The following is a 56,791-nucleotide window of genomic DNA, read 5'->3' on the forward strand; positions in this document are numbered from 1 at the left end:
AGACGCCGACCGCCCAGGTTGACCGACCGATCCCGGATCTCGAAATCCACCACAACTCCCCAACTGGGGTGTTGCGACGACCACTAGAACCCAAGAAGTCCCACCGGGGCCGTCGTGCCGTTCTCGCCTGAGCCTGGCTAGGGCTCTTCGCGCTGCTTGCGCAGCTTGGTGAGCGCCTCTTCGAGGATCGCCTCACCGTCCGCGTCGGAGCGCCGCTCCTTCACGTACGCCAGGTGCGTCTTGTACGGCTCGTTGCGCGGCGGAGCAGGAGGTGCCTGCTCGTCGCGCCCGGCCGGCAGACCGCACCGGGGGCAGTCCCAGTTCTCCGGGATCTCGGCTTCGACCGCGAACGACGGCCGAGACTCGTGCGCGTTCGCGCACCAGTACGACACCCGACGTCGGGGCGCGGACTCGCCGCGCTCCGATTCGCCCATCGGGCCTGCGCCGACGCGGGTACCGCGAATCGCGTTACCACCAGCCATCGACCCTCACACCCCCACCACGTGGTTTCCCTGTGTCCGCGTCGGCCGACGTCGTCGGCGTCCACCGACCTGTGTCAGTTGACCTTCATCAGCAGCCCGATGCCCACGATGGCGATGACCCAGACCGCGCCGACGAACAACGTCAGGCGGTCGAGGTTCTTCTCCACCACGCTGGAACCGGACAGGCTCGACTGCATGCCGCCGCCGAACAACGAGGACAGACCGCCACCACGCCCGCGGTGCAGCAGCACGAGCAGGATCAGCAGCAGGCTGGAGACGAGCAGCAGGATCTGCAGGAACAGGATCATTTCTTCCTCGCTGTCAGGCAGGTGACGCCACAGAGTACCCGGTCGACTGCCGACCGTGGACCACCGCGGGTGGAGAGTGTGTCAATCACATCAGGGTAGAGGGCCGCCCGCGGCGAGTGCACACAGCTTCGCGAACTCGTCCGCATCCAGGCTCGCACCACCGACAAGGGCGCCGTCGACGTCCTTCTGAGCGATCAACTCCGCGATGTTGCCGGACTTGACCGAGCCGCCGTAAAGCACTCGAACGGCCGAAGCGACGTCCTCGCCGTAGAGCTCGGCGAGCTTGACCCGAATGGCGGCGCACACCTCCTGCGCGTCGGCCGACGAGGCGACCTTGCCGGTGCCGATCGCCCACACCGGCTCGTAGGCGACGACGACGTCGCGCACCTGCTCGGCGGTGAGGCCCTTCAGGCCCGCGACGAGCTGCTCGGTGCAGTGCTCGACGTGCCCGCCGGCCTCGCGGACGTCCAGCTGCTCGCCGAGGCAGAAGATGGGCGTGACGCCGTGCTTGAGCGCCGCCTTGACCTTCTTGTTGACGACTCCGTCGTCCTCGTTGTGGTACTCGCGCCGCTCGGAGTGACCCACGGTGACGTAGGAGCAGCCGAGCTTGGCCAGCATCGGGCCGGACACGTCACCGGTGTAGGCGCCCGAGTCGTGCGGCGACAGGTCCTGCGCGCCGTACTTGAGCAGCAGCTTGTCGCCGTCGACGAGGGTCTGGATCGACCGGATGTCGACGAACGGGGGCAGCACCGCGACCTCGACCTTGGCGAAGTACTTCTCCGGGAGCGAGAAGGCGATCTTCTGCACCAGGGCGATGGCCTCGAGGTGGTTGAGGTTCATCTTCCAGTTGCCCGCGATGAGGGGCTGACGCTGAGCCATCACGCCTCCAACACAGACACGCCGGGCAGTTCCTTGCCCTCCAGGTACTCCAGGGACGCCCCACCACCGGTGGAGATGTGCGAGAACCCGTCCTCGGGCAGGCCGAGCGCGCGCACGGCCGCGGCGGAGTCGCCGCCGCCGACCACGGTGAACGCGTCGCTCTTGACCAGCGCCTCGGCCACCGCGCGGGTGCCGCCGGAGAAGGCCTCGAACTCGAACACGCCCATCGGGCCGTTCCAGAACACGGTCTGCGCGTCGGCGAGCTTCGAGGCGAACAGCTCGCGGGTCGCCGGGCCGATGTCCAGGCCCTGCCGGTCGGCGGGGATGGCGTCGGTGGCGACGACCTCGAACTGCGCGTCGGGCGCGAAGTCGACGGCGGCCAGCACGTCGACCGGGAGCACGAGCTCCACGCCGCGCTTCTCGGCCTCGGCGAGGAAGCCGCGGACCTGGTCGAGCTGGTCTTCCTGCAGCAGCGAGCCGCCGACCTCGTGGCCCTGGGCCTTGAGGAAGGTGTAGGCCATGCCGCCGCCCACGAGGAGCCGGTCGACCTTGGTGAGCAGGTTCGCGATGACGCCGAGCTTGTCGGAGACCTTCGCGCCGCCGAGCACCACGACGTAGGGGCGCTGGAGGTCGTCGGTGAGCTTGCGCAGCACCTCGACCTCGGCCAGCACGAGGCCGCCCGCGTAGTGCGGGAGCTTCTTGGCCACGTCGTAGACCGACGCCTGCTTGCGGTGCACGACGCCGAAGCCGTCGGAGACGAACGCGTCGGCCTTGGCGGCCAGCTCGTCGGCGAGGGCGGCGCGCTCGGCGTCGTCCTTGCTGGTCTCGCGGGCGTCGAAGCGGATGTTCTCCAGCAGCACGACGGTGCCGTCACCGGCGGCCTCGGTGCCGATCTCGACCGGCAGGCCGAGCAGCTCACCGAGCCGGACGGCGACGGGCGCGAGGGAGAACTTGGGGTCGGGCTCGCCCTTGGGGCGGCCCAGGTGCGCGGCGACCAGCACGCGGGCGCCCGCGTCCACGAGCGCCTTGAGGGTGGGCACCGACGCGCGGACGCGGCCGTCGTCGGTGATCCGGTCGCCGTCGAGGGGGACGTTCAGGTCGGCGCGCACGAGGACGCGCCGACCCGAGACACCCTCGCTGAGCAGATCGTCGAGAGTCTTCACAGCGAGTGATCCGTCTCTTCGCTCAGAGCTTGCTGGCGACGAGGTTGACCAGGTCGGCGAGGCGGTTGGAGTAGCCCCACTCGTTGTCGTACCAGCCGACGACCTTGACCTGGTTGCCGATGACCTTGGTCAGCGGCGCGTCGTAGATGCACGACGCCGGGTCGGTGACGATGTCGGCCGACACGATCGGGTCGGTGTTGTAGCGCAGGTAGCCCTTGAGCGCACCCTCCGCGGCGGCCTTGTAGGCGGCGTTGACCTCGTCCACGGTGACGTCGCGGCCGACGGTGACGGTCAGGTCGGTGGCCGAGCCGGTGGGCACGGGCACGCGCAGGGCGTAGCCGTCGAGCTTGCCCTTCAGCTCCGGCAGGACCAGGCCGATCGCCTTCGCGGCACCGGTGCTGGTGGGCACGATGTTCAGCGCGGCGGCACGGGCGCGGCGCAGGTCCTTGTGCGGCGCGTCCTGCAGGTTCTGGTCCTGGGTGTAGGCGTGGATCGTGGTCATGAGGCCACGCTCGATGGTGAAGCTGTCGTGCAGCACCTTGGCCAGCGGGGCCAGGCAGTTGGTGGTGCACGAGGCGTTGGAGATGACGGTCTGCGAACCGTCGTACTGGTCGTCGTTCGCGCCCAGCACCACGGTGAGGTCCTCACCCTTGGCCGGTGCGGAGATGATGACCTTCTTCGCGCCGCCCTCGTCCACGTGCTTGCGCGCGGCCGAGGCGTCGGTGAAGAAGCCGGTCGACTCCACGACGACGTCGACGCCGAGGTCCTTCCAGGGCAGCTTGCCGGGGTCGCGCTCGGCCAGGGCCTTGATGACCTTGCCGTCGACCGCGATGCCCTCGTCGGTCACGGTCACCTCACCGTCGAGGCGGCCGAGGATGGAGTCGTACTTGAGCAGGTGGGCCATGGTGTTGACGTCACCGAGGTCGTTGAAGGCGACGATCTCGATGTCGTGCCCGCTGGCCTGAACGGCGCGCCAGAAGTTGCGACCGATGCGGCCGAAACCATTGACACCTACGCGAACCGTCACGGTGAGTCTCCTCGGTACTCGACTGGCGTTGTCCGCCAGGGGCGTGCAGTCATGGGCTGACCAGGCAGCCGAGAGCCAGCCTAGCCTCCGGCCTGCGTCCCTGGTCACGTGGACCACCAGGATCTCTTTATCGAACAAGAAAATCCAGCTCGACCGGCTTGTTACCTTTGGGTAACTCGGTCACGGGGGCTTCGTGACCCCGGAGTGCGGTCGTCGCCGCGCTTCGGCGTCGGGCCCGGCGGCTTCCAGCCTATGACTCTCGGTGCTCGCCCGCAGGACGCGCGCTGCGTGACGGAGGGTGGCCGTTCCGAATGTCGACGGTGCGGTAACGCTGCTCTGAACGGGCTACAGCCACGGTTACACGAACGGGTTAAGCTGCGCCGCTTTTTCCGTTCGACTCGTGGCGGTGGGTAGTGGCGCTGGTGACCGACGAACCGCCTCTCGAGGCCGCCCGCGCCGCCGGTCGTCCCGCGGTCAGGGCCGACATCCAGGGCCTGCGGGCGTTGGCCGTCGGCCTGGTGATCTGCTACCACCTGCGCCCCGAGTGGCTGCCCGGCGGTTTCGTCGGCGTCGACGTCTTCTTCGTGCTCTCGGGCTTCCTGATCATCGGCACGCTCACCGGCGAGGTCCGCCGCACCGGGCGGGTCGGGCTGCTCGACTTCTACGCGCGGCGGATCCGCAGGCTCCTGCCCGCCGCCACCGCCGTGCTGCTGGCCGTCGCGGTGGCGGTGTTCGCCGTGCTGCCCGAGTCGCGGTGGCCGACCGTGCTGCGTGAGGTCCTCTTCTCCGCCATCAACGCGCAGAACTGGCTGCTGGCCGTGCTGTCGAACGACTACGGGCACGCGGGCGTCGGGGCCTCACCGGTGCAGCACTTCTGGTCGCTGGCCGTCGAGGAGCAGTTCTACCTGGTCATCCCGCTGGTGCTGCTGGTCGCGGCCACCCTGGCGGCACGGCGGGGTGGAGGGCCGGTGCGGTACGCCGCGGTCTCGGTCGGCGTGATCACGGTCGCGTCGTTCGCGTTCTCGGTCTGGTTCACGCCGGTCGACCCCGGCGCGGCGTACTTCGTGACGCCGACCCGGATGTGGGAGCTCGGGATCGGCGGCCTGGCCGCGATGGTGCTGCACCGGCTGCGGCTCGGCGCGGCGGCACGTCTGCTGCTGGGCTGGGGCGGTGTGGCCGCGGTGCTGGTGAGCGCGTTCCGGTTCACCACGGACCTGGCGTTCCCCGGCTGGATCGCGGCACTGCCCACGGTCGGCGCGGCGGCGGTGCTGGTCGCCCGGGACGACTCGCTGGCCCGCGTCCTCGGCCTGCGCCCGCTGACCTACGTCGGCGACATCTCCTACAGCCTGTACCTGTGGCACTGGCCGGTGATCGTGTTCGTGCTCGAGGTGACCGGGCGTCAGGTCTTGGACGGGTACCAGGCCGGGTTCGCCGCGGCGCTGAGCCTCGTGCTGGCCGCGTTGTCGAAGCACTTCGTCGAGGACCCGTTCCGGCGGCGCAAGCACAACCGCAGGCGCGTGACGTACGGGATCGGCGCGGCCATGGTCGCGGTGACCGTGGCGGTCGCTTCGGGCGGGTGGGCGTCGGCCGAGTCGACGCTGGCGGCGTTGCGCGGCAGGTCGGTGATCGACGCCGACCACCCCGGCGCGCTGGCGCTGGACCCGAGCCGTCCGGTGCCCGCGCAGGCCGGCATCCCGCTCGCACCCGACCCCGCCGTGGCGGGGGAGGACGGGCCGCTCGGCGACCTGCCGGGCGATTGCAACGTCTACGACATGACCGCGGAGCCCGCGGCGTGCACGTACGGGGCACCCGAGGCGACCAAGACCGCGGTCATCGTCGGCGATTCGCACGCCGCCCAGTTCAGCAGCGCCCTGGCCGAGTTCGTGCGGCACGAGGGCGCCGGCCGGTGGCGGGTGAAGGTCATCGTGCGCAACGGCTGCCCGTTCACCGCGGTGCCGCCGTCGGAGGCGGGCACGCCGCTGACCGTCTGCTCGGACGAGAACCTGAAGAAGCTCGACCTGATCCGCGACCTCAAGCCCGACCTGGTCGTCACCGCCGCCATGTCGCCCGAGTCCTACCGCGCGGACCTGGACTGGACCTGGGAGTCGCCCGACCGCGCGGTCGAGGGTTACCGGACCATGCTCACCGCGCTGTCGGACGCCGCCATCCCGGTCGCCGTGATCCGCGAACTGCCCCGGCTGGCACGGCCGGTCGTGCCCTGCCTGGAACGCCGCCCCGACGACCCGGCCGACTGCGACACGCCCTGGGCGCGGGCCGTCGGCTCGGCGACCGACCCGCTGGCCGACGCCGCGACCGGGCTGCCCGGCGTGCGGGTGGTCGACCTGACCGACTGGATCTGCCGCGCCGACACGTGCCCCGCCGTGGTCGGCAACGTGGTCGTCTACCGCGACAACCACCTCACCGACACCTACGTGAGGTCCCTGGCCGACCCGCTCGTCGCCGCCCTGGGACTCCGCTAGCGGGGCAGCCCTCCGGTCAGACCTCGGCTTCGAGCATGTCCGCCGTCACGGCGGACTCGGTGTCCGGCATGCCCAGTTCCTTCGCCCGCTTGTCCGCCATCGCCAGGAGTCTGCGGATGCGGCCCGCGACGGCGTCCTTCGTCATCTGCGGGTCGGAGAGCTGGCCCAGCTCCTCCAGCGAGGCCTGCCGGTGGGCCAGCCGCAGGGCTCCCGCGGCGGCCAGGTGGTCCGGCGCCTCGGCGCCCAGGATCTCCAGCGCCCGCTGCACGCGGGCGGCGGCGGCGACGGCGGCGCGGGCCGAGCGCCGCAGGTTGGCGTCGTCGAAGTTCGCCAGGCGGTTCGCCGTCGCACGCACCTCGCGGCGCATCCGGCGCTCCTCCCAGGCCAGCACGCTGTCGTGCGCGCCGAGCCTGGTCAGCATCGCGCCGATGGCGTCGCCATCCCTTATCACCACGCGCTCCGCGCCGCGCACCTCGCGCGACTTCGAGCCGATGCCCATCCGCCGCGCCGCGCCGACCAGCGCCAGCGCCGCCTCCGGCCCCGGGCAGGTCACCTCCATCGACGACGACCGGCCCGGCTCGGTCAGCGAGCCGTGCGCCAGGAACGCGCCGCGCCACGCCGCCTCCGCGTCGCACACACCGCCCGACACCACCGGCGCGGGCAGGCCGCGCACCGGGCGTCCGCGCGGGTCGAGCAGCCCCGTCTGCCTGGCCAGGCCCTCGCCGTCCTTCACCACGCGCACCACGAACCGGGTGCCCTTGCGCAGCCCGCTGGACGTGATGGTGAACACGTCCGACTGGTGCCCGTACAGCTCGTGGATCTCGCGGCGCAGCCGGCGCGCCGTCGAACCCAGGTCCAGCTCCGCCTCGACGACCACCCGGCCGCCCACGATGTGCAGGCCGCCCGCGAACCGCAGCAACGAGGCGACCTCCGCGCGGCGGCAGCAGGTCTTGGAGACGGCCAGCCTGCTCAGCTCGTCCTTCACCGCCGACGTCATCGCCACGGCGCCTCGCCTCCCCTGCTCGTCCGGTCTTCCTGGAGGGTTGTACTCGACGCCCCTCCGGTCTCGTCACCAGGGCCGGCCAACGCCCGGGTGATGCTCGACGCCAGCGCGGTCGGGTCGTGCCGGTCGGGCGCGCCGGCCACGGCGATGGGCGCGAGGTGCGCCGCAGCGCCGAGAGCTGCGGCGGCCCTGCGCAGCCGGTCGGGAACGGGCACCGCGTCGACGTCCGCGATCACCGCGTCCACCCGCAGGGCGGGCGCGTGCGCGCACAGCACGTCCAGGTGCAGCTCCGGCGAGAAACCGTCGGTTTCCCCCGGTTGGGGGACGAGGTTGAGCACGACCACCTTGCGCGCCGACGTGCGCACGAGGGCGTCGTGCAGCTCGGGCACGAGCAGGTGCGGCAGCACGCTGGTGAACCACGAGCCGGGCCCGAGCAGCACGACGTCGGCCGCGAGCACCGCCTCCACCGCCTGCCGGCAGCCGCGCGGCGCCTCGCCCGGTCCGCCCGGCCCGTTGAGCCGGATCCGCTGCACGCGTCCCGGCGTGGTGGCGATCGCGACCTGGCCGCGGATGCGGCGCACCACGTCGTCGTCATCGTCCAGCCCGGTCACGTCGGCCTCGATCGACAACGGCTCGGTGCACATCGGCAGCACGCGACCGCGCACGCCGAGCAGCCGCCCGGCCTCCTCCAGCACCGCCACCGGGTCGCCGAGCTGCTCCAGCAGGCCCGCCAGCACGAGGTTGCCCACCGCGTGCCCGGCGAGCGCGCCGGTGCCGCCGAACCGGTGCTGGAACAACGTCGCCCACAACGCGCTCGACTCGTCCGCGCCGGCCAGCGCCACCATCGCCTTGCGCAGGTCGCCGGGCGGCAGCAGGCCCAGCTCGCGGCGCAGCCGCCCCGAGGAGCCACCGTCGTCCGCGACCGTCACCACGGCCGTCACGTCGTCGGTCACCCGGCGCAGGGCGGTGAGCGTGGCGTGCAGCCCGTGCCCACCGCCCAGCGCTACCGCTGCGAAGCTCACTCGCGTCCCAGGTCCCGGTGCACGACCTTGACGGCCATGCCGTCCTCGCTGGCCAGCCGGCCCGCGAGCTCCTCGGAGATGGCCACGCTGCGGTGCTTGCCGCCGGTGCAGCCGACCGCCAGCGTCAGGTACCGCTTGCCCTCGCGCCGGTAGCCGGCGCCGATGAGGCGCAGCAGCTCGTGGTAGCGGTCCAGGAACTCCTCCGCGCCTTCCTGCGTGAGCACGTAGTTGCGCACGTCGCCGTCCAGGCCGGTCTGCTCGCGCAGCTCCGGGATCCAGAACGGGTTCGGCAGGAACCGCACGTCCATCACCAGGTCGGCGTCCATCGGCAGGCCGTACTTGTAGCCGAACGACAGCACCGTGACGCGGGTGCGGGTCGCCGACTCCGTGCCGAACGTGTCCTCGATCTTGGCCCGCAACTGGTGCACCGACAGCGCCGAGGTGTCCAGCACCAGGTCGGCTTCCTCGCGCAGCGGCGTGAGCAGGATCCGCTCGGCCTCGATGCCGTCGGCGAGGCGGCCGTCGGCCTGCAGCGGGTGGCCGCGCCGCACCGACTCGAACCGGCGGATCAGCACGTCGTCGGTGGCCTCCAGGAACAGCACCTTCGGCTTGTAGCCGCGCGCGTCCAGGTCCTTGATCACCGCCGCCAAATCCTCGGTGAACGCGCGGCTGCGCACGTCCATGACCACCGCGACCCGGGTGATCGCCCCCCTGGCCTGGGCGCCCAGCTCCACCATGGTCGCGATCAGCTCGGGCGGCAGGTTGTCCACCACGAACCAGCCCAGGTCCTCCAGGCACTTCGCGGCCGTGCTGCGGCCCGCCCCCGACAGGCCCGTCACCACCGCGACTTCGATGCCGGACTTCTCGCCGGCCGGTGCGCTCACGTTCGCTCCCCTTCGGTGCCCGCCGTGCTCAACGTCGCGTGCACGGCCTCCGCGGTGCGCCGGCCCACTCCGGGCACCACGCTGATCTCCTCGATGCTCGCCTCGCGCAACTTCTTCAGCGAGCCGAAGTGCTTCAGCAGCGCGGCCTTGCGCGTCTGCCCCAGTCCCGGCACGTCGTCCAGCGCCGAGGTCGTCATCCGCTTCGACCGCTTCTGCCGGTGGTAGGCGATGGCGAACCGGTGCGCCTCGTCGCGCACCCGTTGCAGCAGGTACAGGGCCTCGCTGGTGCGGGGCAGGATCACCGGGTCCGGCTCGCCGGGCACCCACACCTCCTCCAGCCGCTTCGCCAGGCCGACCACCGCGACGTCGGTGATGCCCAGCTCCGCCAAGACGTCGGAGGCTACCTGCGCCTGCGGCGCGCCGCCGTCCACCACCAGCAGGTTCGGCGCGTAGGCGAACCTGCGCGGCTTGCCGGTCTCCGGGTCGATGCCGGGCGTCGGGCCGCCGTTGTCCTTGTTGTCGCGCAGGTACGCCTGGAAGCGCCGCCGCACCACCTCGGCGATCGAGCCGACGTCGCCCTGCTCGGCGCCCTCCCGCACGGCGAACCGGCGGTACTCGGACTTGCGCGCCAGGCCGTCCTCGAACACCACCAGCGACGCCACCACGTCCGTGCCCTGCACGTGGCTGACGTCGGTGCACTCGATCCGCAGCGGCGCCGTGTCCAGGCCCAGCGCCTCCTGCAGCTCCTGCAGGGCCGCCGACCGGGCCGTCAGGTCGCCGGCGCGGCGCAGCTTGTGCTGCTGGAACGCCTCCTTGGCGTTGCGCTCCACCGTCTCCATGAGCGCCCGCTTGTCACCGCGCTGCGGCACCCGCAACGACACCTTGCCGCCGCGCAGGCCCGACAGCCACTTCTCGACCGCCTCGGCGTCGTCGGGCAGCTCCGGCACGAGCACCTCGCGCGGCACCGGCGCCGACTCGACGCCGCTGACCCGGGCCGACTCGACCTGCTCGCCGTAGAACTGGGTGACGAACTGGTCCACCAGGCCCGTCACGCCGGTCTCGTCGACCTTGTCGACCACCCAGCCGCGCTGGCCGCGCACCCGGCCGCCGCGCACGTGGAACACCTGGACCGAGACCTCCAGGTCGTCCTGCGCGAACGCGACCACGTCGGCGTCCGTGCCGTCGCCGAGGACGACGGCCTGCTTCTCCAAGGCGCGCTTGAGGGCCGCCTGGTCGTCGCGCAGGCGGGCGGCCTTCTCGAACTCCAGCTCCTCGGCGGCGGCCGTCATCTCGCGTTCCAGGCGGCGCACCATCGAGTCGGTCTTGCCGGCGAGGAAGTCGCAGAAGTCCTCGACGATGTCGCGGTGCTCGTCCGCGTCGACCCGGCCCACGCACGGCGCCGAGCACTTGTCGATGTAGCCGAGCAGGCAGGGGCGGCCGATCTGGCCGTGGCGCTTGAACACGCCCGCCGAGCAGGTGCGCGCCGGGAAGACGCGCAGCAGCAGGTCGAGCGTCTCGCGGATCGCCCAGGCGTGTGCGTACGGGCCGAAGTAGCGCACGCCCTTGCGGCGCGGGCCGCGGTAGACGTGCAGGCGGGGGAACTCCTCGTTCAACGTCACGGCCAGCACCGGGTACGACTTGTCGTCGCGGTAGCGGACGTTGAAGCGCGGGTCGAACTCCTTGATCCAGTTGTACTCCAGCTGCAGCGCCTCGACCTCGGTGCCGACGACGGTCCACTCGACGCTCGCGGCGGTGGTCACCATCTGGCGGGTGCGCGGGTGCAGGCCGGCGACGTCGGCGAAGTAGGAGTTCAGGCGTTGGCGCAGGCTCTTGGCCTTGCCGACGTACACCACGCGGCCGCCGGCGTCGCGGAACTTGTACACGCCGGGGGCTTCGGGGATGGTGCCTGTCGCAGGGCGATAGGTCGACGGATCGGCCACCGGACAAGCGTACGTGGGGGCACCGACAGCCCGGCGGAGACCGGCTCTGTGCTGGATTGCGCCGCCTCCGGCGTCGCGGGCGAGGTCGCCGGGGAAGTCGGCCGTTCGCGCCCTGATTCCCGGCGATCGAAAAGCGTGATCGCCGGGAATGAGGACGCGAACGACCGACGCGACCTCGCGCGGAGGTGGTGAACGTTCGACGCGACCCTCGCGAGAGGTTCAGGCGGGGACGATCTGGCCCGCCTCGACCTTCACCGGGACCTCCCTCAGGCCCGTGGTGGCCGGGCCCTTCGTCACCTGGCCGTCCGCGGCGTTGAACGTGCTGCCGTGGTTCGGGCAGGTGATGACGCCGCCCTCGGGCGGCGACACCGCGGTCCCCTGGTGCGGGCAGGTGGCGTCGTAGGCCTTGACCGTGTCGCCGGTGCGGACGAGCACGAGCGGCTTGCTGTCCGCCGGGTTGCCCGCGATCGTGCCGCCGCCGTCGGGCACGTCGGCCAGCGCCGCGATGATCGGCGGCCCGGACGGGGTGGTGCCGCCACCGCCGGGCGTCGTGCCGCCGCCGGTCGCGGTGGTGCCGCCGGGGGTGGAACCGCTGCTGCACGCGGCCAGGCCGCCCGGCACCGCCAGCGCGACCAGCACGCCGCACAGCACCGAGCGACGGGACAGCCCTGTCTTCTCCGTTGAACTCAAAGCAGGTCCTTTGCTACGTGGTGGGTGGTCGTTCGGCCACACAGGCAATACGACACCACGTGAAGCGGGGTTCAACACCCCAGCCCTTGGGACGGCTTCTTCAGGAAAGCAACACGTCCGGCCCGGACACCGCCACCGCGACCTCCGCCAACCCCCGCGGTGACGGGCCGGACAGCACCGCCCCGGTCGTCGGGTCGAACGCGGAGCGGTGCGTGGGACAGCTGATCGTGCCGCCGGCGGGCGGGTTCACCGTCGTGCCCTGGTGCGGGCAGGCCGGGTTGAACGCCCGCACCTCCGACTCCGAGGGCCTGACCAGCAGCAACTGGCCGTCGCCGCCGACGTCGACCAGCGCGCCGGAGCCGACCGGGACGTCGGCGAGCCCGGCCACGCGGTCACCCGCGCGGGCCGAGCCGACACCGGGCCGACGCGTCGGCGCGCCCGAGCCGCAGGAGGTCAGGGGCACGCCGGCGGTCAGGGCGAGCAGTCCGCACAGCAGCGTCCGTCGGTCCACCCGCCCATCTTCGCCTACCGGTCCTTCGCCACCGCCGTCCGGGCCAGCGCCAGCACCGCCGTGAACGGCGGGAACCAGTGCCGCGAGTGCGACGGCGGGTTCGCCCACCTCAGCGACCCGTACCGGGTCATCGTCGGCGGCAGCGCGATCCGCTGCGGCGAGCGGACGAACTGGACCTCGGCGGGCGCCTTCAGGTGCGTGGGCAGCAGGGCGACCAGCTCGGCGAGGAAGATCCAGTGCTCCCGCGGGCCCGGGATGACGGTGACGGGACCGGCGAGCATCCTGGCCTTGAGGTCGGCCAGGACGCGCGAGCCGATGCGGGCGGGCATGGCCAGGGCGGTGGTCGCGGGCCCCAGCGGCAGGAAGACGCCCTGCTCGGTGACCGAGACCTTCCAGCCCAGCAGCCGGTAACCCGCGATCGCCTCACCGAGTGCCTGCTGGTGCGCGCGGTCGCGTGGTCCGTATCGCGGGCCGTTGTCGGCGGTGGTGGCGGCGGTGATGCTCATCGGCGGAGGTCCCTCCCCGGTCGGGTGGAGTGGGCGGCGTGTGCGCGGGCCGCGGGGGTCGTCCCGGCACTGGCACACCACGCAGCGTCGGCCCCGGCGGGACGTTTCACCACACCGTTATCGGGTCGGATCCATGCACCTCACGGATCAGCCTCATCCACCACCCGGCGTCACGGGGGCTCCGACCAGGGGCCCACCCCGCCTTATGCACGAAATGCATGGACTCCTGATCACATCTCTATACACTGGTGAGCACGCTCAGTGACGGGAGCGAGCCATGGAACGGAAAGCTCGAAGAGCAGCCAGTACCAGGCGCGCATGCCCGACGTGCGGGGCGCTGATCGCCGCCGACAACACCGACCGGCTCTGCCAGCGTTGTCGCCGCAACGCGCGGACCGAGCTCTACGGACCACCCGAGGTACCCGGGGACTTCTGGGACCACGAGGCGATGGCCGCCGCGTTCTCCGACCGGAACATGGGCGCCCTCCTCGCCGCCTACCGGCACCACCCCCAGCACGTCAGTCGCGTCACCCAAGACCGCATGGCGTCCTGGCTGGGGATCTCCCAGGCGCAGCTGTCGCGGTACGAGACCGGTGAGAACCCGATCGACCGGATCGACCGGCTGCGCCACTTCGCGCGGGCGCTCGGCGTGCCGGCCGACCGGCTGTGGTTCGACCGCGTCGGAATCCCAAGCCAGGCGGACGCCGATCGCGGCGCCCCGCCCGATGTGCTCGCCGCGGCGTGGGACGCGTCGAGCATTGCCAGATCGGTCGAGGAGACGGCGAGGAACGACTTGGCGATCAGCAGACGAGCGGCGCTCACCGGAGCCGCCGCGGTGGCGATGGGTCCCGCACTGGTCGAACCGTTGCAGAAGTGGCTCCACCCCTTGCAGCCCCTGTCCAAGTGGTCGTCCAGCGCGGCGATCAGCGAGGAGGAGCTGGCGGCGTTGCAGCGCGTCGCCGACGGGCTGCGCGGGTGGGGTGGCCGAGGCGGGTACGGGTTGGCGCGCAAGGCGGTGCTCGGGCAGTTGGAGGAACTGGCCGAGCGGTTGTCGCGGGCGCCGGCGGGCCCCACGACGGAACGGGCCTTCTTCATCGGGGCCGAGCTGTCCAAGGTGGCGGCGAGCATGTCGTGGGACGCGGGCATGCACGACGCCGCGCAGCGGTACTACGTGCTCGGGGTCCGCATGGCGAAGGCCGGGCGCAACGACCCGTTCGCCGCCCTGTGCCTGGCGGCGATGGCCAGGCAGATGTTCGACCTCGGCCGGCCCGAGGACGGTTTAGAGCTGGTCCAGCTGGGCCAGTACGGCACGCGGCGCAACGCCACCCCGACGTTGCAGGCGCTCCTGCTGACCCGTGAGGCGTGGGCCTACGCGCAGATGGGTCGGGTGCGGGAGTTCCACCGGGCGGTCGGGCAGGCGCAGGACAGCTTCGCGCAGCGGCGGCCCGGTTCGGACCCGTGGTGGCTGGACTCGTTCGACGAGGCGGAGCTGGAAGGCGTGATCGGCGCGCGCATGAGGGACCTGGCCGGGCACGACCCGAAGCAGGCGCCGTTGGCGGAGCGGCACATCCGGCGGGCGCTCGACCTGCGCGACCCGGCGAGGGTGCGCAACCGGGCGTTCGACGTCATCGGGTTGGCCCGCACGAAGATGGTGTCGGGCGAGCCCGAGGAGGCGTGCGGGCTGATCCAGCAGGTGCTGCCGACGGCGGCGGGCCTGGCGTCCGGGCGGGTGGTGCGCAAGCTGCAGGACTTCGCCAAGGAGGCCGAGCGGCACCGCGACCTGGCCGTCGTGCGCGACACCCGTGAGGCGATCCGCGGGGTCCGGACGGCCTAGTGATGCGGGTGGGGATCACCGGGCACAGCAAGCTGGCGCCCGATTGCGTCGACTCCGTGCGGGAAGCCATCCGCGCGGCGGTGGAGGCCGAGGCGGCGGGCGGGTCATCCCTGGTCGGGGTGACCTGCCTGGCGCCGGGCGCGGACCAGCTGTTCGCGCGGGTGGTGCTGGAGCTGGGCGGCCGGGTCGAGGTCGTGCTGCCCGCGATGGACTACCGGGACCGGCTGAAGCCGGAGAAGCGGGCCGACTACGACGAGCTGCTGGCGCGGGCGCACGTGGTCAGCGTGCTGCCGAACGAGCTGTCGGGCCGGCACGCGTACGTGATGGCGAACGAGCGGATGCTCGCGTCGGTGGAGCTGCTCATCGCGGTGTGGGACGGGCAGCCGCCGGACGGGCGCGGCGGCACGGCGGACGTCGTGGAGACGGCGCGCGCGTCGGGCGTGCCGGTGGTGGTCGTGTGGCCGGAAGGCGCACGACGCGGCTAGGACGCGGACAGGAGCTGTCCGCGTTGGCCGGCAGACTGCGGCTCATGCTGGAGACCTCGGCCCGTCTGCTCAAGCTGCTGTCGTTGTTGCAGGTGCGCCGCGACTGGACCGGAGCGGACCTCGCGCACCGCCTCGGCGTCGACGTCCGGACCGTGCGGCGCGACGTCGACAAGCTGCGCACCCTCGGCTACCCGGTCAACGCCGCGCCGGGGGTGTCGGGCGGCTACCAGCTGGGCGCGGGCGCCGAGCTGCCGCCGTTGTTGTTGGACGACGACGAGGCCGTGGCGGTCGCCGTGGGGTTGCGCACGGCGGCCAGCGGCAGCGTGTCGGGCATCGAGGAGACGTCGGTGCGCGCGTTGGCCAAGCTGGAGCAGGTGCTGCCGTCGCGGCTGCGGCGGCGGGTGAACGCGCTCCAGGCGCACACCGTGGCGTTGCCGATGCGCGGGGCGCAGGTCGATGCGGGCACGTTGACCGCGATCGCCATCGCGTGCCGCGACCACCAGCGGCTGCGGTTCCCCTACGCCGGGCGCGACGGCGACACCCGCCGCCACGTGGAGCCGCTGGGCCTGGCGAACACCGGGCGGCGGTGGTACCTGGTGGCGTGGGACGTGGACAAGGCGGACTGGCGGACGTTCCGGGTGGACCGGATCCAAGGGGAGCCGACCCCGGGCGCCCGCTTCACGCCGCGCGAGCCGCCGGCGGAGGACCTGGCGTCGTACGTGGCGCGGCAGCTGTCCGTCGCGCCGCACCAGCACGAGGCCCGGCTGATCATGCACGCGCCCTACGACGTGGTCGCGGCACGCACCTCGTACGGCCCGATCCACCTGGAGCGGATCGACGACGAGCGGACCCGGCTGACGGTGGGCACGTCGGCGTTGGAGGACGTCGGGCCGTGGATCGCGATGATCGGCGTCGACTTCGAGGTGGAGGGCCCGGAGGAGCTGAGGCGCCACCTCCGGGCCACCGCCGAACGCCTGCTCCGCGCCGCCGGTCCGTGACGCCTACGCCCTGCCCGGGAGCCGCAGGACGATCTCCCGATGGTCCTCGACGTGCTCGGTGACGACGGTGTCGACCGTGACGTGGTCGACGTCCGGCGCGTCCAGCTCGGCGTGGGAGGGGCCGTCCAGGCGGAGGAAGTCGTCCAGGTCGGGCGACAGGCCCCACACCGAGTAGCCGTCGTCCTCCACGCGCACGGGCGTGCCGACGGGCAGGGACCGCTTGGCCTCCTCCCAGGCGCGGCCACGGGCCTCGGCCTCCGCCCGCACCGCCGGCACGAACTGCGCCGGCGGGCGGTAGTGGTGCCGCACGACGTAGTGGTACACCAGGTTCGGCGCCGCGTAGACGACGCCGTCCGGCCCGGGAACGCGGATCTCCGCGCTGCCCAGCGTCTGCACGGTCCCCTCGACCGGCTCCCGCACCGGGTACGCGGCGCCCGGTCCGCACAGCTCACAGCCGTGCCACCCGCGCGTGACGTGGACGCGGTGGTACCGGACCAGCACCCCCAGCGCCTCGGCCAGGCCGGGCTCCGGTTCGCCGACCTCGAACCGCGACTCCCGGCCCAACCACCCGACGTTGACCGTCGATGGCGTCTCCCCGCTCCAGTACACGTAGGGCGTCAGGTCTTCGTACGTCGTCATGTCGTCCCGTCGTTCAGCCGCGTGTGCAGGCCAGACGGTAGGCGGCGGCGCCGATCAGCTCCAGCGAGATCTGCAGGCGGTCCGGGCTCACGTTCTGCGCGATCGTGTCCTCGGGCGTGTGGTAGAGCGGCTCCAGCTCGTGCGGGCCGCCCTCTCCGCGCCAGCTGAAGTTCGCCGCGGCGATCTTGCGCTCGTGGAACGGCACGTGGTCGCTGCTGCCGCGCGGCACCGGGCCGTGCACCTGCGCGCCGTAGCCCAGGCGTGCCGCGGCGGCGGCTACCTGCGCGGTGGTGGCGTTGTCGCCGCCGTCCACCGAGAGCAGCCAGTAGGCGGTGGCCGGGCCGTGGCTCGTGGCGACCATGTCGTTCTGGAACACGCCCGCGATGCGCGCCGCGTCCGCGTCGGCGAGCTGGTTCACGTAGTACCGGGAGCCGAGCAGGCCCTGCTCCTCCGAGCCCCACAGCGCGAACCGCAGCGCCTTGTGCGTCGGCAGGTAGCGCAGCACGCGGGCCAGTTCGAGGGTCAGCACCGTGCCGCTGCCGTCGTCGTTCGCGCCGGGCGAGCCGGGCACGCTGTCGTAGTGCGCGGTCACCATGACCACGCCGTCGTCCCGGCCGGGGAACGTCGCCGGGCGTTCGGCGATGACGTTGTACGAGGTCAGGCCCGCGAGGTGGGTGGTGGAGACGGTCACCGTGACGGCGCCCGCGGCCCGCAGCCGCTCGACGTGCACCTGCGCGACGCCCAGCACCGGCACGGCGACGTTCGCGGTCAGCGTCGGGGAGAACGCGCCGGTCTTGCCCGCCGGCGGCGTCGACACGCGGCCGACCAGCACGGCCGCCGCGCCCAGCCGTGCCGCGTCCAGCACCGCCGTGGAGCCGGTCGGCACGTTCACCAGCAGCGCGACCTTCCCGGTCAGGTCGGCGGGCAGGGACGCGCCGGTGCCCAGGTCCACCACCGGGCCGCTCGCGGTCACGCCCAGCGCGCCGAAGCGGGACGCGCCCGCGTGCCACGTGTCCGAGCCGACGGTCAGCTTCGACAGGTACTTGTCCGGCACCGCGAACGGCTGCAACGTCACCTGGTAGCGCAGGTCGCGCAGCTCGGAGGCGAGGTAGTCGCGGGCGCGGTGCTCGGACTCCGTGCCGCCGATGCGCTGGCCGATCCGCTCGCTGAGCACCCGCAGGTGCTCCATCGCCTTGCGCGCCCGCACCCGGCCCACCACCGGGTAGTCGCCGAGGAACAGGTCGGGCTGCTCGGACGCGCCGGGCCGCTGCGCCCGTGCCGCCGGGTTCAGGCCGAGCGTCACCGCGCCGGCCACGGCCGCGGCACCGGTCAGGAGTGAACGTCTGCGCATGTGCGGACCCCCCAAGCTCGTAGATCACCCGAACCTAGGCAGGGGTCCGACCCCCTACAAGAGTGCTGTCGGAGGACACCCCTGGTCCAACGGAACCACGCCGATCAGCGCTTACGCCAGCAGACCGGACGAGGTAGGCGACCGTTCGACCCGGGGGACCCGAACGGGGGACACGCGCGGGCGGTCGATCAGCGGGTGGCGGCTTTGTGCAGGTCGCGAAGGGCGCGGACGGCGGCGACGGCGTGGTCCCGGTCCACCGCCTGGACGGCCATGATCGACACGTACTCGTCGTCCGGCAGCTCCAGGCGCGCCCACGACGCGCCGTCCGGGAACGACACGTGCAGCACCTCCGGCCAGCTGAAGCGGTGCGCCGTGACCACGTTGCGCACCTCGACGCCCTCGGCGTCGGCCCGCACGCGCGGCCTGGTCAGCAGCAGCATGCCGCACGCCAGCAGCACACCCAGGAAGATCATCGCCACCTGGTCGGAGGTCCGGAAGATCACGCCGGTCGGCGTGTCGCCCAGCAGCAACCCGACCACGGTGAACACCGCGACCAGGAACACCGCGCTGGCCCACGCGACCACGCGGATCCTCTTCGGGCGGAACTCGACCACGTCGACGGCCACGGCGGTCCTCACGAGCCCGCTCGCAGCCCGCGCAGCACGACCGCCGTGTCCAGCGCCGCCACGCACGCCTCGAAGCCCTTGTCCTCCACCGAGTCCGGGAACCCGGCGCGGGCCAGCGCCTGGTCCTCGTCGTTGGTGGTCAGCACGCCGTTGCCGATCGGCGTCGACGAGTCCAGCGCGACCCGGGTCAGCCCGGCGGTCACCGCGTCGCACACGTACTCGAAGTGCGGCGTGCCGCCCCGGATCACCACGCCCAGCGCCACCACCGCGTCGTGCGTGCGGGCCAGTTCCTGCGCCACGACCGGCAGCTCCACCGCGCCCGCCACCCGCACCACCGTCGGCGAGGCGACACCGGCCTTCGCCGCCGCCGCCAACGCCCGCTCGACCAGGTTGTCGGTGATCTTCGTGTGCCAGCGCGTGGCCACGACGCCCAGCGTCAGCCCCGCCGCGTCGGGGACGACGTCCTCGGGCCGCCCTTCGCCGCTCATTCCGCTCCCTCCGTGGTGGACACCACCGCGCCGCCCTGGGCCAGCGCCTCGTACTGCTCGAGCTGGTGCAGCTCGTGGCCCATCCGGTCGCGCTTGGTGCGCAGGTACCGCAGGTTCTCCGGGTTGGGCGAGATCGGCAGCGGCACCCGGTCGAGCACGGTCAGCCCGTAGCCCTCCAGGCCCACCCGCTTGGCCGGGTTGTTGGTCAGCAGCCTCATCGACTTGATGCCGAGCGAGGCCAGGATCTGCGCGCCGGTGCCGTAGTCGCGCGCGTCGGCGGGCAGCCCGAGCCCGAGGTTCGCGTCCACCGTGTCCGCGCCCCGGTCCTGCAGCTGGTAGGCCTGCAGCTTGTGCATCAGGCCGATGCCCCGGCCCTCGTGCCCGCGCATGTAGAGCACGACGCCGCGGCCCTGCGCGGCCACCGCCTCCAGCGCCGCGTCCAGCTGCGGGCCGCAGTCGCAGCGCAGCGAGCCGAACACGTCGCCGGTCAGGCACTCCGAGTGCACCCGGACCAGCACGTCCTCGCCGTCGCCGATCTCGCCGTAGACCATCGCGATGTGCTCGATGCCGTCGAGCTTGCTGTCGTAGCCGACGGCGGTGAACGTGCCGTGCGCGGTCGGGATGCGGGCCTCGGCGACCCGCTCGACCTGGACCTCCATCCGCCGCCGGTAGGCGATCAGGTCGGCGATCGTGACGAGCGCCAGGTCGTGGTCGGAGGCGAACACCGCCAGCTCGTCGCGGCGGGCCATGTCGCCCTCGTCCTTCTGCGACACGATCTCGCAGAGCACGCCCACCGGCGACAACCCGGCCATCCGGGCCAGGTCGACGGCGGCCTCGGTGTGCCCGGCACGACGCAGCACGCCACCGTCACGCGCGCGCAGCGGCACGACGTGACCCGGACGGTTGAAGTCCTTCGCCGTGGCGTCCGGGTCGGCCAGCAACCGGATCGTGTGCGCCCGGTCCGCCGCCGAGATGCCGGTGGAGATGCCCTCCCGGGCGTCCACGGTCACGGTGTACGCGGTGCCGCGCTGGTCCTGGTTCGTGTGGTACATCGGCGGCAGGTCCAGCCGGTCGCAATCGCTCTCGGTCAGCGACACGCACACGTACCCGGACGTGTAGCGGACCATGAACGCCAGCAGCTCCGGCGTCGCCTTCTCCGCCGCGAAGATGAGGTCGCCCTCGTTCTCGCGGTCCTCGTCGTCCACGACGACGACGGGCCTGCCCGCGGCCATGTCCGCGATGGCCCGCTCGATGTCGGCGAAGTCGTTCACCGGGCCTCCTCGGCGGGCAGGTGGGGCAGCGCGAGCCGCTCGACGTACTTCGCGATCACGTCCACCTCCAGGTTGACGTGGTCGCCCGGCGCCCGGCGGCCGAGGGTGGTGAGCTCCAACGTGGTCGGGATCAGGCTCACGGTGAACTCGGTCTCCGACACCGACACCACCGTCAGCGACACGCCGTCCACGGTGATCGAGCCCTTCTCCACCACGTACCGGGCCAGGGCAGGCGGCAGGCCGATGTGGACGACCTCCCAGTGCTCGGCCTTCTCCCTGGCCAGCACCACCCCGGTGCCGTCGACGTGGCCCTGCACGATGTGGCCGCCCAGGCGCTGGCCCACGGCGGCGGCGCGCTCCAGGTTGACCCGGTCGCCCCCGGCGATCTTGGCCAGGCTGCTGCGGGTCAGCGTCTCGCGCATCACGTCCGCGGTGAACGCGCCGTCGGCGACGTCCACCACGGTGAGGCACACACCGTTGACCGCTATCGAATCGCCGTGCTTCGCGTCGCTGGTCACCAACGGACCCGCGATGGTGACGCGGGCCGCGTCCGGCAGGTCGGCGACGGCGACGACCTCACCCAACTCCTCGACGATCCCGGTGAACACCGTTCCTCCTCAACGCGCGGGGACTGCGGATACCCGCACGTCCGGCCCGCACATACTGACCTGCTCCACGACCAATCCCACAGCGTCGGTGACGGTCGACACCCCCGCGTCCCGCAACGCCTGCGGACCGTCGCCCAAGAACTTCGGGGCGAGGTAGGCGAGCACGCGGTCGACGCGGTCGGCCGCCACGAACGCACCCGCCAGGGTAGGCCCGCCCTCCAGCAGCACGTCGACCACGCCCCGCGCGGCCAACGCGCCGAGCACAACGTCCGGGTCGTGCGTCCGCAGGTGCATCGTCTCCGCCTCGTCGTCCAGCACTCGGGCCCCCGGCGGCAGGTCGCTCTTGCCGACGACGACCCGCAACGGCTGCCCGACCCCATCCTGCCCCGGACGCGCGGTCCGCGCGGTCAATCTCGGGTCATCGGTGCGGACCGTCCCGGTGCCCACCACGATCGCGTCCACGGCCGCGCGGAACTCGTGCACCTCGGCCCGCGACTCCGCCGAGCTGATCCACCGACTGGTGCCGTCGCCCGCCGCGACCCGTCCGTCCAGGCTGGCGGCGTACTTCCAGGTCACGTGGGGTCGCCCGGTCCGCGCGTAGTGCAACCAGGCCCGCAACGGCCCCAGCCGCACCGCGTCCCCGCCCACGCCCGCCTCGACCAGGACCCCGGCCTCCCGGAGCACGGCGGCCCCACCGGCCGCCTTCGGATTGGGGTCCGCCACCGCGAACACCACCCGCGCCACCCCGGCCGCGAGCAACGCCCCGGTGCACGGCGGCGTCCGCCCGTGGTGGGCGCACGGCTCCAACGTCACCACGGCCGTGCCGCCCCGGGCCGACTCACCGGCCTCCGCCAGCGCCACCACTTCGGCGTGCGCGCCACCCGGCGGCCGGGTCGCGCCGACCCCGACCACCCGCCCGCCCGCGTCCAAGATCACACAACCCACCGGCGGGTTCGGACTGGTCGTGCCCCGCACCCGCTCGCTCGCCGCGACGGCCAGCGCCATCGCCTCGTCCACGTTCACCGCGCGCGCGTCGCCTGCTCGCGCAGCCGCTCCAGCGCCACACCGGGATCGGCCGCGTCGTACACCGCCGACCCGGCCACGAAGCAGTCCACCCCGGCCTCGGCCGCCTGCTCGATCGTGTCCGCGTTGATGCCGCCGTCGATCTCGACCACCAACCGGAGGTGCCCGGTGTCGACCAACCGGCGCGCCACGCGCACCTTGTCCAGCACCTCCGCCATGAACGACTGCCCGCCGAACCCCGGCTCCACCGACATGATCAGCAACGTGTCGTAGTGCTTCAGCACGTCCACGTACGGCTCCAGCGCCGTGCCCGGCTTCAACGACAACCCGGCCTTCGCACCCGCCGCACGCAGGTCCTTCGCCAACGCCACCGGATCACCGGCCGCCTCCACGTGCACGGTCACGTTGTACGCGCCCGCCTCCGCGTACCCGACCGCCCAGCGGTCCGGGTCGTCGATCATCAGGTGGCAGTCGAGCGGCAGGTCGGTCGCCTTGCGCAGCGACTTCACCACCGGCAGCCCGATGGTCAGGTTGGGCACGAAGTGCGCGTCCATGACGTCCACGTGCAGCCAGTCGGCCGAGGGCACGGCGGCGGCCTCGTCGGCGAGTCGGGCGAAATCGGCGGACAGGATGCTCGGGGCGATCATCGGCTGGTGGACCACGGGTGCCGAGTCTAGGCTTCCGCGATTGCCCGGACCTGGCCGGGAGCCGTATTTCACCCCGCACTTTTCCGACTACTCACGCGGGTAGTTCCCTAGCCGGTGTGCCTGCCATAACGTGCACACCGGGGGGCAGCAACTGGGGAGCACTGGGGATGAATGCCGAATTCCGACACAAGATCGCACTGATCACCGGGGCCTGTTCGCCGCTCGGCGCCGAGGTGGTCGAGTCGCTGGCCAGGCAGGGCGCGCTGGTCGCCGCCGTCGACAGCGACGGCGCGAGACTCGCCGACCTGGTCGAACACCTCCACGCACAGGGCCTGCGGATCGCCGGCAGGCAGATCGACGTCACGTCCAGCGCCGCCGTCGACGCCCTCGTCGACCAGGTGGAACGCGAGTTCGGCGCCATCGACGCCCTGGTCGCCACGGCCGGCGCCCTGCGCCCCGGCCCAGCCCTCTCGATCACCGACGACGACTGGTCGCACAGCTTCGCGGTCAACGTGGACGGCGTGTTCAACGTCTCCCGCGCCGTCGCCACCAGAATGGTCGACCGGGGCCGAGGAACGATCATCATGGTGCCCGCCCACGTGATCGCCGTGCCGAGATCGGGCATCGCCGCCTACGCCGCGTCACGCGCCGCAGCCATCGCCTACACAGAGTGCCTGGCGGTCGAAGTAGCACCACACGGCGTCCACTGCGCGGTAGTAGCACCCGCCGACGTCCACCGAGTCGCCGACGAAGTCAGATTCCTCCTCGCCGACCCCTCCCCCATCTCCAACGCCGTCGGCGCCTAACCCCACAAACCGAACCACCCCACCCAAACCCACCCAGCCGCCTATCCAACCCCACACCGACCACAACGGACCCGCCACACCCACCGAGGCCCTCAACCGCCGCACAACGGACCCGCAGCGGACCCCACCGAGGCCCGATTTGACATGGTTCGGGTGCTTTAGGCTGGTCGAAGCCGGCAGGCCTGGCGGCACGCTTTTCCCCGCCGGGCCTGCCGGCTTCGGCCTGCCTGGAGTGCCCGTAAGGGCCCCATGTCAAATCGAGCCGGACCTGACCCGAGCAGCCCCACCCCTCGGCCTCTCACACCGTCGACGTCTCCGCACTCGCCTGCTCGTGCGCCAACCGCGCCAACTCCACCCTCGAACCGATCCCGAGCTTCCTGAAGATCCCCCGCAGGTGGTAGTTCACCGTGTGGGGCGACAGGAACAACTGCTTCGCCACCTGCCGGTTCGTCAACCCGGCCCCCACCAACCGGGCGATATCCCGCTCCGCCTCGGACAACAACCTCCACTCCTCCACCCCACCCGCACCACCCGCACCCGAACCAGAACCACCCGCACCAGAACCAGCCACCCGCCCACCCCCGCGTAACCGGGCCAACTCACCATCCGCCCCCATCCGCTCGAAGATCCTCGACGCGACCGTCGTGTGCGCCGAAGCCCGAACCACCTCACCGGCCTCGGCCAACACCTCCGCGAGGTCCTCGTTCGCGTTCGCCCGCGCCCACGGGTGCCGATGCCGCTCCGCCGCCTCCCGCAACCGCTCCGCGTCCCGCTCCACCAACGCCCGCGCGTGCCGCGCCGCCACCGACACCGCCGGGAACCCCGGGTTCTCGGCCGCCAACCGCTCGGCCGCGCCGACCACCTCCCCCGCCAACCCCCCATCCCCCACCGCCGAAGCCTGCCGCACCAACCACGGCGCGGCCCCCGGCTCCTCGACCAACATCCGCCGCACCCCGGCGGGATCGTCCATCCGCTCACGCGCCAACTCCACAGCCCGCTCGGCCCCACCCCGAGCGTGCGCCAGCAACAACTCCACCCAGTCGTACTGCCCCGAGTGCAACACCGCCTCACCCGCCGCCAGATCCGCCCGGTACCGACGCACGTGCTCGCCCGCCGCCGCCACGTCTCCCCGGTGCAACGCCACCGTCGCCAGCACCGTCGACGCGAGCGGCACCAGGATCCGCAGCCCCCGGTCGCGCGCGCTCGACAGCCCGCGCCGCGCCGCCGCCAGCGCCCGGTCCAACTCCCCCGCCTGGACCAGCACCCTGGCCCGCGCGATCGTCCGCGCGGCCGGCGCACCCGCCTTCACCGCCTCGTCCTCACAAGCCGCCCCGTGACACCTCTCCCCCTCGCACCCGGCCCCCTCGCACCCCTCCCCCTCACGGACCCACTTCTCCGCCCGCTCGAAGTCACCCAACGCCGACAACTTCAACGCGAACGACACCGCCGACTGCGACTGCCACCACGCGGTGGGCCGGTCGAGCTCCCAGCGCGTCGACTGACGACCCCAGTACATGGCCTCGGCGAGCTTCCCGGCGTTCCACTCCAGGCACGAGTGGACCGTCGCCGCCATCACCACGTCCGCGTCCGCGGGCTCCCGGTCCCGCGTCGTCAACACCGACAACGCGTGCGCGCCCGCCCGGCTCCCCGTGGCGAAGTACAGCGACAGCAACCGCCCGGCCTGCGCCAGCCGCCACAACGGACCGGGCACACCGGGCGTGGTCAGCACGTGCTCCATCTCGGACACCGCGTCCGCGGGCCGGCCGTCCGCCAGCAGGATCCCCGCCAGCACCACGTGCAGCTCGGCCGCCGCGCGGGTGGGCACACCGCCCGTCAGGCTCTCCCTCGCCAGCGCGATGGCGGAGGCGAGGCTGCCGTTGGCCGCCAACGACCGCACCCCGCCCACCGCGGCCGCGCCCCGCGCCTCGTCCTCCTCGCCCCACTCCTCGGGCGCCTCCGCCACCTCGGCCGACCTCGCGCGCAGCGCCTCCACATCGTGCCGCAGGGCGTGCCGCACCGACCCGGGCATCGAGTCGACCACCGCCCGCCACACCAGGTCGGACGCGAACTCCAGCCGCTCGTCGACGCACACCACCAGCCCGGAGGCCAGCACCTCGTCCACCGCGAGCAGCAGCGCTCCAGTGGACTCGTCCATCATCGCGGCCACGTCCTGGAGCAGGAACGACCTGCCGATCACGGCCGCGACCCGCAGCACCTGGGTGGCCTTGGCCGACATCGCGTCGACCTGACCGCGCACCGCGGCCCCGACCCGGCGCGGCAGCCACCCGCCGCGCGGCCGGGCCACGCCGTCGCGCACGTCGAGCCGTCCTTCTTCCCGCAAGCCCTCCACGAGCTCGGCGACCAGGCGCGGGTTGCCGCCCGCGCCCGCCGTGAACGACGCCAGGTCGGGGTGCGGCACCGCGCCGAGCAGGTCGGTGACCATCCGCTCGACCGCGTCGTCGTCGAGCGGCCCGAGCGGGAGCACCTCCCCGTGCCGGCTCAGCGCGTCCCGGATCTCCACGGCCTCGCCGCACAACGCCGCCAACACCGACACCGACCGATCCCCGCCGGCCGTCGCCGCCAACTCCAGCAACGCCGCCGGGTCCTCGTGCGCCTGGTCCACCACGATCAGCACCGGCACCCGATCGCTTTCCACCCGATCGAGTGCCGCCGCCACGTCGGCCGACGCCGCCAACCCGGCCCCCGGAACGGGCACCACGGCGAAACCCCGGTCGCGGGCGGCGGCGACCGCCTCGCGCAACAGGGAGGTCTTTCCGGAGCACGGCGGGCCGTCGATGGCCAGCAGGCCACCGGGCGTGGACAGGAAGCGGAGAACCGAAGCCCATTCACGATCCCGGCCGTACAATTTCGACACAATCAAGACTGCTACGCATCTCGACTGGCTGTCAATTCAGCCGGCCGCGCCGTTACCGGCGTTTTCACCTAATGCGACGAGTGGCGCCACCCGATCCAGTTCACGCATCACCGACTCGGGATCGGGCGCGAGCACCACTCCGGCGGAGCGCAACACGGCCAAGTGGCCCTCGAACGCGGGGTGGGCCGCCTGGCCCTCGGACACCTGCGGCAGCGCGACCATCGGCTTGCCGGTGCCCAACGCCTCGCACAACATCGTGAGCGCCTGGTTGTCGGCGATCCCCAGTGCGAGCTTGACCAGCGAGTTCGCCGTCGCCGGCGCGAACACGAACGCGTCCGGCGCCGGGTAGGGCTTGGGCTCCCACGGCAGGCGGGACGTCCACCGCACCGGCAACCCCGTCAACGCCCGGAGCGAATCAGACTCGGGCTCGAGCCACCGGGCCGCGGTGGGGGTGAACGTGATCGCCAACCGCCACCCCTTGGCGGCCAGGGGCCGAGCGAGCCGGTCCACGAACCACTGCTCGACCCCTCCCCCGGCCGACGCGACAACACCGAGCACCGCCGCACCGCTCACGAGAGCACCACTCACCAGAGCCCACCATTCACCCGACCCGGCCCGACCTGACCCCGCTCACCGGATCCCTGTCACCAAACCGCCGTCATCGAATCACCGATCCCCCGATTCACCCGGTCACCGATTCACAAGATCACCGGATCACCGAACCAAGGAACCAACGGATCACCGGATCAACCCACCACTCACACCGGCCGCCGCAGAATCGCGCAGAACATCGCGTCCGTCCCGTGCTTGTGCGGCCACAACTGCACCTGCGGCCCGTCGCCCAGCTCCGGCACGCCCGGGAAGAACTCCCGCGCGTCCACCCACTCCGCCCCGGTCCGGCGCGCCACGTCGCCCACCACGCCCACCGTCTCCGACAAGTGCGGCGTGCACACCACGTACGCCACCACACCGCCCGGCCTGACCAGCGTCAACGCCGCCGTCAACAGCTCGCGCTGCAACCTGGCCAACGGCGCGACGTCCGAGGGCTGCCGCCGCCACCGCGCCTCCGGCCGCCGCCGCAACGCGCCCAACCCGGTGCACGGCGCGTCCACCAGCACCCGGTCGAACCCGCCCTCCTCGAGCCCGGACTCCCGGCCGTCGGCCACGTGCACCGTGATCGGCAGGTCGCCCATGGCCTTGCGGATCAGCTCCGCCCGGTGCGGCGCCTTCTCGACCGCGTCCATCGACGCGCCCGACAACCGGGCGAGCGACCCCAGCAGCACGGCCTTCCCGCCAGGCCCCGCGCACAGGTCCAGCCACCGCTCGTCACGGCCCTCGACCGGCACCCGCGTCAACGCCACGGCGCACAGCTGGCTGCCCTCGTCCTGCACGGCCGCCAACCGCTCGCGCACCGCGTCGAGATCGCCCGGGTCGCCCGCGCCCGCGTCCAGGTGCACCCCGTACGGCGAGTACGGCGCCACCTCGCCGCCGGTCATCGCGGCCAGCTCCTCCGCGCTGCACTCACCGGGCCTGGCCGCGAGGTGCACGGCCGGCCGCGCGTCGTCGGCGAGCAACGCCTCCCGCAGCGGCTCGCCACGACTGCCGAGCGCCTCCGCGAACGCCTGCGCGATCCACCGGGGGTGCGCGTTGGCCATGGCCACGTACCCGATGGGGTCGGTGTCCTCGTCCGGCGCGACCTCCTCGACCCAGGCCGCCTCGTCCTGCCCGGTCACCCGCCGCAGCACGGCGTTCGCGAACCCGGCCGCGCCCGAACCCCGGTCGGCGCGCACCAGGTCGACCGTCGAGGCCACCGCCGCGTGCGCCGGGATGCGGGTGCGCAACAACTGGTAGGCGCCCAGCCGCAGCGCGTCGAGCACCGCACCGTCCACTTCGGACAACGGCCGGTCGGTGCAGGCCGCCAGCACCGCGTCCAGCAGCCCCTGCGCGCGCAGCGACCCGTACGTCAGCTCGGTCGCCAGGGCCGCGTCACGCCCGGTGATCCGACGTTCCCGCAGGATGCCCGGCAGCACCAGGTTCGCGTAGGCGTCGCGCTGCCGGACGGCGCGCAGCGTGTCCAGCGCGGCCTGGCGGGCGGGGTCCTCCACCGGCGGTCGCTCCGGACCGGTGCGACCGCGGGGCGGGTGCGCCCGCCGAGGGCGGGATGGACGCGAAGACCTCTGGGTCATGAAATCCGTTCCCCCGCTTCGATCCGGGCGCCGCGCGCCCAGTCGGTCGCCGACATCCGCTTCTTGCCCTGCGCCTGCACCTCGCCCAGCGCCACCGGGTCGGTGGCCGTGCCGACGAGCACGCGCTTGCGCTCCACCCGGAGCTCGCCGGGCGCGAGCGGCTCCTCCGCCTCGACCGGGAGCACCGGGCCGAGCTTGAGCCGCTCACCGCGGAACTCCGCCCACGCGCCGGGGTCCGGCGTCACCGCGCGGGCCACCCGGTCGATCGCGACGGCGGGCGTGCCGAAGTCGAGCCGCGCGTCGTCGACGGTCACCTTCGGCGCGTAGCTCACGCCCTCCTCGGGCTGGTCCACGGGCCGCAGGGTGCCGTCCGCGATGCCGTCCACAGTGGACAGCAGCAGGCGCGCGCCGGACTCGGCGAGCCTGCCGAGGAGGTCACCGGCCGTGTCCCGGTCGCGCACCCGCTCGGTCACCACGCCGTACACCGGGCCCGCGTCCAGCTCCTTGACGATGCGGAACGTGGTCGCGCCGGTGATGTCGTCGCCGTGCCGCACGGACGCCTGCACCGGTGCCGCGCCGCGCCAGGCCGGCAGCACGGAGAAGTGCAGGTTCACCCAACCGTGCCGGGGGATCGCCAGGGCGGACTCGGGCAGCAGCGCGCCGTAGGCCACCACCGGGCACAGGTCCGGCTCCAGCTCCTTCAACCGCGCCTGGAACACCGGGTCGCCCGCCTTGGCCGGCGCGAGCACCTCGATGCCGCGTTCGTCGGCCAGCGCCGCGACCGGGGAGCGCTCCACCCGGCGGCCACGACCGGCGGGCGCGTCCGGCCGCGTCACCACGGCCACGACCTCGTGCCGGCCGGACTCCAGCAGCGCCCGCAACGACGGCAGCGCGACCTCGGGCGTGCCCGCGAAGACCAGCCGCATGTCAGATCCCCCCGCGACGCACGTCGGGACTCCACCGGGACGGCCTGGTTTCCTGGACGAACACGCACTCTCCTCGCATCTTCCGCGACACCGCAGGCCGCAAGTCTAGAAGAGCGCCTTCGACCCAGCTCGCCCGCGACCTTCGCCCCCACCGCACCCGCGAGGTCGCGTCGATCGTTCGCGACTCATTTTCCGGCGATCACGCTCTTCGATCGTCGGAAAATCAGGCGCGAACGATCGACTTCCGGGCGACCTCGCCGCCGTCTGCGGAGCAGCGGCAATCAAACACAGCAGCGGCAATCAACCACCAAACAACGGGTGCGGCGACTGCTTGATCGTCGGCACGCCGCCGTCGAACCACGACTGCTGCCGGATCGCCCGCATGGCCTCCTTGCGGGTCGCCTCGTCCAGCCGGTCGAGGAACAGCACGCCGTCGAGGTGGTCGGTCTCGTGCTGGATGCAGCGGGCCAGCAGGTCCGTGCCCTCGACCTCGATCGGCTCGCCGTGCATGTTCCAGCCCTTGGCCACCACGTGGCGGTGCCGCCGGCAGTCCCAGGACAGGCCGGGGATCGACAGGCAGCCCTCGGGGCCGTCCTGCTCCTCCTCGCCGACGACCTCGAACGTCGGGTTGACCAGGTGACCGGCGAAACCGTCGCAGTGGTAGGTGAACACCCGCAGGCCGACGCCGAGCTGCGGCGCGGCCAACCCGGCGCCGCCCGCCTCGCTCATGGTGTCCCACAGGTCCTTGACCAGCTTGCGCAGCTCCGCGTCGAAGTCGGTGACCTCGACGGCGGGCGTCCGCAGCACCGGGTCGCCGAACAGCCGGATCGGTTGGACGGTCACGCGCACTCCTCGAAGCCTGGGGAGGTCCCAGTCTACGAAAGCGCGCTCAGTGCTCCAGGTCACGGCCGAGGAAGGCGACGCCGACCAGCGCGGCCAGGAAGTGCCCGACGAACCGGGCCGCCGTCGTGACCACCGGCTTCACCGCGCTCGCCGCGCCGGCGGTCGGGCGGCTGACAGCGCTCGGTGTGGGTGTCATGGTCATCGTGGTCATGTCGGCTCCTCCGCTCCCGGCTCCTGTGCTCCCAGCGTGCGCCCCGGCGGCGTCGCCTGGCGTCCGCTCGGAGTCGCGAGGGGTCGTCATCCTCGGGAATGAGATCGGCTGCAACGCCGGGGGCGGCTGCGGCTACTTACCGGCATGACTGCTGCGACATCGGGCCGGCAGGGGGCAGCACGGGTGACCGACACCGACGCGGAGCTGTGGGCGCGCGGCGACCAGGCGGCGTTCGGCGCGCTGTTCGACCGCCACGCCGACGCGGTGTGGAACCACGCCTACCGGCTGACGGCGTCGTGGTCGCTCGCCGAGGACCTGACCTCCGCCACGTTCCTGGCCGCGTGGCGGCGCCGGTCCGACATCACCCTGGTCCGCGACAGCGCCCTGCCGTGGCTCTACACCGTGGCGGGCAACCTGGCGCGCACCGAGTTCCGCCGCCTCGGCCGGTTCCGGCGGGCGTTGCGGCGGGTGCCCGGCCAGGAAGCGGTGCCCGATCACGCCGAGCGCGTCATCGCCTCGGTGGACGACGACCGCGCGTTACGCCGGGTGTTGGACGTGGTGGCCACCTTGCCCAGAGCCGAACGTGAGGCCGTGGAGCTGGTCCTGCTGGGCGAGCTGTCCACGGCCGAGGCCGCCGAGGTGCTCGGCGTCGCCGAGGTGAGCGTGCGCTCGCGGATCTCGCGGGCCCGTGCGCGACTGCGTGCCGTGGAGGAGCGATGAGCCAGCCGGGGATCAACCTGCCGCCGCGCCGCCCCCTACCGCCTGACGTGCGGAAACGGCTGCGCCGCCGGGTCGTGGGCGGTGGGGCCGTGCGCGCGCCGCTCGCCGCCGCGGCGGCCGTCGTGATACTCGCCGCGGGCGGTGCCATCATCGCCCAGTCCACCGGGGGCGACGACCGCACCGCCGTCACGCCGCCGTCCACCACCTCCTCGGCGGCCGGGTCGCAGGCCCCTCCCGTCACCGGCGTCTCGCCCGGCGCGGCCACGACCGACGCGGCGCGGTGCGGGCTCGGCGACGCCGACGTGCGGTTCACTCTCCTCCTGGCGGGCCGCCGGATCCTCGTGACGCGGGACGACCGGTTCTGCGAGCTCACGCACACGACGATCTCGAAGAACAGCCCCGCGGTCGGCCCCGTCCCGCTCGAGGACGGCGCGGCGGCGGTGTTGTGGCGCAGTGGCAGCGGCGTGCTGATCGGGCGCGTGCCGGCCGGGACCGGCCACGTCGTGCTGGACTCCGGGGACCCGACCGGCGCCGGACCCGTCCCGGTCTCGCTGGTGGAGGACCTGTTCGTGACCCCGTACACCACGGTGGGCTTGTCGGCGCGCTTCACCACGGCGTCGAGCGTGGTCTTCGCGGGGATCGACGTCGTGGCGCTGCCGACCGCGGAGGTCTGGGCGGCGCCGCGGGAGGAGTTGCCACCGGGCGACCCGGACGTGGCCCGGTGCCTGGACCGGGCCCTGCTGGACGCGGCGCGGTGGGTGGGCGACCCGCTGAAGTGGCGACCCGGAGCGGTCTCGGGCCAGGCGGCCGACGCCCGGCTGGTGCTGCACGACCAGGCCGGGAAGACCGCCCTCTGCGAGTTCAGCCTGGGTCGGCCGCTGCTCGTGCACGAGGAGGACCCGGCACCGCGGCGTGGCGAGTCGTTCGCGATCCGCCACGTGACCAGTCGCGAGACCGGCCCCGGACCCGGCGACGGGCACGTGCTGCTGGCCGGCACGGTCGACGCGGCGCGCGTGGGCGGGCTGGAGATCACCGATCCCCGGGGTCGGACGGTGGCGGCCACCCTGCGGGACGGCACGTTCATCGCCCGGCTGGACCAGCGGCACCTGACCGCCACCGACGCCCTCCTCGACGGCTTCCGGGTGCGCGTGCTCGACCACGGCAACCAGCCGGTCGAGACCGTGACGCTGGGCTGAGACCGGTGTGGTCCCGCCCGACCAGGGGGCGGGCGGGACCACACCACCACGTCATCGCGTCGGCCACACCGCCCGGGCCGCGCCGCCGCCACGCCGGGACGTCTCCGCCGCCGCGCGCCACCGGCCGTCGGGCAGGCGTTCGACCGCCGTGACCGCGCCGATCTCGGCGGTGGACGTGAACCGGTGGCCCAGCGCGCGCAGCGCCGCGGCCTCCGCGCCCGCCAGGAACGCGGGCTCGGCCTGGGTGTTGGCGGCGTTGCGCTGGGACGCGCGCGGCGCGGCGATCGCCTCGACCAGCGGCGTGCCGCGGTCCAGCCGCCGGGTCAGCACCTGCAGGACGGTGGTGATGATGGTCGCGCCGCCGGGCGAGCCGAGCGCCAGCACCGGCTTGCCGTGCTCCAGCACGATCGTCGGCGTCATGGACGAGCGCGGGCGCTTGCCGGGGCCGGGCAGGTTCGGGTCCGGCACGCCCGGCGTCACCGGCGTGAAGGAGAAGTCGGTCAGCTCGTTGTTGAGCAGGAAACCGCGACCGGGCACCACGATGCCGCTGCCGCCCTCCTGCTCGATGGTCAGCGTGTAGGCGACCACGTTGCCCCAGCGGTCGGCGACCGTCAGGTGCGTGGTGTCCGTGCCCTCGTACGGCGTGGCGGCCGGCTCGCCGCCGGTCGCGCACGGCGTCGGGTTGCGCGGGTCACCGGGTGCGACCGCGCCGGTCATGGCCGCCGTCGGCGAGATCAGGCACGCCCGGCTGTCGGCGAAGCGCTGCGACAGCAGCTCCCGGGTCGGGACGTCGCTGAACGCCGGGTCGCCGACCCACCGGTTGCGGTCGGCGAACGACAGCCGGCTGGCCTCCAGGAACCGGTGCAGGTACTGGACCGGGTCCGCCGCGGCCAGGTCCGTGCTCTCCAGGATGTTCAACGCCTCGCCGGCGGTCGTGCCGCCGGAGGACGGCGGCGCCATGCCGAACACGTCGTAGTCGCGGTAGCGGACGCGGGTGGGCTCGCGCAGCGGCGCCTCGTACCGGGCGAGGTCCGCCGCCGTCAGGTCGCCGGAGCGGACCTTGCGGGTGGAGCCCGCCACCACGGGCGGCTGCCGGACCGCCGCGACCAGGTCGCGCCCCACCTCGCCGCGGTAGAACGCCGACATGCCGTCCCGGCGCAGCGCGCGGTAGGTGTCGGCCAGGTCGGGGTTGCGGAACGTGCTGCCGATCGCCGGCGGCGCGCCGCCCGGCAGGTACAGGGCGCTGGTCGAGCTGAAGTCCGCGAAGCGGGCGGCGTTGTCGCTGACCTGCCGGTGGAACGTGGCGTCGACGGTGAAGCCGCGCCGGGCCAGCTCCTCCGCCGGCCGCACGGCCTGGTCGAGCGACCACGTGCCCCACTGCCGCAGCGCCTGCTGCCAGGTGCGCGGCGTGCCCGGCACGCCCACCGACAACCCGCTGGTCATGGCCTCGGCGAACGGGAGCGGGACGCCGTTCTCCACGAACAGGTGCGCGTCGGCGGAGGCGGGCGCGGTCTCCCGCCCGTCCACTGTGGACACCCGGTGCGTGCGGGCGTCGTAGTGCACGAGGAACCCGCCGCCGCCGATGCCGGCGGAGAACGGGTCGGTGACGCCCAGCGCGGCGGCCACGGCGACGGCGGCGTCCACCGCGTTGCCGCCGCGGCGCAGGACGTCGACGCCGATCTGCGAGGCGTCGGGGTCGACGCTGGACACCACGCCGCCGAAGCCGACCGCTTCGGGCACGCGTGGTGGATCGGCGACCGCGGAGGCGGTGGCGGGCAGGAGTGGTGCGACGAGGAGGGATGCGAGGACGCTGGCGACAGTCGACCGGAGCATCGTTCCCTTCTACTCCACCCCGGCCGAAAGCAGAACCACCCGGGAGTCGCCGTGTCGGGTTCCGCACCGAAGCGCTTCGTGGGAGCGGACGACGCCGTGGGGCCGGAGGACGTCGAGGTCAGAGGACTTCGAGCGGGTCGAGCTTGACCCGCACCACGTCCGGTTCCTTCCGGGCGCTGCGCACGGCCAGCACGTCGGCCAGCAGCGCGGCCAGCGCGCGGCCCTCCGTCCGGGACACCCGCACCAGGGCGCGTTCCTTGTCCTCCGACAGCGGCACCGGGCCCAGGACCTCGCCCGTCGGCGGCAGGTCCAGCTCCTCCAGGACGCCGGCCAGCGCGTCCGGCGCGCCGTCCACGGTGGCCATCCGCACGGCGGGCGGGAAGCCCAGCTCGGCACGCGCCGCCAGCTCCTGCCGCGCGTGCCACACCGGGTCCCACCGGACCAGGGCCTGGACCGGCGCCAACGACGAGTCCGCGACCACGACCACCCGCCCGGCCGCGTGGACCAGGGCCGCCGCCGTCATCCACCGCCGCAGCGCCTCCTCCGCCGCGCGCAGGTCGGCCCGGCCGAGCAGCGCCCAGCCGTCCAGCAGCAGGGCCGCGCCGTAGCCGCCCTCGGTGAACGGCTCCGCGCCCGGCGTGGCCACCACCAGGGACCGGCCGCCCGGCACCTCGGCCAGCACCTCGTCGCCGCCCGACGTGCGGACCGGCACGCCGCTGAACGCGCGCCCCAGCTCCTCGGCCGTGCGGCGGGCGCCGATGACCTGGCCGCGCAGCCGGCGCGAACCGCAGTTCGGGCAGCGGTACGCCGCCTCCGTCGCGCCGCACCAGCGGCAGTACGCGGGCCTCGGCACGCCGTCCTGGGTGCCGCCCGGCAGCGCCAACGGGCCCGCGCACCGGCGGCACCGGGCGGGCGACCGGCACTGACCGCAGGCCAGCGCGGGCACGTACCCGCGCCGGGGCACCTGGATGAGCACCGGCGTGTCCGCCGCCAGCGCGGCCCGCGCGGCGTCGAAGGCGATCGACGGCAGCCGGGCCGACCGCGCCGCCGCGTCCTTCACCTCCTGCCACTCGCTCTCGCCCACCGCCGCCACCCTCGGCGCCACGGCCCGCAGCGTGTCGCGGGCCGCGACCACCTCGTGCGCCCAGCCGCTGTCCACCAGCAACTGGGCCTCCGCGGTCCGGGCGAAGCCGCCGACCAGCAGCGACGCGCCGGTCAGGTGCGAGCGCTGCACCAGCACGTCCCGCACGTTCGGGTACGGCATCCGCGGCTCGGAGTGCAGGTCGTCGCCGTCGTCCCAGACCGCGACCAGCCCGAGGTCCCGCACCGGTGCGAAGGCCGCGCCACGCGTGCCCAGCACGACCCGCACCGCACCCCGCCGCACGGCCAGCCACCGCTTGTACCGCTCGGACGGCCCGAGGTCGGCCGACAGCGTCACCACGCCCGCCTCGCCCACCAGCGCCGCGCACGCCCGCTGGAGCCGGGCCAGGTCGCGGTGGTCCGGCACGACCACCAGCGCGCCCTTGCCCGTGCTCGCCACCGACGCCGCCGCCTCCGCCAGCCGGGCGGGCCAGTCCTCGGCGGGCAGCGCCTGCCACACCGCCCGCGCGGCCCGGCCCGACCGCAGCGCGTCCAGCAGGTTCGGCCCGAACGGGTAGCGCGCCCACCCCTCGTCCGAGGGCGCCTCGGGCACCGGCGCGGGTTCGTCGGAGGGCTTGGCCTCGGCCCGCGCGTGGCGGGGCGGGATCGCCATCCGCAGCACGTCGATCAACGACCCCGCGTACCGGTCCGCGATCGCCCGCGCCAGCTCGGCCACCTCCGGCGACAGCACCGGCTCCGGCGAGATCACCCGGTCCAGGAACGTGAGCTTCCGCCCGTACTCCGACGACTCCGCCCGCTCCAGCAGGTAGCCGTCCACCAGCTGGCCGGCGAACCGCACCCGCACCCGGCAGCCGGGCACGGCGTCCGCGTCCTGCTCGGTCGAGAGCTGGTAGTCGAACGGCCGGTCGAGGTGCGCCAGCGGCACGTCCACGCACACGCGGGCAACCGGCAGCGAGGCGGCGGGAACCCGCTCGCCCCTCCTGGTCGTCGCCTTGCCCGCCACGGGTGGAGGTCTACCAGAGACCGGGGTGGACGCCCGCGACCCGGGCCCCGATCGGGACACCATGCCCCCAGTATCGAACACGTGTTCGACCTTGGCAAGATCACGACCGGGTGATCGCGGGCGACACGCTCTCCCGCCCGTTCTCCAGGTGCCCCGCCAGCCTGCGGCGGAACCCGCCGTCGGAGGTGATTGTCACGTCGTACCAGCCGTGCCGGAACGCGGTCAGCCACGGCACCAGCCGCCGCCTGCCCGGCCGCACCGCCACCTTGAAGTCCCGCCCGTCGCCCACCACGGCGAACGTCACGTCCGACGGGCCGAAGTTCGCCAGCGTGATCGACACCATGCGGCTGTGCGCCGACGTGGCCAGCGCCACCGACTCGCCCCGCGCGCCCGCGAACTCGCGCCGGAACCCGTTCGGCCCGACCACGGTGAACCGGTACCGGCCCTCGAACGGCACCACGACGTCCACCGAGGACCGCACGTCGAAGTGGACCGGGCCCTCGAACTCGCCCGCGTGCGGGTGCAGCGCCAGGTGCACGCTCTCGTCGCCCGAGTTCCGCAGTTCCAGCCGCACCTCGCCGCCGACCGCCGCACCCGACACGTCCGGCTGGTAGGGCAGCGGGCGGGCTGGCCGCACGCCCGGTTCCTGCCGGTCGACGGGCGGGCCGTGCTCCACCACCACCGGCCGGCGCGCCCGCCGGGTGAAGTCGAACGCCGAGGTCAGGTCGCCGCACGCGGTCCGCCGCCACGCGTCGATCCCCGGCGCCGCCACGCCGAGCCACCGTTCCAGGAACCGGATCGTGGACGAGTGGTCGAACACCTGCGAGTCCACGTACCCGCCGACCGTCCACGGCGACACGACGACCATCGGCACGCGCGGCCCCAGCCCGGGCGCGTCCGCCACGCCGTGCGGCGGGCAGGGCGGCGGCACGTGGTCGAAGTGCCCGTCGGCCTCGACGTGGGTGACGAACAACGCGGTGGAGTCCCACACGTCCGGCGTGGACGCCAACGCGTCGAGCACCTCGTAGGTGAGTGACGCGTCAGGGTGCTCGCACGCCAGGAGGAACGACACCCGGGGCAGCCGGCCCGCCACCACGTCGGCCCGGAACGACGCCGTCAGCTCCCCGTCGCACGGTGCCTCGCGCGCGATCCTCGCGAACCGGGTGGCGAACTGGTCCTGGCGTTCGGCCGACTCCCGGTAGACGCGCCACGACGTGCCGGCGTCCTGGAGCCGTTCGGCGTACCCCGCCCACTCGGCCTCGGCGTGGGGCGTGCCGTGGTAGGCGTCGCAGACGGTGAACGTGTCCGCCAGCTCGTAGTCGAACGGCAGGTCACGTCGGTCGTGGGCGGTGGCGCTGCGGGCGTCGTCGATCGCGTCGGGGTCGGCGAAGCCGCGCACCCCGCGCAACGTGCCGTAGCAGTGGTCGAACGACCGGCGCTCGCGCACGAGCAGCACGACGTGCTCGATGGCGGACAACCCACCCGACCGGGGCTCCCGTGCCAACGCCTCGTGCACCGACGGCGGCAGCAGGGAACCCGTCACGGCGGTGTGCGGCGTGCGACGCGTGTCGGGCATGACCGTGTCTAACGCGCGCCGGTGAACTCAAGAGGTCCTCCGGACCACACCCGCGCAACCCGCGGCGGACATCGACGCGGAACCGTCGGACCGCGCCGTGCCGTCGGGAACCGTGTTCAAGCGAAGCCGTTCGTGCCGTCCAGGCCGCGACTCCGTGGTGTCGACGCCGGACACCGCGCCAGGTCGACGGTCTCCAACCGCGGCACGGACCGCGCCCACTCACCGCCATCCGGCACGTGCCGCCGACCGGCCACGATGCTGCCCGGCCGCGGACAGCGGCGGGGGATTGTCGGACCCCGCCGGCAAAATAAAAGCAGGGGTCCCCTTGGGCGGGGACCCCTGCGCAGCGTCGCTCGGGCGTCAGGCGCCCCAACGCCGGTCGGGCGTCAGGCGCCCGCGGCGGCGCGGAGGGCGTCGGCGCGGTCCGTGCTCTCCCACGGCAGGTCGACGTCGGTGCGGCCGAAGTGGCCGTAAGCGGCGGTCGGGGCGTAGATCGGGCGCAGCAGGTCCAGGTCGCGGATGATCGCGGCCGGGCGCAGGTCGAAGACCTCGCCGATCGCCTGCTGGATCTTGGTCGGGTCGACGGTCTCGGTGCCGAAGGTCTCCACGAACAGACCCACCGGGGCCGCCTTGCCGATGGCGTACGCCACCTGCACCTCGATGCGCGTGGCCAGCCCGGCGGCCACCGCGTTCTTCGCCACCCAGCGCATCGCGTACGCCGCGGACCGGTCCACCTTCGACGGGTCCTTGCCGGAGAACGCGCCGCCGCCGTGGCGGGCCATGCCGCCGTAGGTGTCGACGATGATCTTGCGACCGGTCAGGCCGGCGTCACCCATCGGGCCGCCGATGACGAACCGGCCGGTCGGGTTGACCAGCAGCCGGACGTCCGAGGTGTCCAGGCCGAGCGCGTCGACCTCGGGGGCCACGACGTGCCGGCGGATGTCGACGCCGAGCAGCTTCTCCAGGTCGATGCCGTCCGCGTGCTGCGTGGACACCACGACGGTGTCCAGCCGCACCGGCTGGTCGCCCGCGTACTCGATGGTGACCTGGGTCTTGCCGTCGGGACGCAGGTACGGCACCGTGCCGTCCTTGCGCACCGCGGTCAGCCGCCGCGACAGCCGGTGCGCCAGCGCGATCGGCAGCGGCATCAGCTCGGGCGTGTCGGTGCACGCGTAGCCGAACATGAGGCCCTGGTCGCCCGCGCCCTGCTTGGCGATCTCGTCCTCGGTGCCCTCGACGCGCTTCTCGAACGCGGTGTCCACGCCCTGCGCGATGTCCGGCGACTGCGAGCCGATGGCCACGTTCACGCCGCACGAGTAGCCGTCGAAGCCCTTGGCCGACGAGTCGTAGCCGATCTCGACGATCTTGTCCCGCACGATCGAGGGGATGTCGGCGTAGGCCTCGGTGGTGACCTCGCCCGCCACGTGCACCTGGCCGGTGGTGACCATCGTCTCCACCGCGACGCGCGAGCGCGGGTCCTTCGCCAGCAGCGCGTCGAGGATCGAGTCGCTGATGGCGTCGCAGATCTTGTCCGGGTGCCCTTCGGTCACCGACTCACTGGTGAACAGCCTGCTGCTGTGCTGGCTCACGACACTCCCTAACTGTCCGATCTGCGAATGGTCTCAAGCTTACTGAGCGCTCGCGCGCGAAGGGTCCCGTTCGACGGCAGGGGCGACCGCGTCCCACAATGCGGACGCCAGCCGCGCCTTCGAGCCGTGCGGGATCGGGGTCTCCGCGCCGTCCGCGGACAGCAGCCAGCCGGCGTTGTCCTCGACCTCGAACGCGCGCCCGTCGCCGACGGCGTTGACGACGAGCCAGTCGCAGCCCTTGCGCTTGAGCTTCGCGCGACCGTACTCGAGCACGCCGGTGCCGGCGTCCCCGGTCTCGGCCGCGAACCCCACGACGACCTGGCCCGGTCGCCGCGCGGCGACCAGCTCGGCCAGGATGTCCGGGTTGCGGGTGAGCGCGACCGGGTCGGGGTCGCGATCGGTCTTCTTGATCTTGTGCTCGACCAGCTCGACCGGCCGGAAGTCGGCGACGGCCGCGGCCATCACCACGACGTCGGCGGTGGCGGCCACGGTGTGCATCGCGTCACGCAGCTCCAGCGCCGAGCCGACCCGCACGACGTCCACCCCGGCGGGCGCGACCAGGTCCGCGGTGTGCGCGGCGACCAGCGTCACGCGCGCGCCGCGCTGGGCGGCGACCCTGGCCAGCGCGTAGCCCTGCCGGCCGGACGAGCGGTTGCCCAGGAAGCGCACCGGGTCGAGCGGCTCGCGCGTGCCGCCCGCCGACACGGCGACGTGCACGCCCTCCAGGTCGCGCGGCAGCGCGTCGGGGCGCGCCAGCAGCAACCGGGCCAGGTCGACGATCTCGGCGGGCTCGGGCAGCCGGCCCTTGCCGGTGTCCTTGCCGGTCAGCCTGCCGCTGGCGGGTTCGGCGACGACCACGCCGCGCGAGCGCAGCAGCGCCACGTTCGCCCGGGTCGCGGGGTGCTCCCACATCTCGGTGTGCATCGCCGGCACGAGCAGGACGGGGCAGCGCGCGGTCAGCAGCGTGTTGGTGAGCAGGTCGTCGGCCAAGCCGTGGGCGGCCTTCGCGATCAGGTTCGCCGTGGCGGGCGCGACGACGACCAGGTCGGCGTTCTGCCCCAGCTTCACGTGCGGCACCGACGGCACGTCCTCGAACACCCCGGTCTGCACCGGTTGGCCCGACAGCGCCTCGAACGTGGCCGCGCCGACGAACTTCAGCGCGCCGTCCGTAGGCACGACGCGCACGGCGTGGCCGGACTCGGTGAGCCGGCGCAGCACCTCGCACGCCTTGTACGCGGCGATGCCCCCGCCCACCCCCAGGATGACGTTGGGGCGGTCGGGGGCGACGGCCTCGGTCACTCGCCCTCGGTGTGCTCGAGGAGACCCGCGTGGATCTCCCGGAGCGCGATCGACAGCGGCTTCTCGCGCGGGCCCGGCTCGACCAGCGGGCCGACGTACTCGAGCAGGCCCTCGCCGAGCTGCGCGTAGTAGTCGTTGATCTGGCGCGCGCGCTTGGCGGCGTAGATCACCAGCGCGTACTTCGAGCTGACCTGCTCCAGGAGGTCGTCGATCGGGGGGTTGGTGATGCCCTCCGGAGTACCCGAGAGCGGGCCCAGCTCGGTGTGCGTGGTCACTCGTCAACGCTCCTGCGGTTCAGGGGTGGGTCTGCGGGCCGTCCCGTGCCTCGCGACGCGCGTGCTCACGCGTCGGGCACCGGGCCGACCACCAAGTTTAGCAAGCTCGCGGCGGCCGACTTCACGTCGTCGTTCACCACGACCTCGTCGAACTCCGGTTCGGCCGCCAGTTCCTCCCTGGCGATCTCCAGCCGGCGGGCGACGACGGCGGGGTCCTCGGTGCCGCGGCCGGTGAGCCGACCGACCAGGTCCTCCCACGACGGCGGGGCCAGCATCACCAGCTGGGCCTCCGGCATCGCGACCCGGACCTGCCGGGCGCCCTGCAGCTCGATCTCCAGCAGGGACGGCGTGCCGGCCGCCAGTGCCCGCTCGACGGGCTCCTTGGGCGTGCCGTAGCAGTTGCCCGCGAACTCGGCGTGCTCCAGGAGCTCGCCCCTGGCCACCATCTCGCGGAACTCGGCGCCGCCGACGAAGTGGTAGTGCACCCCGTCGACCTCGCCCGGCCTCGGCTTCCGCGTGGTCACCGAGACGCTGAAGTGGATCTCCGGTCCCATCCGGCGGAGCTCGGCCAGCACGCTGGACTTGCCCACGCCGGACGGGCCGGACAGAACGGTGAGGCGGGGCCGGGCGCGTGCGCCCGACCCCACCCCGGTGCCATCAGTCACTCGCCGCTGAACTCGGTGAGCAGCGCCTTGCGCTGCCGCTCACCCAGGCCGCGCAGCCGCCGACTCGGAGCGATCTCAAGGCGCTCCATGATCTGCTGCGCACGCACCTTGCCGACGCCCGGAAGCGCCTCGAGCAGCGCGGACACCTTCATCTTGCCAAGGACCTCGTCGCTCTCGGCGGCCTTCAGCACGTCGGTCAGGTTCGTGCCGCCACGCTTGAGGCGCTCCTTGAGCTCAGCCCGAGTGCGACGAGCGGCAGCAGCCTTCTCCAGCGCTGCGGCCCGCTGCTCCTCGGTAAGCTGGGGAAGGGCCACGATTTCCTCCGTGGTGTGGGAATTTCAATTCTGGATCGGTGCCGCGACCGTACCGAGCGCAATTGCCTGGGTACAACGTGGGTCCCAGTCAGGTGAATCTTTCAGCGCTGGAGTGGTTGCGGCGGGTGGTAGTAGTACCAACACCCACCAACAAGCCCATCACCGCCACCGGTAACGCCTTGCGCACGCCGTGTGTGGTATGCGCTCGATGGGTGATGGACCCGTCGGTGGCCAGGACCGTACCAGGGAACGTTTGCGCAGGTGAGCGGACCACGTGAAGCGTGTCGCGATTTGATCGTGATCACATCTCCAGGGAGCGCCGCACGGCGTCCGCCGCCGACCGCAACTTTGCGGTCTCAGGGCCGTGCCTGAGCACGTCCCGGGAGGTCGTCGGGAGCACGCCGCGCAGGTCCTCGCCGAAGAGCGCACGCAGGTCCGCGACCGTGGCGCCCTGAGCCCCGAACCCCGGCGCGAGGACGTATCCGTGCAGGTCGGAGAGGTCCAGCCGGTGCTCGCCCACGGTCGCGCCGACCACCAGGCCGACGTCGCCGAACGGTTCGAGACCGGCGTTCGCGCGGGCCGCGGAGTCCACGACCGACTGCGCCACGGAACGCCCGTCGGGGCCCACCGCGCGCTGCACGGAGGCCCCCTCCGGATTCGAAGTCAACGCGAGCACGAATATTCCGCGACCGCTCGCGGCGGCCGCTTCGAGCGCCGGGTCGAGCGATCCGAAGCCGAGGTACGGCGACGCGGTGACCGCGTCGCCGGCCAACGGCGAGCCCTCGGTGAGGTAGGCCGCGGCGTACGCGGCCATGGTGGAGCCGATGTCGCCGCGCTTCGCGTCCACCAGCACCAGCGTGCCGCTGTCCCTGAGGTCCGCCACGACGCGTTCCAGCACCGCCACGCCCCGTGACCCGTGCGCCTCGAAGAAGGCCGCCTGCGGCTTCACCAGGGCCACGTGGCCGCCGAACGCCTCCACGCACGTCAGCGCGAACCGCTCCAGCCCCGCGGCGTCCTGGGAGAGGCCCCAGGACGCCAGCAGGCCGGGGTGCGGGTCGATGCCCACGCACAGGGGGCCGTGCTCGGCGACGGCCTTCGCCATCCGCGCCCCGAACCGCTGCCCCGCCGCGCTCACGCGTCACCCCGCAGGGCCGCCTGGAGGGCCTGGAGGGGCCGCACGCCGATGTCGCCGCGGATGGCGGCCTCGATGCCGTGCACGGCCGCCGCCGCGCCCTGGATCGTGGTCACGCACGGGATGTCCTTGGCCACGGCCGCGGTGCGGATCTCGTAGCCGTCCACGCGGGGCCCGTTGTTGCCGTACGGGGTGTTGATGATCATGTCGACGGTGCCCGCGAGGATGGCGTCGACGATGTTGTCGGCGCCCTCGAAGTGCTTGCGCACGATCGTGCAGGGGATGCCGTTGCGGCGCAGCACCTCGGCCGTCCCGGCGGTGGCCAGCACCTCGAAGCCCAGGTCGGCGAGCCTCTTGACCGGGAAGATCATGGCCCGCTTGTCCCGGTTGGCCACCGACACGAACACCCGGCCCGACGTGGGCAGGGAGCCGTAGGAGGCGGTCTGGGACTTGGCGTAGGCCATGCCGAAGGACACGTCGATGCCCATGACCTCGCCGGTCGACTTCATCTCCGGGCCGAGCAGCGAGTCGACGCCCTTGCCCTCCGGCGTGCGGAACCGGTGGAACGGGAGCACGGCCTCCTTGACCGCGACCGGGGCGTGCGGCGGGAGCTTCGCGCCGTCGCCGGTCGCGGGCAGCATCCCCTCGGTGCGCAGCTGGGCCACCGTGGCGCCGAGCATGATCCGGGCCGCGGCCTTGGCCAGCGGCACCGCCGTGGCCTTGGAGACGAACGGCACGGTGCGCGAGGCGCGCGGGTTGGCCTCCAGGACGTAGAGCACGTCGTCCTTCAGCGCGTACTGCACGTTGAGCAGGCCGCGCACGCCGATGCCCTCGGCGATGGCCAGCGTGGACCGCCGGACCGCGTCGATGTCCGACTCGCCGAGCGTGATCGGGGGCAGGGCGCACGCCGAGTCGCCGGAGTGCACGCCGGCCTCCTCGATGTGTTCCATCACACCCCCGATGAACACCTCGTTGCCGTCGTAGAGGGCGTCCACGTCGATCTCGATGGCGTCGTCGAGGAACCGGTCGACCAGCACCGGGTGCTCCGGGCTGACCTCGGTGGCGCGCTGGATGTAGCCCTGGAGGGTCTCCTCGTCGTAGACGATCTCCATGCCGCGACCGCCGAGCACGTAGGAGGGCCGCACCAGCACCGGGTAGCCGATCTCGTCGGCGATGGCCTTGGCCTGCGCGAACGAGGTGGCCATGCCGTACTTCGGCGCGGGCAGCCCGGCGTCGGCGAGGACCTGGCCGAACGCGCCGCGCTCCTCGGCGAGGTGGATGGCGTGCGGCGGGGTGCCCACGACCGGCACGCCCGCGTCCGCGAGCCGCCGCGCGAGGCCCAGCGGCGTCTGGCCGCCGAGCTGCACGATCACGCCCACGACCGTGCCGGAGCGCTGCTCGGAGTGGAACACCTCCAGCACGTCCTCGAACGTCAGCGGCTCGAAGTACAGCCGGTCCGAGGTGTCGTAGTCGGTGGAGACCGTCTCCGGGTTGCAGTTGACCATCACCGTCTCGTACCCGGCCTCGCGCAGCGCCATGGCCGCGTGCACGCACGAGTAGTCGAACTCGATGCCCTGCCCGATCCGGTTCGGGCCCGAGCCGAGGATGAGCACCTTCGGCTTGTCGCGCTGCCCGGTCACCTCGGTCTCGGCGTCGGGGTCCAGCTCGTAGGCCGAGTAGTGGTAGGGCGTCTTGGCGGCGAACTCGGCGGCGCACGTGTCGACCGTCTTGAACACCGGCCGCACCCCCAGCCGGTGGCGCAGCGAGCGGACGCCGTCCTCGCCGGCCAGCTCCGGGCGCAGCGCGGCGACCTGCCGGTCCGACAGGCCCGCCCGCTTGGCCTTGCGCAGCAGGCGCTCGTCGAGCACGGGCGCGGCCTCGATCTCGGCCCGCAGGTCGACCAGCCAGGCCAGCTGCTCGAGGAACCACGGGTCGATCCGCGACGCCTCGTGCACCTGCTCGATCGTCGCGCCCAGGCGCAGCGCGCGGTCCACCGTGTACAGGCGGCCGTCGTGGCCCTTGCGCAGGGCGTCCAGAGTGGACTCCAGCGACTCGGCCGGGTCGGCGGGGTCGGGCGTCGTCCAGAAGCCGGCGGCCTTGGTCTCCATGGAGCGCAACGCCTTGCCGAGCGCCTCGATGAAGCTGCGGCCGATCGACATGGCCTCGCCGACCGACTTCATGGTCGTGGTGAGCGTGCTGTCGGCGCCCGGGAACTTCTCGAAGGCGAACCTCGGCACCTTCACCACGACGTAGTCGAGGGTCGGTTCGAAACTGGCCGGCGTTTCCCCGGTGATGTCGTTCTGGATCTCGTCCAGCGTGTAGCCGATGGCCAGTTTCGCGGCGATCTTGGCGATCGGGAAACCGGTCGCTTTCGACGCCAAGGCCGACGAGCGGGACACCCGCGGGTTCATTTCGATGACGACCATGCGGCCGTTGCCGGGGTGGATGGCGAACTGGATGTTGCAGCCGCCGGTGTCCACGCCGACCTCGCGGATGACCGCGATGCCGACGTCGCGCATGTGCTGGTACTCGCGGTCGGTGAGCGTCATCGCGGGCGCCACGGTCACCGAGTCGCCGGTGTGCACGCCCATCGGGTCGATGTTCTCGATGGAGCAGACGACGACCACGTTGTCGTTGCGGTCGCGCATCAGCTCGAGCTCGTACTCCTTCCAGCCGAGCACGCTCTCCTCGATCAGCACCTCGGTGACCGGGGACTCGGCCAGGCCGCTCGCGGCCAGCCGCTCCAGCTCCTCGGGGGTGTGCGCCATGCCCGAGCCGAGGCCGCCCATGGTGAACGACGGCCGGATGACGACCGGCAGGCCCAGGTCGGCCACGGTCGCGCGGACGTCCTCCATGGTCTTGCAGACCGCGCTGCGCGGCACGTCCGCGCCGATCCGGCGGACCAGGTCCTTGAAGATCTGCCGGTCCTCGCCGCGCTCGATGGCGTCGATGTCCGCGCCGATCAGCTCGACGTTGTACTTCTCCAGCACGCCGCGCTCGTGCAGCGCGATCGCGGTGTTCAGCGCGGTCTGGCCGCCCAGCGTGGCCAGGATGGCGTCGGGCCGCTCCGCCGCGATGACCTTCTCCACGAACTCCGGGGTGATCGGCTCGACGTAGGTGGCGTCGGCGAACTCCGGGTCCGTCATGATCGTCGCCGGGTTGGAGTTGACCAGGGAGACCCGCAGGCCCTCCTCGCGCAGCACCCGGCACGCCTGGGTGCCGGAGTAGTCGAACTCGCAGGCCTGCCCGATGACGATCGGGCCGGAGCCGATGACCAGCACGTGCTTGAGATCAGTCCTCTTCGGCATGGTCAGCGGCCCTCGCTCATCATCGTCACGAACTCGTCGAACAGCGGGGCGGCGTCGTGCGGACCCGCCGCCGCCTCCGGGTGGTACTGCACGCTGAACGCGGGCACTTCCAGGGCGCGGACGCCCTCGACCGTGCCGTCGTTGGGGCAGTAGTGGCTCAGCAGCACGCGACCGAAGTCGGAGGTGAACTCCTCGCCCGGCTCGCCCTCCAGCGCGAAACCGTGGTTCTGCGCGGTGATCGCCACCTTGCCGGTCGCCACGTCGATCACCGGGATGTTGATGCCCCGGTGGCCGTAGCGCATCTTGTAGGTGTCGCGGCCCAGCGCGCGGCCCAGGATCTGGTTGCCGAAGCAGATGCCGAACAGCGGGATCCGCCGGTCCAGCACGCCGCGGGTCAGCTCGACCGCGTGGGCCTGGGTCGCCGGGTCGCCGGGGCCGTTGGACAGGAACACGCCGTCCGGCTTGACCGCCACCAGGTCGTCCACGGTGGAGGTCAGCGGCAGGACGTGCACCTCGATGCCGCGGGCGGCCATCATCCGGGGCGTGTTGGACTTGATGCCCAGGTCCAGCGCGGCCACCGTGAAGCGGCGCTCGCCGACGGCCTCGACCACGTACGGCTCGGCCGTGGTCACGTCGCCCGCGAGGTCCGCGCCCACCATGGGCGGCGCGCTGCGGACGCGCGCCAGCATCTCCTCGACGCTGCCGAGCTCGTCGCCGGAGAACACGCCCGCGCGCATCGCGCCCTGCTCGCGCAGGTGGCGGGTCAGCATCCGGGTGTCGATGCCCGAGATGCCGACGACGCCCTGGCCGACCAGCGCGTCGTCCAGGCTGCGCGTGGACCGCCAGTTGGACGGCACGCGGGCCGGGTCGCGCACCACGTAGCCGGAGACCCAGATGCGGCTCGACTCGTCGTCCTCGTCGTTCCAGCCGGTGTTGCCGATCTGCGGCGCCGTCTGCACCACGATCTGGCGGTGGTAGGACGGGTCGGTCAGGGTCTCCTGGTAGCCGGTCATGCCGGTGGAGAACACCACCTCGCCCAGGCTCGCGCCGACCGCGCCGTAGGCCTCACCGCGGAACACGCGGCCGTCTTCCAGCACCAGTGCCGCGTTCGTCATGAGTCGCCTCCCAGCGCTTGCACCCACTGCTCGTACACGTCCTTGTCATCGCCCCGGAACCCGGTGTCGAACACCCGGTCGCCGAGGTGCCAGCGCACGACCAGCAGGCCGTCCGCCGTCATCACCTTGCCCGCGAGGCCGCGGGCCGTTCGGGCCCCATCCACCCGTTCTACCGGGATCCACAGCGCGCTCGCGCCGGTGCGCTCCACCAGCACGCCGTTCTCGGTGAGCCTGAGGGTCGCCTCGGCGCGGTGGCCGATGTCGCCGACCGCCACCCGGTCCTGCCAGTCGTCGCCGATGGTGGTGCCGACGTACACGCCGGTCGTCTCCAGCATCGTCGCGCCGGTCTCGGCGGGCGGCTGCGGGAACTCCGGCAGCACCTCGGCCTGCCGGCGCGCGCGCCGCTGCCAGCCGCGCCACATGCCGTACAGGCAGAGCAGGAAGATCGCCAGCACGGCCAGCGAGAGCAACACCCGGGTCATGCGGTGATCCTTCCGCCGAGGGCCGTCACGCGCCCGCGCAGCAGGGTCGCGACCACCGCGCCGGGCAGCTCCATGCCCTCGAACGGCGTGTTGGCCGCGATGCTGGCGAACTCGGCGCCGCGCACGGTCCAGGTGGCGTCCGGGTCGACCAGGGTGAGGTTGGCGGGCTCGCCGACCTCGATCGGCCGGCCCTGGTCGGGCAGGCGCGCGATCTCGGCGGGCCGCTCGCTCATCACCCGCGCCACGCCGCGCCAGTCCAGCAGCCCCGTCCTGACCATGGTCTCCACCACGATCGACAGCGCGGTCTGCAGGCCGAGCATGCCGGGCCGGGCGGCGGACCACTCGGTGTCCTTGTCCTGCACGGCGTGCGGCGCGTGGTCGGTGGCCACGCAGTCGATGACGCCCTCGGCCAGCGCCTCGCGCAGCACCTTCGCGTCGGCCGCCGTGCGCAGCGGCGGGTTGACCTTGTTCACCGGGTCGTAGGTCGCCAGCCGCTCGTCGGTCAGCAGCAGGTGGTGCGGCGTGACCTCGGCGGAGACCTCCGTGCCCCGGGCCTTGGCCCACCTGAGCACGTCGGCCGTGCCGGTGGTGGAGACGTGGCAGACGTGCAGCCGGGCGCCCGCGTGCAGCGCCAGCAGGCAGTCCCGGGCCACGATCGACTCCTCGGCGGCGGCGGGCCAGCCCGGCAACCCCAGCCGGGACGCCTGCTCGCCCTCGTGCGCCTGCGCGCCCACGGTCAGCCGGGGCTCCTCGGCGTGCTGCGCGACGACCACGTCCAGCGCCTTGCTGTACTCCAGCGCGCGTCGCATGATCAGCGGGTCGTGCACGCAGTGGCCGTCGTCGGAGAACACCCGGACGCCCGCCTTGGCCATCGTGCCCAGCTCGGCGAGCTTCACGCCCTCCAGGCCGACGGTGACCGCGCCGACCGGGTGCACGTCGACCAGGCCGACCTCGCGGCCGCGCCGGGCGACGTGCGCGACGACGACCTCGTTGTCCGCGACCGGGCTCGTGTTGGCCATGGCGAACACGGCCGTGTAGCCGCCCAGCGCGGCGGCGGCCGAGCCGGTGGCGATGGTCTCGGTGTCCTCGCGGCCGGGTTCGCGCAGGTGGGTGTGCAGGTCGACGAAGCCGGGCAGCAGGACCGCGCCGTTGCCGTCGACGACCTCCGCGCCCTCCTCCGCCACGGACCCGATCGCGGCGATCACGCCGTCGCGGACCAGCACGTCGATCGGGTCACCCTCGCCGTAAGGCCTTACTCCCCTGAGGATCAAAGAGATCGCGGGGTTGCTCGTGTTCATCTGTTCGGTCGCAAGCTCCCTCACGGGGTTTCCTCCTCGTGGGCAAGCAGGTGGTAGAGGACGGCCATGCGCACGTGCACGCCGTTGCGCACCTGGTCGGTGATGGCCGCGCGGGGCGAGTCGGCGACCGCCGAGGCGATCTCCATGCCGCGCAGCATCGGACCGGGGTGCAGCACGACGGCGTGCTCGGGCAGCAGCTTCAGCCGCCGCTCGCTCAGGCCGTAGGCGATGGAGTACTCGCGGGCCGACGGGAAGAACCCGCCGTGCATCCGCTCGGCCTGCACCCGCAGCAGCATCACGGCGTCGAGGCTCGGCAGCTCGGCGTCCAGCTCGTGCGAGACGGTGAGCGTGCCTCCGTCGCCGGCGGGCGAGGGAACCCCCCAGCTCTGCACGCCCACCGGCAGCAGGGTCGGCGGCGCGACCAGCGTCACGTCCGCGCCCAGGGCGGTGAGCAGGTGCACGTTGGACCGGGCGACCCGGCTGTGCAGCACGTCGCCGACGATCGCGATCCGGCGACCGCGCAGGTCGCCGAGCCGTTCCCGCAGGGTGGCCGCGTCGAGCAGGGCCTGGGTGGGGTGCTCGTGCATGCCGTCGCCCGCGTTGACCACCGACGTGCCCGCCTCGCGCAACCAGCCGGCCAGCCGGTGCGCCGCGCCGGAGGCCGGGTGCCGCACGATGACGCAGTCCGCGCCGGCCGCGGCCAGGGTCAGCGCGGTGTCGCGCAGCGACTCGCCCTTGCTCACGCTGGAGCCGGACGATGAGACGTTCACCACATCCGCGCTCATCCACTTGCCCGCGATCTCGAAGCTGACGCGCGTGCGGGTGGAGTTCTCGTAGAACATCGTGATGACCGTGCGACCGCGCAACGTCGGCAGTTTGCGCACTTCACGGCCTTCGAGGGCCTGCTTGAGGCTCGCCGCGGTGTCCAGGATGGCGGTCGCCTGGGCCGGGTCGATGCCCTCGGTGGTGAGCAGGTGCTTCACCGCAGCACCACCCCGTCGCGCTGGTCGAACTCCTCCAGCAGCACGTGGACCTCCTCGGTGCGGGCCGTGGGCACGTTCTTGCCCACGTAGTCCGCGCGGATCGGCAGTTCGCGGTGGCCCCGGTCGACCAGCACGGCCAGCTGCACGGCGCGCGGGCGGCCGTGGTCGCGCAGGGCGTCGAGCGCGGCGCGGATCGTGCGGCCGGAGAACAGCACGTCGTCCACCAGGACCACGAGCTTGTCGTCGACGCCGCCCTCGGGCAGCTTGGTCGCCTCCAGCGGGCGGGTGGGCCCTCGGCGCAGGTCGTCCCGGTAGAGGGTCACGTCCAGCGTGCCGGTGGGCGGCTCGACACCCGAGAACTCGGCGATCCGCACGGCCAGCCGGCGGGCCAGCGGCGCTCCCCGGCTCGGAATCCCCAACAGGACTACCGCGGGTGCGCTGGGTGCATCAAGAGCGGTCTTCTCGATGATCTGATGGGCCATTCGGGCGACGGTGCGCGCGACGTCGCCGGCCGACAGGAGCTCTCGCTCCCCGGCCGGGTCCGTCGCGCCACGTTGACGTGGCGCCACGGTTGGACCTCCTTCCCCGCCTCGCTGGACGGGTCCTTAAAGGACGTCGGACACCCGGCTGCGACCGGGCTGACCAGCACCGTATCAGGCGAGCGCGGTCAATCTTCCGGGTGGTGTGCGTGGTCTCGCCCACCTGTCCCAGCGAGATCAGCTTGACCTGGTGACCACGGAGAGCAATCATTACTCTGCGTATTGATCTAAGCCTCCCCGCGGCAGTCCCCTACCGGCTGACGGGGCGAATGAACGGAGAACCGCCACATGGGCGACTACGCCAAGGCGCTGGGGGCCAAGCTCCGCGCGATCCGCCAGCAGCAGGGCTTGTCTTTGCACGGCGTCGAGCAGAAGTCCGGCGGTCGCTGGAAGGCCGTGGTCGTCGGCTCGTACGAGCGCGGCGACCGCGCCGTGACCGTGCAGAAGCTCGCCGAGCTGGCCGACTTCTACGGCGTCCCGGTGGCCGAGCTGCTGCCGGAAGGTCGGGTGCCGTCCGGTGCGGAACCCGCCACGAAGATCGTCATCAACCTGGAACGGCTGCAACAGCTGCCGGCGGAGAAGGTCGGGCCGCTCGCGCGGTACGCGGCCACCATCCAGAGCCAGCGCGGCGACTACAACGGCAAGGTCCTGTCCATCCGGACCGAGGACCTGCGGTCGCTGGCGATCATCTACGACATGACGCCCGGCGAGCTGACCGAGCAGCTCATCGACTGGGGCGTGCTGCCTCCCGAGGCTCGTCCGGCCAAGGAGGACTGAGCACGCGGAAAAGGGCCACCCGGCGGTTCGCCAACGGGTGGCCCTTCCGGCCTGCTCGGCGGCAGGCCCTGCGGCCGCGCGGGCCGCGGGTGGCTAGAGCACGGCCCGGAGCTGGTCGGCGATGACCGCGATCCGGCCGAGCACGCCGTTGACGAACCGCGGCGAGTCGTCCGTGGACAGGCCCTTGGCCAGCTCGACCGCCTCGTCGATCGCGACCGCGTCCGGCACGTCGGCGGCCCACAGCAGCTCGTAGAGCCCGATCCGCAGCACCGCGCGGTCGACCGCGGGCATGCGCTGCAGCGTCCAGCCCTCCGCGTGCTCGGAGATCAGGTCGTCGATGCGCGCGCGGTGCGCCGTGACGCCTTCCACCAGGACGATCGTGTAGTCGTTCACCGGCGGCACGTCCGTCGAACCGACCCGGTCCGCCAGCAGCGTCACCGGGTCGGCGCCCCGCAGGTCGGCCTCGTAGAGGACGTCCAGCGCGCGTTTGCGGGCCTTGCTCCGTGCGCCCATCTCAGCCGTTCACTCGGCCCAGGTAACGGCCGTCGCGGGTGTCGACCTTGATCTTCTCGCCCGTCGTGACGAACAGCGGCACCTGGATCTCCGCGCCGGTCTCCAGCGTGGCGGGCTTGGTGCCGCCGGTGGAGCGGTCGCCCTGCAGGCCGGGGTCGGTGTGCTGGATCACGAGCTCGACCGAGGTCGGGAGCTCGACGTAGAGCGCGACGCCCTCGTGCATGGCGACGACGGCTTCCTGGTTCTCCAGCATGTAGTTCGCCGCGTCGCCGACCGTCTCGGCCGGGATGCTGATCTGGTCGTAGGTGTCGCCGTCCATGAAGACGAAGTCGGCGCCGTCCTTGTACAGGTAGGTCATGCCGCGCTTGTCGACGGTGGCCGTCTCGACCTTGGTGCCCGCGTTGAAGGTCTTGTCCACGACCTTGCCGGACAGGACGTGCTTCAACGTGGTGCGCACGAAGGCGCCGCCCTTGCCCGGCTTCACGTGCTGGAACGCGGTGACGGTCCACAGCTGGCCGTCGAGGTTCAGCACCAGGCCGTTCTTCAGGTCGTTGGTGGTGGCCACGGTGGTGGGCTCTCCTGTTGCGTGAGTGGAGGACGACGTCGGCTCGGCCGACGAATCCGATTCCAGGCGATCCGACTTCAGATGACCACGAGCTCCTTCGTGGTCAGGGTGAGGAGCTCCGGGGCGCCTTCGCGCACCACGAGCGTGTCCTCGATGCGGACACCACCCTTCCCGGCCAGGTACACACCGGGCTCGACGGTGACCGCCATACCGGGCAGAAGTGTACCGTCACCCGCCTTCGACAGCGCTGGAGCCTCGTGGATCTGCAGGCCGACGCCGTGGCCGAGGCCGTGCAGGAACTCGTCGCCGTGCCCGGCCTCCTCGATCACGCCGCGCGCCGCCGCGTCGACGTCCGCGTAGGGCGTGCCGACCGCCAGCGCGGCCCGGCCCGCCGCCTGCGAGGCCGCGACCAGCTGGTACAGCTCGCGCTGCCAGTCCGCGGCCCGGCCGACGACCACGGTGCGGGTCATGTCGGAGTGGTAGCCGTCGACCAGCGCGCCGAAGTCGAGCTTCACGAAGTCGCCGTCGCGGACGAGGGCGTCGGTCGGCCGGTGGTGCGGCACGGCCGAGTTCGCGCCCGTCGCCACGATCGACTCGAACGCGCGCCCGGCCGCGCCGTGGTCGAGCATGCGGCTCTCCAGCTCGCGGGCGACCTCCTTCTCGCTGCGGCCCGGCCGCAGGCCGCCGTGCTCGACGAGGCCGGCCAGCGCCCGGTCGGCCGCCGCGCACGCCATGCGCAGGGCCTCGACCTCGGCGTCGTCCTTGACCAGCCGCAGTCGTTCGACCAGGTCGGGCGCCGGCACCAGCTCGGTGCCGTCGGCCGCGTCCGTGAGCACGTCCAGGCCGTCCACGGTCACGTGGCGGCTCTCGAAGCCGACCCGGCCCGTCCGCGCCCCGTTCTGCCGGGCCGCCCGCTCGACCAGCACCGCGTCGCACGGCCGGTCGATGACCCGCTCCAGGTCCGGCACCTGCGCGGCGGCCTGGGTGAGGTAGCGGCCGTCGGTGCAGAACACCGTCGCGTCGTCGGAGTCGGCGTGCACGAGCAGCGCCGCGTTCGAGCCGGTGAACCCGGTGAGGTAGCGGACGTTGAGCAGGTTGGTCACCAGCAGCGCGTCCAGCTCCCGGTCCCGGAGCGTGGCGCGCAGGGCGGCGCGGCGAGTGGAGTGCGGCATGTCAGCAGCGTAAGGCTCGGCGGACCACCACACCGTGCCACTCGATCGGGTGAACCGTGCTGAATCGTGCGACAGTCGCGTGACGGACAGTGCGTGCCTGGTGGGTGCTATGACGGGCCGTCGGTCCGACTTAGGGTGGGGCGCATGCGCGCGTGGCTGGTCCGAGGGTTCTGGCTGGGTCTGTTCCACGGCGGGGTGCAGACCGGCACCTCGGCCGTGAGCGTGCACAGCCCCGAGGCCGCCGCGTCCATCCGGTACATCGCGATCGGGCTGGTGGTCGTGATCGGCGTGCTGTGGGGCGCGTTGGACGCGTGGCGGCAGCTCGAAGGGCGCGGCATGGTGTGGTTCGCCGCGGCGCTGGTGGCCGGGCCGCTGGCCGGGATCGCCGGGGTGGCCGGGCGGTCGCTGGTGGACCAGACGGGGCTCGAGTCGCTCGGGCCGGCGCTGACGGGCGGCGCGGCGTTCACCGCGTTGCTGGTCATGGCGACGGCGGCGGTCGGGATGGGCATCGGCAACGCCCTCCCCCAGCCGGACGGGTCGCGGCAGGCCGACGGGTCGCACTAGGTCCCGGCGGTGGGTCTCACAGCTCGCGGGCGCGCCGGTCCGGCGAACGGCGTCAGCGGCGCAGTTCGCCCGCCTTCTCGTACGACTCCCACTCCTTCTTCGTGACCGACGTGAGCTGCGACGAGTTCAGCGTGACGATCTCGATCGCGGCCTCGCCCGCGCCCAGCGCCCACAGCCGGTCCTTCACCAGCAGCCCGATCCGGCCGTCGGGCGCGCGCACCGCCTTCGCGCCGGCCGGGATCTCCGCCGCGACGGGCAGGTCGTCCACGACCGGCGGACGGCGGTCGAGCACCCTGGTGGCGAGCCGGTCGGTCACCGAACGGCGCTCCAGCCGCACCACCTCGCCGTCCAGCACGAGGTCGGTGGTGTTCGCGGGCGACGGCACGGCGTAACCGCGCAGCAACGCCGCCGAGTCCTCGTCCGCGCAGCCCGGCACGTTCGCCAGGTCGAGCCCGAACTGGCTGAGGTCGGTCGGCGCGGCCGCCGCGCCGTCCAGGGTCGCGCGGACCACGTCCACCGCGATCCGGCCGCACGGGTCGTCCGCGGTCACCGGCGCGTGCCCGAGGGGCGTGCGGACCAGGCCGGGGCCTTCCCGCCAAGGGCCCGGGATGTGCACCTGGGGGTGCGGGTTCGCGGTGAACTCCTTGTTCCAGAACGTCAACGACGTGCCGTGCTCGGTCTCGTGGGCGATGACGAACGCGCGCAGCGCGGCGACGTACATCCAGTCGGCGCTGAACGCGTCGACCACCGAGCGGGTCCGCTTCGAGCGCGTGTCGGGCACCTGCTGGAAGCCGGCCGGCCCGAGCGCCTGCACGCCGGAGGCGAACGTCGGGTCCTTGGACCGCAGCACGAACTGGCCCGCGCCGTTCCACCCGGCGGCCTCGCCGGTGGTGTCGGTGAACATGAGGTGGAACCAGCCGTCGACGACCAGCACCGACGGTTGGCCCGCGCCGTAGGTGTTGTCCCTGGCCTTGTCGTAGGACGGGCTCACGATCGGCTTGCCGCCGGCCGCGCGCGTCCACGAGATGCCGTCCGGGCTGGTGGCGACCCCGATCGCGTTGCCGTTGGCGTGGTCGCCGGCCGCGCCCGTGTAGTAGAGGTAGTAGGTGCCGCCGAGCCTGATCACCGACGGGTCGCAGGTGTGCACGCCGTCGAAGCCGGTGACGCTGCCGGACAGCACCGGCATGGCCGGCGTGCCGTTGGGCGCGGCGAAGGGGCCGGCCGCCGAGGCGCTCTCCGCGTAGAGCAGGTCGTCGCCGGGTGGTGCGGCGACCATGAGCTGGCTGCACCACCACATGCGGTGCCGGCCGCCCTCCAGCAGGATCGTCGGGCCGTAGTTGTACGGCGCGTCGCCGCCGTGCGCGACCACGCCACCGCTCTGCCTGCCCCGGTCGGCGGCCAGCGGCACCGGCTTGGCCTCGGTCGTGCTGGTGCTGGTGCTGGGCGGCGCCGGGCTGGACGTGGGCGTGGCGCTGCTCGGGGCGGGTGCCGACGCCGGGTCGGCGGCGCTCGGGGCGCAGGCCGTCACCAGCACGACGGTCATCGCGGACCCGAGGAGCCTCACCGCTCCCGCATCGGACCTGGACATGGCGGGGCCGATCTCCACTTCTGCCGGCGTTCGGACACCGGGATGACGGCGGCGCACCCGGTTCCGTTCAGTGTAGAGATCGACTACGTCTGTCGAGTGTCAACCGGAAGAGGCCACGAGCTCCACTTCGAAGCCGTCTGTGTTCTCCAGATAGGCTGCGTAGTGATCGGGACCACCCGCGTGGGGGTATTTGTCCGCGAACAACGGCGACCACCCGTGCCCGGTCGCCTCGGCCGCCAACCGATCGACCTCCACCCGGCCGCCGACGTGGAACGCCAAGTGGTTCAGCCCCGTGCCGAGCCGGTGGTGCGTCTCCAGCGCGGGCGAGCGCTCGACCACGAGGTAGGTCGGGCCGAGCCGCCAGCTCACCCCGGCCGGCCAGCGCTGGTACTCGACCCAGCCCAGCTCGCCGAGCAGCCAGCCGATGCTGTGCTCGGCACGGGCCAGGTCCGGCACCCACAGCTCGACGTGG

55 protein-coding genes (1 of these 55 cut by a window edge) are annotated in these 56,791 nt (G+C 72.8%); 9 read left to right on the forward strand and 46 right to left on the reverse strand.

From position 1 onward, the window contains the following. Positions 1-137: 137 nt before the first annotated feature. The 5 genes from AB0I91_RS36340 to gap all read right to left on the reverse strand — a co-directional run bounded on the left by AB0I91_RS36340 (position 138) and on the right by gap (position 3,859). A complete protein-coding gene (locus AB0I91_RS36340) occupies positions 138-482 on the reverse strand; it encodes an RNA polymerase-binding protein RbpA (RefSeq protein WP_015103628.1) in 345 nt (114 codons plus the stop codon). Between the two features lie 74 nt (positions 483-556). Then, complete coding sequence (secG, locus tag AB0I91_RS36345) at positions 557-790, reverse strand: preprotein translocase subunit SecG (RefSeq protein WP_498779798.1); 234 nt, start codon at positions 788-790, stop codon at positions 557-559. A gap of 90 nt (positions 791-880) precedes the next feature. Beyond that, positions 881-1,669, reverse strand: coding sequence for a triose-phosphate isomerase (gene tpiA, locus AB0I91_RS36350; RefSeq protein ID WP_498779800.1), 789 nt, complete (start codon positions 1,667-1,669; stop codon positions 881-883). After that, positions 1,669-2,832 carry a phosphoglycerate kinase gene (locus tag AB0I91_RS36355; RefSeq protein ID WP_498779802.1) on the reverse strand — a complete coding sequence of 388 codons (1,164 nt, stop codon included), beginning with the start codon at positions 2,830-2,832 and terminating at the stop codon, positions 1,669-1,671. The genes tpiA and AB0I91_RS36355 overlap by 1 nt, the downstream gene beginning before the upstream one ends. Before the next feature lie 22 nt (positions 2,833-2,854). Next, complete coding sequence (gene gap, locus AB0I91_RS36360; RefSeq protein ID WP_499640952.1) at positions 2,855-3,859, reverse strand: type I glyceraldehyde-3-phosphate dehydrogenase; 1,005 nt, start codon at positions 3,857-3,859, stop codon at positions 2,855-2,857. A gap of 422 nt (positions 3,860-4,281) precedes the next feature. Between gap and AB0I91_RS36365 the strand changes: the two genes are divergently transcribed. Continuing rightward, the gene (locus AB0I91_RS36365; RefSeq protein WP_499640954.1) at positions 4,282-6,339 is read left to right on the forward strand and encodes an acyltransferase family protein; all 2,058 of its coding nucleotides are present in this window, start codon (positions 4,282-4,284) and stop codon (positions 6,337-6,339) included. A 16-nt stretch (positions 6,340-6,355) separates the two neighbouring features. Here AB0I91_RS36365 and whiA read toward each other — a convergent pair whose 3' ends face one another. From whiA to AB0I91_RS36400, 7 genes are all read right to left on the reverse strand, one after another. Next, positions 6,356-7,342 (reverse strand): DNA-binding protein WhiA, encoded by a 987-nt coding sequence (gene whiA / locus AB0I91_RS36370; protein ID WP_230569164.1) that lies wholly within the window; start codon positions 7,340-7,342, stop codon positions 6,356-6,358. Beyond that, entirely contained in the window at positions 7,333-8,364 is a 1,032-nt protein-coding gene (locus AB0I91_RS36375; protein ID WP_499640956.1) for a gluconeogenesis factor YvcK family protein, read from the reverse strand. The genes whiA and AB0I91_RS36375 overlap by 10 nt, the downstream gene beginning before the upstream one ends. Then, entirely contained in the window at positions 8,361-9,218 is an 858-nt protein-coding gene (gene rapZ / locus AB0I91_RS36380) for an RNase adapter RapZ (RefSeq protein WP_170232487.1), read from the reverse strand. Before rapZ ends, AB0I91_RS36375 begins: the two co-directional genes overlap by 4 nt. A 26-nt stretch (positions 9,219-9,244) precedes the next feature. Next, positions 9,245-11,188 carry an excinuclease ABC subunit UvrC gene (gene uvrC, locus AB0I91_RS36385; RefSeq protein WP_498779808.1) on the reverse strand — a complete coding sequence of 648 codons (1,944 nt, stop codon included), beginning with the start codon at positions 11,186-11,188 and terminating at the stop codon, positions 9,245-9,247. A gap of 219 nt (positions 11,189-11,407) precedes the next feature. Continuing rightward, positions 11,408-11,878: a Rieske (2Fe-2S) protein gene (locus AB0I91_RS36390; protein WP_498779809.1), complete on the reverse strand. Its 471-nt coding sequence runs from the start codon at positions 11,876-11,878 to the stop codon at positions 11,408-11,410. Positions 11,879-11,978: 100 nt separating this feature from the next. Next, positions 11,979-12,389 carry a Rieske (2Fe-2S) protein gene (locus AB0I91_RS36395; RefSeq protein ID WP_498779811.1) on the reverse strand — a complete coding sequence of 137 codons (411 nt, stop codon included), beginning with the start codon at positions 12,387-12,389 and terminating at the stop codon, positions 11,979-11,981. 14 nt (positions 12,390-12,403) lie between these two features. Continuing rightward, positions 12,404-12,895: a hypothetical protein gene (locus AB0I91_RS36400; RefSeq protein WP_123746588.1), complete on the reverse strand. Its 492-nt coding sequence runs from the start codon at positions 12,893-12,895 to the stop codon at positions 12,404-12,406. A 277-nt stretch (positions 12,896-13,172) separates the two neighbouring features. Between AB0I91_RS36400 and AB0I91_RS36405 the strand changes: the two genes are divergently transcribed. From AB0I91_RS36405 to AB0I91_RS36415, 3 genes are read left to right on the forward strand one after another with little or no spacing between them, the layout of a single operon-like run. Beyond that, entirely contained in the window at positions 13,173-14,729 is a 1,557-nt protein-coding gene (locus AB0I91_RS36405; protein ID WP_498779812.1) for a helix-turn-helix domain-containing protein, read from the forward strand. 2 nt (positions 14,730-14,731) lie between these two features. Continuing rightward, the gene (locus tag AB0I91_RS36410; RefSeq protein WP_498779813.1) at positions 14,732-15,214 is read left to right on the forward strand and encodes a hypothetical protein; all 483 of its coding nucleotides are present in this window, start codon (positions 14,732-14,734) and stop codon (positions 15,212-15,214) included. A gap of 44 nt (positions 15,215-15,258) precedes the next feature. Next, a complete protein-coding gene (locus tag AB0I91_RS36415) occupies positions 15,259-16,212 on the forward strand; it encodes a helix-turn-helix transcriptional regulator (RefSeq protein WP_498779887.1) in 954 nt (317 codons plus the stop codon). A 3-nt stretch (positions 16,213-16,215) separates the two neighbouring features. On the opposite strand, the gene AB0I91_RS36420 is transcribed toward AB0I91_RS36415, so the two are convergent. The 8 genes from AB0I91_RS36420 to rpe all read right to left on the reverse strand — a co-directional run bounded on the left by AB0I91_RS36420 (position 16,216) and on the right by rpe (position 22,865). Then, positions 16,216-16,851, reverse strand: coding sequence for a DUF7919 family protein (locus AB0I91_RS36420; protein ID WP_499640958.1), 636 nt, complete (start codon positions 16,849-16,851; stop codon positions 16,216-16,218). A 13-nt stretch (positions 16,852-16,864) separates the two neighbouring features. Beyond that, entirely contained in the window at positions 16,865-18,202 is a 1,338-nt protein-coding gene (locus tag AB0I91_RS36425; RefSeq protein WP_498779817.1) for a M28 family peptidase, read from the reverse strand. A 188-nt stretch (positions 18,203-18,390) separates the two neighbouring features. Continuing rightward, positions 18,391-18,840 (reverse strand): PH domain-containing protein, encoded by a 450-nt coding sequence (locus AB0I91_RS36430; protein ID WP_498779818.1) that lies wholly within the window; start codon positions 18,838-18,840, stop codon positions 18,391-18,393. Next, a complete protein-coding gene (gene ribH, locus AB0I91_RS36435) occupies positions 18,837-19,316 on the reverse strand; it encodes a 6,7-dimethyl-8-ribityllumazine synthase (RefSeq protein ID WP_230569175.1) in 480 nt (159 codons plus the stop codon). Before ribH ends, AB0I91_RS36430 begins: the two co-directional genes overlap by 4 nt. After that, positions 19,313-20,587 (reverse strand): bifunctional 3,4-dihydroxy-2-butanone-4-phosphate synthase/GTP cyclohydrolase II, encoded by a 1,275-nt coding sequence (locus AB0I91_RS36440; protein WP_498779821.1) that lies wholly within the window; start codon positions 20,585-20,587, stop codon positions 19,313-19,315. The genes ribH and AB0I91_RS36440 overlap by 4 nt, the downstream gene beginning before the upstream one ends. Beyond that, positions 20,584-21,195: a riboflavin synthase gene (locus AB0I91_RS36445; RefSeq protein WP_498779823.1), complete on the reverse strand. Its 612-nt coding sequence runs from the start codon at positions 21,193-21,195 to the stop codon at positions 20,584-20,586. Before AB0I91_RS36445 ends, AB0I91_RS36440 begins: the two co-directional genes overlap by 4 nt. 9 nt (positions 21,196-21,204) lie before the next feature. Beyond that, positions 21,205-22,200 carry a bifunctional diaminohydroxyphosphoribosylaminopyrimidine deaminase/5-amino-6-(5-phosphoribosylamino)uracil reductase RibD gene (gene ribD / locus AB0I91_RS36450; RefSeq protein ID WP_498779888.1) on the reverse strand — a complete coding sequence of 332 codons (996 nt, stop codon included), beginning with the start codon at positions 22,198-22,200 and terminating at the stop codon, positions 21,205-21,207. Positions 22,201-22,214: 14 nt separating this feature from the next. Then, on the reverse strand, positions 22,215-22,865 hold the full coding sequence (gene rpe, locus AB0I91_RS36455) for a ribulose-phosphate 3-epimerase (protein WP_498779891.1): 651 nt from the start codon (positions 22,863-22,865) through the stop codon (positions 22,215-22,217). A 167-nt stretch (positions 22,866-23,032) separates the two neighbouring features. Between rpe and AB0I91_RS36460 the strand changes: the two genes are divergently transcribed. After that, positions 23,033-23,671, forward strand: coding sequence for an SDR family NAD(P)-dependent oxidoreductase (locus tag AB0I91_RS36460; RefSeq protein ID WP_498779825.1), 639 nt, complete (start codon positions 23,033-23,035; stop codon positions 23,669-23,671). 298 nt (positions 23,672-23,969) lie between these two features. On the opposite strand, the gene AB0I91_RS36465 is transcribed toward AB0I91_RS36460, so the two are convergent. From AB0I91_RS36465 to AB0I91_RS36490, 6 genes are all read right to left on the reverse strand, one after another. Continuing rightward, positions 23,970-26,546 carry a LuxR C-terminal-related transcriptional regulator gene (locus AB0I91_RS36465; RefSeq protein WP_499640960.1) on the reverse strand — a complete coding sequence of 859 codons (2,577 nt, stop codon included), beginning with the start codon at positions 26,544-26,546 and terminating at the stop codon, positions 23,970-23,972. Positions 26,547-26,582: 36 nt separating this feature from the next. Further along, a complete protein-coding gene (locus tag AB0I91_RS36470; protein ID WP_499640962.1) occupies positions 26,583-27,134 on the reverse strand; it encodes a flavoprotein in 552 nt (183 codons plus the stop codon). A gap of 170 nt (positions 27,135-27,304) precedes the next feature. After that, complete coding sequence (locus tag AB0I91_RS36475; protein WP_499640964.1) at positions 27,305-28,732, reverse strand: RsmB/NOP family class I SAM-dependent RNA methyltransferase; 1,428 nt, start codon at positions 28,730-28,732, stop codon at positions 27,305-27,307. Next, on the reverse strand, positions 28,729-29,658 hold the full coding sequence (fmt, locus tag AB0I91_RS36480; RefSeq protein WP_498779833.1) for a methionyl-tRNA formyltransferase: 930 nt from the start codon (positions 29,656-29,658) through the stop codon (positions 28,729-28,731). The genes AB0I91_RS36475 and fmt overlap by 4 nt, the downstream gene beginning before the upstream one ends. A gap of 300 nt (positions 29,659-29,958) precedes the next feature. Beyond that, positions 29,959-30,501: a peptide deformylase gene (gene def / locus AB0I91_RS36485; RefSeq protein WP_498779834.1), complete on the reverse strand. Its 543-nt coding sequence runs from the start codon at positions 30,499-30,501 to the stop codon at positions 29,959-29,961. A 46-nt stretch (positions 30,502-30,547) separates the two neighbouring features. After that, positions 30,548-30,712, reverse strand: a complete 165-nt coding sequence (locus AB0I91_RS36490) for a hypothetical protein (protein ID WP_498779836.1) — start codon at positions 30,710-30,712, stop codon at positions 30,548-30,550. A 144-nt stretch (positions 30,713-30,856) separates the two neighbouring features. Here AB0I91_RS36490 and AB0I91_RS36495 point away from each other — a divergent pair, with 144 nt between their 5' ends. Both AB0I91_RS36495 and AB0I91_RS36500 read left to right on the forward strand, forming a co-directional pair. Beyond that, entirely contained in the window at positions 30,857-31,432 is a 576-nt protein-coding gene (locus tag AB0I91_RS36495) for an RNA polymerase sigma factor (RefSeq protein WP_498779838.1), read from the forward strand. Further along, positions 31,429-32,628, forward strand: coding sequence for a hypothetical protein (locus tag AB0I91_RS36500; RefSeq protein ID WP_499640966.1), 1,200 nt, complete (start codon positions 31,429-31,431; stop codon positions 32,626-32,628). Before AB0I91_RS36495 ends, AB0I91_RS36500 begins: the two co-directional genes overlap by 4 nt. 51 nt (positions 32,629-32,679) lie before the next feature. On the opposite strand, the gene ggt is transcribed toward AB0I91_RS36500, so the two are convergent. From ggt to pyrR, 15 genes are all read right to left on the reverse strand, one after another. Then, on the reverse strand, positions 32,680-34,461 hold the full coding sequence (gene ggt, locus AB0I91_RS36505; RefSeq protein ID WP_498779841.1) for a gamma-glutamyltransferase: 1,782 nt from the start codon (positions 34,459-34,461) through the stop codon (positions 32,680-32,682). 118 nt (positions 34,462-34,579) lie between these two features. Beyond that, on the reverse strand, positions 34,580-36,565 hold the full coding sequence (locus AB0I91_RS36510; protein ID WP_499640968.1) for a primosomal protein N': 1,986 nt from the start codon (positions 36,563-36,565) through the stop codon (positions 34,580-34,582). Between the two features lie 100 nt (positions 36,566-36,665). After that, on the reverse strand, positions 36,666-38,141 hold the full coding sequence (locus tag AB0I91_RS36515; protein WP_499640970.1) for an alkaline phosphatase family protein: 1,476 nt from the start codon (positions 38,139-38,141) through the stop codon (positions 36,666-36,668). 386 nt (positions 38,142-38,527) lie between these two features. Next, on the reverse strand, positions 38,528-39,730 hold the full coding sequence (gene metK / locus AB0I91_RS36520) for a methionine adenosyltransferase (protein WP_498779847.1): 1,203 nt from the start codon (positions 39,728-39,730) through the stop codon (positions 38,528-38,530). Positions 39,731-39,769: 39 nt separating this feature from the next. Beyond that, positions 39,770-41,029 carry a bifunctional phosphopantothenoylcysteine decarboxylase/phosphopantothenate--cysteine ligase CoaBC gene (gene coaBC, locus AB0I91_RS36525; RefSeq protein WP_498779849.1) on the reverse strand — a complete coding sequence of 420 codons (1,260 nt, stop codon included), beginning with the start codon at positions 41,027-41,029 and terminating at the stop codon, positions 39,770-39,772. Then, the gene (gene rpoZ / locus AB0I91_RS36530) at positions 41,026-41,304 is read right to left on the reverse strand and encodes a DNA-directed RNA polymerase subunit omega (RefSeq protein WP_053721631.1); all 279 of its coding nucleotides are present in this window, start codon (positions 41,302-41,304) and stop codon (positions 41,026-41,028) included. The genes coaBC and rpoZ overlap by 4 nt, the downstream gene beginning before the upstream one ends. Before the next feature lie 65 nt (positions 41,305-41,369). Continuing rightward, on the reverse strand, positions 41,370-41,969 hold the full coding sequence (gmk, locus tag AB0I91_RS36535; RefSeq protein WP_498779850.1) for a guanylate kinase: 600 nt from the start codon (positions 41,967-41,969) through the stop codon (positions 41,370-41,372). Beyond that, positions 41,966-42,283 (reverse strand): integration host factor, actinobacterial type, encoded by a 318-nt coding sequence (mihF, locus tag AB0I91_RS36540; RefSeq protein ID WP_077005726.1) that lies wholly within the window; start codon positions 42,281-42,283, stop codon positions 41,966-41,968. Before mihF ends, gmk begins: the two co-directional genes overlap by 4 nt. A gap of 301 nt (positions 42,284-42,584) precedes the next feature. Then, complete coding sequence (gene pyrF, locus AB0I91_RS36545; protein ID WP_499611300.1) at positions 42,585-43,385, reverse strand: orotidine-5'-phosphate decarboxylase; 801 nt, start codon at positions 43,383-43,385, stop codon at positions 42,585-42,587. A gap of 29 nt (positions 43,386-43,414) precedes the next feature. After that, on the reverse strand, positions 43,415-46,723 hold the full coding sequence (carB, locus tag AB0I91_RS36550; RefSeq protein WP_498779852.1) for a carbamoyl-phosphate synthase large subunit: 3,309 nt from the start codon (positions 46,721-46,723) through the stop codon (positions 43,415-43,417). 2 nt (positions 46,724-46,725) lie between these two features. Then, entirely contained in the window at positions 46,726-47,838 is a 1,113-nt protein-coding gene (gene carA / locus AB0I91_RS36555; RefSeq protein WP_499640973.1) for a glutamine-hydrolyzing carbamoyl-phosphate synthase small subunit, read from the reverse strand. Beyond that, on the reverse strand, positions 47,835-48,320 hold the full coding sequence (locus tag AB0I91_RS36560; protein WP_499640975.1) for a PH-like domain-containing protein: 486 nt from the start codon (positions 48,318-48,320) through the stop codon (positions 47,835-47,837). Before AB0I91_RS36560 ends, carA begins: the two co-directional genes overlap by 4 nt. Further along, on the reverse strand, positions 48,317-49,618 hold the full coding sequence (locus tag AB0I91_RS36565; protein ID WP_498779894.1) for a dihydroorotase: 1,302 nt from the start codon (positions 49,616-49,618) through the stop codon (positions 48,317-48,319). Before AB0I91_RS36565 ends, AB0I91_RS36560 begins: the two co-directional genes overlap by 4 nt. A gap of 20 nt (positions 49,619-49,638) precedes the next feature. After that, positions 49,639-50,601, reverse strand: a complete 963-nt coding sequence (locus AB0I91_RS36570; RefSeq protein ID WP_499640976.1) for an aspartate carbamoyltransferase catalytic subunit — start codon at positions 50,599-50,601, stop codon at positions 49,639-49,641. Then, entirely contained in the window at positions 50,598-51,170 is a 573-nt protein-coding gene (pyrR, locus tag AB0I91_RS36575; protein WP_498779858.1) for a bifunctional pyr operon transcriptional regulator/uracil phosphoribosyltransferase PyrR, read from the reverse strand. Before pyrR ends, AB0I91_RS36570 begins: the two co-directional genes overlap by 4 nt. A gap of 258 nt (positions 51,171-51,428) precedes the next feature. Here pyrR and bldD point away from each other — a divergent pair, with 258 nt between their 5' ends. After that, positions 51,429-51,917 (forward strand): transcriptional regulator BldD, encoded by a 489-nt coding sequence (bldD, locus tag AB0I91_RS36580; protein WP_015103676.1) that lies wholly within the window; start codon positions 51,429-51,431, stop codon positions 51,915-51,917. Between the two features lie 93 nt (positions 51,918-52,010). Here the strand turns inward: bldD and nusB are convergent, their stop codons facing one another. The 3 genes from nusB to AB0I91_RS36595 all read right to left on the reverse strand — a co-directional run bounded on the left by nusB (position 52,011) and on the right by AB0I91_RS36595 (position 54,167). Next, positions 52,011-52,430 carry a transcription antitermination factor NusB gene (gene nusB, locus AB0I91_RS36585; RefSeq protein WP_053721638.1) on the reverse strand — a complete coding sequence of 140 codons (420 nt, stop codon included), beginning with the start codon at positions 52,428-52,430 and terminating at the stop codon, positions 52,011-52,013. Position 52,431: 1 nt separating this feature from the next. After that, complete coding sequence (efp, locus tag AB0I91_RS36590) at positions 52,432-52,995, reverse strand: elongation factor P (protein WP_498779860.1); 564 nt, start codon at positions 52,993-52,995, stop codon at positions 52,432-52,434. Between the two features lie 77 nt (positions 52,996-53,072). After that, on the reverse strand, positions 53,073-54,167 hold the full coding sequence (locus AB0I91_RS36595; RefSeq protein WP_498779861.1) for a M24 family metallopeptidase: 1,095 nt from the start codon (positions 54,165-54,167) through the stop codon (positions 53,073-53,075). Positions 54,168-54,311: 144 nt separating this feature from the next. Between AB0I91_RS36595 and AB0I91_RS36600 the strand changes: the two genes are divergently transcribed. Further along, positions 54,312-54,731: a B-4DMT family transporter gene (locus AB0I91_RS36600; protein WP_498779863.1), complete on the forward strand. Its 420-nt coding sequence runs from the start codon at positions 54,312-54,314 to the stop codon at positions 54,729-54,731. 52 nt (positions 54,732-54,783) lie between these two features. Here the strand turns inward: AB0I91_RS36600 and AB0I91_RS36605 are convergent, their stop codons facing one another. After that, the gene (locus AB0I91_RS36605) at positions 54,784-56,319 is read right to left on the reverse strand and encodes a glycoside hydrolase family protein (RefSeq protein ID WP_499640978.1); all 1,536 of its coding nucleotides are present in this window, start codon (positions 56,317-56,319) and stop codon (positions 54,784-54,786) included. 99 nt (positions 56,320-56,418) lie between these two features. Further along, positions 56,419-56,791 carry the 3' portion of a VOC family protein gene (locus AB0I91_RS36610; protein WP_498779867.1) on the reverse strand. 20 nt of this gene lie beyond the right edge of the window, so only the last 373 of its 393 coding nucleotides appear in the window; the start codon falls outside the window, past its right edge; the stop codon is at positions 56,419-56,421.

Origin of the sequence: Actinosynnema sp. NPDC049800, from assembly GCF_040656635.1 — a bacterium.
Classification (GTDB): domain Bacteria; phylum Actinomycetota; class Actinomycetes; order Mycobacteriales; family Pseudonocardiaceae; genus Actinosynnema.

What these genes read in the sequence shown, in the direction of transcription:
- secG (WP_498779798.1), bottom strand. Translation starts at nt 790, where the DNA reads ATGATCCTGTTCCTGCAGATCCTGCTGCTCGTCTCCAGCCTGCTGCTG.
- AB0I91_RS36595 (WP_498779861.1), bottom strand. Translation starts at nt 54,167, where the DNA reads ATGCCGCACTCCACTCGCCGCGCCGCCCTGCGCGCCACGCTCCGGGAC.
- AB0I91_RS36500 (WP_499640966.1), top strand. Translation starts at nt 31,429, where the DNA reads ATGAGCCAGCCGGGGATCAACCTGCCGCCGCGCCGCCCCCTACCGCCT.
- AB0I91_RS36420 (WP_499640958.1), bottom strand. Translation starts at nt 16,851, where the DNA reads ATGACGACGTACGAAGACCTGACGCCCTACGTGTACTGGAGCGGGGAG.
- AB0I91_RS36410 (WP_498779813.1), top strand. Translation starts at nt 14,732, where the DNA reads ATGCGGGTGGGGATCACCGGGCACAGCAAGCTGGCGCCCGATTGCGTC.
- ribD (WP_498779888.1), bottom strand. Translation starts at nt 22,200, where the DNA reads ATGGCGCTGGCCGTCGCGGCGAGCGAGCGGGTGCGGGGCACGACCAGT.
- tpiA (WP_498779800.1), bottom strand. Translation starts at nt 1,669, where the DNA reads ATGGCTCAGCGTCAGCCCCTCATCGCGGGCAACTGGAAGATGAACCTC.
- AB0I91_RS36415 (WP_498779887.1), top strand. Translation starts at nt 15,259, where the DNA reads ATGCTGGAGACCTCGGCCCGTCTGCTCAAGCTGCTGTCGTTGTTGCAG.
- ggt (WP_498779841.1), bottom strand. Translation starts at nt 34,461, where the DNA reads ATGCTCCGGTCGACTGTCGCCAGCGTCCTCGCATCCCTCCTCGTCGCA.
- carB (WP_498779852.1), bottom strand. Translation starts at nt 46,723, where the DNA reads ATGCCGAAGAGGACTGATCTCAAGCACGTGCTGGTCATCGGCTCCGGC.
- AB0I91_RS36515 (WP_499640970.1), bottom strand. Translation starts at nt 38,141, where the DNA reads ATGCCCGACACGCGTCGCACGCCGCACACCGCCGTGACGGGTTCCCTG.
- AB0I91_RS36495 (WP_498779838.1), top strand. Translation starts at nt 30,857, where the DNA reads ATGACTGCTGCGACATCGGGCCGGCAGGGGGCAGCACGGGTGACCGAC.
- nusB (WP_053721638.1), bottom strand. Translation starts at nt 52,430, where the DNA reads ATGGGCGCACGGAGCAAGGCCCGCAAACGCGCGCTGGACGTCCTCTAC.
- AB0I91_RS36600 (WP_498779863.1), top strand. Translation starts at nt 54,312, where the DNA reads ATGCGCGCGTGGCTGGTCCGAGGGTTCTGGCTGGGTCTGTTCCACGGC.
- AB0I91_RS36560 (WP_499640975.1), bottom strand. Translation starts at nt 48,320, where the DNA reads ATGACCCGGGTGTTGCTCTCGCTGGCCGTGCTGGCGATCTTCCTGCTC.
- ribH (WP_230569175.1), bottom strand. Translation starts at nt 19,316, where the DNA reads ATGAGCGGCGAAGGGCGGCCCGAGGACGTCGTCCCCGACGCGGCGGGG.
- AB0I91_RS36565 (WP_498779894.1), bottom strand. Translation starts at nt 49,618, where the DNA reads ATGAACACGAGCAACCCCGCGATCTCTTTGATCCTCAGGGGAGTAAGG.
- AB0I91_RS36425 (WP_498779817.1), bottom strand. Translation starts at nt 18,202, where the DNA reads ATGCGCAGACGTTCACTCCTGACCGGTGCCGCGGCCGTGGCCGGCGCG.
- AB0I91_RS36405 (WP_498779812.1), top strand. Translation starts at nt 13,173, where the DNA reads ATGGAACGGAAAGCTCGAAGAGCAGCCAGTACCAGGCGCGCATGCCCG.
- bldD (WP_015103676.1), top strand. Translation starts at nt 51,429, where the DNA reads ATGGGCGACTACGCCAAGGCGCTGGGGGCCAAGCTCCGCGCGATCCGC.
- AB0I91_RS36340 (WP_015103628.1), bottom strand. Translation starts at nt 482, where the DNA reads ATGGCTGGTGGTAACGCGATTCGCGGTACCCGCGTCGGCGCAGGCCCG.
- AB0I91_RS36400 (WP_123746588.1), bottom strand. Translation starts at nt 12,895, where the DNA reads ATGAGCATCACCGCCGCCACCACCGCCGACAACGGCCCGCGATACGGA.
- AB0I91_RS36605 (WP_499640978.1), bottom strand. Translation starts at nt 56,319, where the DNA reads ATGTCCAGGTCCGATGCGGGAGCGGTGAGGCTCCTCGGGTCCGCGATG.
- AB0I91_RS36460 (WP_498779825.1), top strand. Translation starts at nt 23,033, where the DNA reads ATGAATGCCGAATTCCGACACAAGATCGCACTGATCACCGGGGCCTGT.
- AB0I91_RS36490 (WP_498779836.1), bottom strand. Translation starts at nt 30,712, where the DNA reads ATGACCACGATGACCATGACACCCACACCGAGCGCTGTCAGCCGCCCG.
- carA (WP_499640973.1), bottom strand. Translation starts at nt 47,838, where the DNA reads ATGACGAACGCGGCACTGGTGCTGGAAGACGGCCGCGTGTTCCGCGGT.
- rpe (WP_498779891.1), bottom strand. Translation starts at nt 22,865, where the DNA reads ATGATCGCCCCGAGCATCCTGTCCGCCGATTTCGCCCGACTCGCCGAC.
- fmt (WP_498779833.1), bottom strand. Translation starts at nt 29,658, where the DNA reads ATGCGGCTGGTCTTCGCGGGCACGCCCGAGGTCGCGCTGCCGTCGTTG.
- pyrF (WP_499611300.1), bottom strand. Translation starts at nt 43,385, where the DNA reads ATGGCGAAGGCCGTCGCCGAGCACGGCCCCCTGTGCGTGGGCATCGAC.
- AB0I91_RS36475 (WP_499640964.1), bottom strand. Translation starts at nt 28,732, where the DNA reads ATGACCCAGAGGTCTTCGCGTCCATCCCGCCCTCGGCGGGCGCACCCG.